General features: G+C 68.5%; 50 protein-coding genes and 1 pseudogene (2 of these 51 running past the window's edge). 16 read left to right on the top strand and 35 right to left on the bottom strand.

Features of this window, described 5'->3' with window-relative positions:
- The 4 genes in view from E7742_RS20895 to E7742_RS20880 are tightly spaced (at most 49 nt apart) and all read right to left on the bottom strand, a layout consistent with a single transcriptional unit that may run on beyond the window.
- On the bottom strand, positions 1-308 hold the start of the coding sequence (locus E7742_RS20895; protein ID WP_137800693.1) for a M20 family metallopeptidase. Its footprint begins 820 nt before the window's first position; only the first 308 of its 1128 coding nucleotides appear in the window; its start codon is at positions 306-308; its stop codon lies beyond the left edge, outside the window.
- A gap of 17 nt (positions 309-325) precedes the next feature.
- Positions 326-2191, bottom strand: coding sequence for an alpha/beta hydrolase family protein (locus tag E7742_RS20890; RefSeq protein ID WP_137800692.1), 1866 nt, complete (start codon positions 2189-2191; stop codon positions 326-328).
- 49 nt (positions 2192-2240) lie between these two features.
- Complete coding sequence (locus E7742_RS20885; protein ID WP_137800691.1) at positions 2241-4025, bottom strand: N-acetylglutaminylglutamine amidotransferase; 1785 nt, start codon at positions 4023-4025, stop codon at positions 2241-2243.
- A 21-nt stretch (positions 4026-4046) separates the two neighbouring features.
- On the bottom strand, positions 4047-6653 hold the full coding sequence (locus tag E7742_RS20880; RefSeq protein WP_254699095.1) for a carboxylate--amine ligase/circularly permuted type 2 ATP-grasp protein: 2607 nt from the start codon (positions 6651-6653) through the stop codon (positions 4047-4049).
- A 385-nt stretch (positions 6654-7038) separates the two neighbouring features.
- Here E7742_RS20880 and E7742_RS20875 point away from each other — a divergent pair, with 385 nt between their 5' ends.
- Entirely contained in the window at positions 7039-8595 is a 1557-nt protein-coding gene (locus E7742_RS20875) for a helix-turn-helix transcriptional regulator (RefSeq protein ID WP_137800690.1), read from the top strand.
- Here E7742_RS20875 and E7742_RS20870 read toward each other — a convergent pair.
- From E7742_RS20870 to E7742_RS20860, 3 genes and pseudogenes are all read right to left on the bottom strand, one after another.
- Positions 8590-9582, bottom strand: a complete 993-nt coding sequence (locus E7742_RS20870) for an iron-siderophore ABC transporter substrate-binding protein (RefSeq protein WP_137800689.1) — start codon at positions 9580-9582, stop codon at positions 8590-8592. The genes E7742_RS20875 and E7742_RS20870 overlap by 6 nt on opposite strands.
- 117 nt (positions 9583-9699) lie before the next feature.
- Positions 9700-11504, bottom strand: a pseudogene (locus E7742_RS20865) (multicopper oxidase family protein).
- Between the two features lie 92 nt (positions 11505-11596).
- Positions 11597-12916, bottom strand: a complete 1320-nt coding sequence (locus tag E7742_RS20860; RefSeq protein WP_254699094.1) for an ion channel protein — start codon at positions 12914-12916, stop codon at positions 11597-11599.
- A 269-nt stretch (positions 12917-13185) separates the two neighbouring features.
- Here E7742_RS20860 and E7742_RS20855 point away from each other — a divergent pair, with 269 nt between their 5' ends.
- A complete protein-coding gene (locus E7742_RS20855) occupies positions 13186-13767 on the top strand; it encodes a hypothetical protein (protein ID WP_254699093.1) in 582 nt (193 codons plus the stop codon).
- A gap of 87 nt (positions 13768-13854) precedes the next feature.
- On the opposite strand, the gene E7742_RS20850 is transcribed toward E7742_RS20855, so the two are convergent.
- Positions 13855-14529, bottom strand: a complete 675-nt coding sequence (locus E7742_RS20850; RefSeq protein WP_137800687.1) for an SdrD B-like domain-containing protein — start codon at positions 14527-14529, stop codon at positions 13855-13857.
- Positions 14530-14834: 305 nt separating this feature from the next.
- On the opposite strand from E7742_RS20850, the gene E7742_RS20845 reads away from it, so the two are divergent.
- Positions 14835-15290 (top strand): DUF6069 family protein, encoded by a 456-nt coding sequence (locus E7742_RS20845; protein WP_137800686.1) that lies wholly within the window; start codon positions 14835-14837, stop codon positions 15288-15290.
- A gap of 27 nt (positions 15291-15317) precedes the next feature.
- On the opposite strand, the gene E7742_RS20840 is transcribed toward E7742_RS20845, so the two are convergent.
- The 6 genes from E7742_RS20840 to E7742_RS20815 all read right to left on the bottom strand — a co-directional run bounded on the left by E7742_RS20840 (position 15318) and on the right by E7742_RS20815 (position 22282).
- A complete protein-coding gene (locus E7742_RS20840) occupies positions 15318-17297 on the bottom strand; it encodes a flavin-containing monooxygenase (protein ID WP_137800685.1) in 1980 nt (659 codons plus the stop codon).
- Complete coding sequence (locus E7742_RS20835) at positions 17294-18184, bottom strand: SDR family NAD(P)-dependent oxidoreductase (protein WP_254699092.1); 891 nt, start codon at positions 18182-18184, stop codon at positions 17294-17296. Before E7742_RS20835 ends, E7742_RS20840 begins: the two co-directional genes overlap by 4 nt.
- Positions 18181-19080, bottom strand: coding sequence for an SDR family NAD(P)-dependent oxidoreductase (locus tag E7742_RS20830; protein WP_137800683.1), 900 nt, complete (start codon positions 19078-19080; stop codon positions 18181-18183). Before E7742_RS20830 ends, E7742_RS20835 begins: the two co-directional genes overlap by 4 nt.
- On the bottom strand, positions 19077-19343 hold the full coding sequence (locus E7742_RS20825; protein ID WP_137800682.1) for an alpha/beta hydrolase: 267 nt from the start codon (positions 19341-19343) through the stop codon (positions 19077-19079). The genes E7742_RS20830 and E7742_RS20825 overlap by 4 nt, the downstream gene beginning before the upstream one ends.
- Before the next feature lies 1 nt (position 19344).
- Complete coding sequence (locus E7742_RS20820) at positions 19345-20991, bottom strand: flavin-containing monooxygenase (protein WP_137800681.1); 1647 nt, start codon at positions 20989-20991, stop codon at positions 19345-19347.
- 94 nt (positions 20992-21085) lie between these two features.
- Complete coding sequence (locus E7742_RS20815; protein ID WP_137800680.1) at positions 21086-22282, bottom strand: Rieske 2Fe-2S domain-containing protein; 1197 nt, start codon at positions 22280-22282, stop codon at positions 21086-21088.
- Positions 22283-22539: 257 nt separating this feature from the next.
- Between E7742_RS20815 and E7742_RS20810 the strand changes: the two genes are divergently transcribed.
- Positions 22540-23340 carry an IclR family transcriptional regulator gene (locus E7742_RS20810; RefSeq protein WP_137800679.1) on the top strand — a complete coding sequence of 267 codons (801 nt, stop codon included), beginning with the start codon at positions 22540-22542 and terminating at the stop codon, positions 23338-23340.
- 55 nt (positions 23341-23395) lie between these two features.
- Here the strand turns inward: E7742_RS20810 and E7742_RS20805 are convergent, their stop codons facing one another.
- Together E7742_RS20805 and E7742_RS20800 are read right to left on the bottom strand one after the other, a co-directional pair.
- Positions 23396-23803: a VOC family protein gene (locus E7742_RS20805; RefSeq protein ID WP_137800678.1), complete on the bottom strand. Its 408-nt coding sequence runs from the start codon at positions 23801-23803 to the stop codon at positions 23396-23398.
- Complete coding sequence (locus E7742_RS20800) at positions 23800-24558, bottom strand: SDR family NAD(P)-dependent oxidoreductase (protein ID WP_137800677.1); 759 nt, start codon at positions 24556-24558, stop codon at positions 23800-23802. The genes E7742_RS20805 and E7742_RS20800 overlap by 4 nt, the downstream gene beginning before the upstream one ends.
- Positions 24559-24685: 127 nt before the next feature.
- Between E7742_RS20800 and E7742_RS20795 the strand changes: the two genes are divergently transcribed.
- The 6 genes from E7742_RS20795 to E7742_RS20770 are packed head-to-tail and all read left to right on the top strand — an operon-like array spanning position 24686 to position 30727.
- The gene (locus E7742_RS20795; protein ID WP_137800676.1) at positions 24686-25501 is read left to right on the top strand and encodes an enoyl-CoA hydratase/isomerase family protein; all 816 of its coding nucleotides are present in this window, start codon (positions 24686-24688) and stop codon (positions 25499-25501) included.
- A complete protein-coding gene (locus tag E7742_RS20790) occupies positions 25498-26655 on the top strand; it encodes an acyl-CoA dehydrogenase family protein (RefSeq protein WP_254699090.1) in 1158 nt (385 codons plus the stop codon). The genes E7742_RS20795 and E7742_RS20790 overlap by 4 nt, the downstream gene beginning before the upstream one ends.
- Complete coding sequence (locus E7742_RS20785) at positions 26652-27713, top strand: acyl-CoA dehydrogenase family protein (RefSeq protein ID WP_137800674.1); 1062 nt, start codon at positions 26652-26654, stop codon at positions 27711-27713. The genes E7742_RS20790 and E7742_RS20785 overlap by 4 nt, the downstream gene beginning before the upstream one ends.
- The gene (locus E7742_RS20780; protein WP_137800673.1) at positions 27710-28960 is read left to right on the top strand and encodes a CaiB/BaiF CoA transferase family protein; all 1251 of its coding nucleotides are present in this window, start codon (positions 27710-27712) and stop codon (positions 28958-28960) included. Before E7742_RS20785 ends, E7742_RS20780 begins: the two co-directional genes overlap by 4 nt.
- A 42-nt stretch (positions 28961-29002) precedes the next feature.
- Positions 29003-29701 carry a GntR family transcriptional regulator gene (locus tag E7742_RS20775; RefSeq protein WP_441346868.1) on the top strand — a complete coding sequence of 233 codons (699 nt, stop codon included), beginning with the start codon at positions 29003-29005 and terminating at the stop codon, positions 29699-29701.
- Positions 29702-29761: 60 nt separating this feature from the next.
- Positions 29762-30727: an alpha/beta hydrolase gene (locus tag E7742_RS20770; protein WP_137800672.1), complete on the top strand. Its 966-nt coding sequence runs from the start codon at positions 29762-29764 to the stop codon at positions 30725-30727.
- 49 nt (positions 30728-30776) lie between these two features.
- On the opposite strand, the gene E7742_RS20765 is transcribed toward E7742_RS20770, so the two are convergent.
- The 11 genes from E7742_RS20765 to E7742_RS20715 form a co-directional block, all read right to left on the bottom strand.
- The gene (locus tag E7742_RS20765; protein WP_137800671.1) at positions 30777-32042 is read right to left on the bottom strand and encodes an NAD(P)/FAD-dependent oxidoreductase; all 1266 of its coding nucleotides are present in this window, start codon (positions 32040-32042) and stop codon (positions 30777-30779) included.
- Entirely contained in the window at positions 32029-32349 is a 321-nt protein-coding gene (locus E7742_RS20760) for a 2Fe-2S iron-sulfur cluster-binding protein (protein ID WP_137800670.1), read from the bottom strand. The genes E7742_RS20765 and E7742_RS20760 overlap by 14 nt, the downstream gene beginning before the upstream one ends.
- Positions 32350-32357: 8 nt before the next feature.
- The gene (locus tag E7742_RS20755) at positions 32358-33605 is read right to left on the bottom strand and encodes a cytochrome P450 (protein ID WP_254699089.1); all 1248 of its coding nucleotides are present in this window, start codon (positions 33603-33605) and stop codon (positions 32358-32360) included.
- A 40-nt stretch (positions 33606-33645) separates the two neighbouring features.
- On the bottom strand, positions 33646-34554 hold the full coding sequence (locus E7742_RS20750; RefSeq protein ID WP_137800669.1) for an SDR family NAD(P)-dependent oxidoreductase: 909 nt from the start codon (positions 34552-34554) through the stop codon (positions 33646-33648).
- 33 nt (positions 34555-34587) lie between these two features.
- Positions 34588-35535, bottom strand: a complete 948-nt coding sequence (locus E7742_RS20745; RefSeq protein WP_137800668.1) for an SMP-30/gluconolactonase/LRE family protein — start codon at positions 35533-35535, stop codon at positions 34588-34590.
- 157 nt (positions 35536-35692) lie between these two features.
- Complete coding sequence (locus E7742_RS20740) at positions 35693-36463, bottom strand: ABC transporter ATP-binding protein (protein ID WP_137800667.1); 771 nt, start codon at positions 36461-36463, stop codon at positions 35693-35695.
- A complete protein-coding gene (locus E7742_RS20735) occupies positions 36460-39246 on the bottom strand; it encodes a branched-chain amino acid ABC transporter permease/ATP-binding protein (RefSeq protein ID WP_137800666.1) in 2787 nt (928 codons plus the stop codon). The genes E7742_RS20740 and E7742_RS20735 overlap by 4 nt, the downstream gene beginning before the upstream one ends.
- Before the next feature lie 27 nt (positions 39247-39273).
- Positions 39274-40518 carry an ABC transporter substrate-binding protein gene (locus tag E7742_RS20730; protein WP_137800665.1) on the bottom strand — a complete coding sequence of 415 codons (1245 nt, stop codon included), beginning with the start codon at positions 40516-40518 and terminating at the stop codon, positions 39274-39276.
- A 359-nt stretch (positions 40519-40877) separates the two neighbouring features.
- Complete coding sequence (locus E7742_RS20725) at positions 40878-41408, bottom strand: nuclear transport factor 2 family protein (protein ID WP_137800664.1); 531 nt, start codon at positions 41406-41408, stop codon at positions 40878-40880.
- 86 nt (positions 41409-41494) lie between these two features.
- Positions 41495-41881, bottom strand: a complete 387-nt coding sequence (locus E7742_RS20720; protein ID WP_137800663.1) for a VOC family protein — start codon at positions 41879-41881, stop codon at positions 41495-41497.
- Positions 41882-41891: 10 nt separating this feature from the next.
- Positions 41892-42692 (bottom strand): helix-turn-helix domain-containing protein, encoded by an 801-nt coding sequence (locus tag E7742_RS20715; RefSeq protein ID WP_137800662.1) that lies wholly within the window; start codon positions 42690-42692, stop codon positions 41892-41894.
- 696 nt (positions 42693-43388) lie between these two features.
- Here E7742_RS20715 and E7742_RS20710 point away from each other — a divergent pair.
- Entirely contained in the window at positions 43389-43592 is a 204-nt protein-coding gene (locus E7742_RS20710; RefSeq protein WP_137800661.1) for a cold-shock protein, read from the top strand.
- A gap of 136 nt (positions 43593-43728) precedes the next feature.
- Positions 43729-44076 carry an MmcQ/YjbR family DNA-binding protein gene (locus tag E7742_RS20705; RefSeq protein WP_137800660.1) on the top strand — a complete coding sequence of 116 codons (348 nt, stop codon included), beginning with the start codon at positions 43729-43731 and terminating at the stop codon, positions 44074-44076.
- Positions 44077-44133: 57 nt separating this feature from the next.
- Here E7742_RS20705 and E7742_RS20700 read toward each other — a convergent pair whose 3' ends face one another.
- The 4 genes from E7742_RS20700 to E7742_RS20685 all read right to left on the bottom strand — a co-directional run bounded on the left by E7742_RS20700 (position 44134) and on the right by E7742_RS20685 (position 48480).
- Positions 44134-44502: a RidA family protein gene (locus E7742_RS20700; RefSeq protein ID WP_137800659.1), complete on the bottom strand. Its 369-nt coding sequence runs from the start codon at positions 44500-44502 to the stop codon at positions 44134-44136.
- Between the two features lie 23 nt (positions 44503-44525).
- Positions 44526-46052, bottom strand: a complete 1527-nt coding sequence (locus E7742_RS20695; protein ID WP_254699088.1) for an acyl-CoA carboxylase subunit beta — start codon at positions 46050-46052, stop codon at positions 44526-44528.
- A gap of 124 nt (positions 46053-46176) precedes the next feature.
- The gene (locus tag E7742_RS20690) at positions 46177-47208 is read right to left on the bottom strand and encodes an aspartate-semialdehyde dehydrogenase (RefSeq protein ID WP_137800657.1); all 1032 of its coding nucleotides are present in this window, start codon (positions 47206-47208) and stop codon (positions 46177-46179) included.
- Positions 47209-47214: 6 nt separating this feature from the next.
- Positions 47215-48480, bottom strand: a complete 1266-nt coding sequence (locus E7742_RS20685; protein WP_137800656.1) for an aspartate kinase — start codon at positions 48478-48480, stop codon at positions 47215-47217.
- Positions 48481-48633: 153 nt separating this feature from the next.
- On the opposite strand from E7742_RS20685, the gene E7742_RS20680 reads away from it, so the two are divergent.
- Positions 48634-49812, top strand: coding sequence for a low temperature requirement protein A (locus E7742_RS20680; protein ID WP_137800655.1), 1179 nt, complete (start codon positions 48634-48636; stop codon positions 49810-49812).
- A gap of 3 nt (positions 49813-49815) precedes the next feature.
- Here the strand turns inward: E7742_RS20680 and E7742_RS20675 are convergent, their stop codons facing one another.
- Positions 49816-50472 carry a GAP family protein gene (locus tag E7742_RS20675; protein WP_137800654.1) on the bottom strand — a complete coding sequence of 219 codons (657 nt, stop codon included), beginning with the start codon at positions 50470-50472 and terminating at the stop codon, positions 49816-49818.
- 13 nt (positions 50473-50485) lie between these two features.
- On the bottom strand, positions 50486-52135 hold the full coding sequence (locus E7742_RS20670; protein WP_137800653.1) for a SulP family inorganic anion transporter: 1650 nt from the start codon (positions 52133-52135) through the stop codon (positions 50486-50488).
- Between the two features lie 300 nt (positions 52136-52435).
- Here E7742_RS20670 and E7742_RS20665 point away from each other — a divergent pair, with 300 nt between their 5' ends.
- Both E7742_RS20665 and E7742_RS20660 read left to right on the top strand, forming a co-directional pair.
- Positions 52436-53719 (top strand): ion channel protein, encoded by a 1284-nt coding sequence (locus E7742_RS20665; protein WP_137800652.1) that lies wholly within the window; start codon positions 52436-52438, stop codon positions 53717-53719.
- Positions 53716-54525 carry a trimeric intracellular cation channel family protein gene (locus E7742_RS20660; RefSeq protein WP_217497513.1) on the top strand — a complete coding sequence of 270 codons (810 nt, stop codon included), beginning with the start codon at positions 53716-53718 and terminating at the stop codon, positions 54523-54525. Before E7742_RS20665 ends, E7742_RS20660 begins: the two co-directional genes overlap by 4 nt.
- Before the next feature lie 37 nt (positions 54526-54562).
- Here E7742_RS20660 and E7742_RS20655 read toward each other — a convergent pair whose 3' ends face one another.
- Positions 54563-55036 (bottom strand): DUF6069 family protein, encoded by a 474-nt coding sequence (locus E7742_RS20655; RefSeq protein ID WP_137800651.1) that lies wholly within the window; start codon positions 55034-55036, stop codon positions 54563-54565.
- A gap of 3 nt (positions 55037-55039) precedes the next feature.
- A complete protein-coding gene (locus E7742_RS20650) occupies positions 55040-56770 on the bottom strand; it encodes a SulP family inorganic anion transporter (protein ID WP_137800650.1) in 1731 nt (576 codons plus the stop codon).
- 147 nt (positions 56771-56917) lie between these two features.
- Here E7742_RS20650 and E7742_RS20645 point away from each other — a divergent pair, with 147 nt between their 5' ends.
- Positions 56918-57671 carry the 5' portion of an arylsulfatase gene (locus E7742_RS20645; protein WP_137800649.1) on the top strand. Its footprint extends 1592 nt past the window's final position, so 754 of the gene's 2346 nt are visible here — the first part of the coding sequence; the start codon lies at positions 56918-56920; the stop codon falls past the right edge of the window.

Genomic DNA, 57671 nt, shown 5'->3' with positions numbered 1-57671 from the left:
AACATCGCGGTGTGCGCGTCGTGCCCGCACGCGTGGCACACCCCCTCGACCGTGGAGGCGTACGGCGCCCCGGTGGTCTCCGTCAGCGGGAGCGCGTCCAGGTCGGCGCGCAACGCCACGCAGGTGGGGGTCGGGGGCCCGACGTCGCACCACAGCCCGGTCCCGCCCGGCAGGATCACCGGGTCGAGGCCCAGGGACCGCAGGTGGTCGTGCACCAGCTCCGTGGTCCGGTACTCCGCGAAGGACAGCTCGGGGTGGGCGTGCAGATCTCGCCGCCACGCGACGAGCCGGTCGTGATCGATGGACATTGCTGCGGGCACCCCCCTCAGATCGCCGACAGCGGGGCATCCGACGGGGCCAGCCGGTGCGTCAGCCAATCCACCATGGTCTTCGCGAGGGTGTCCCGGTTCTCCCGCTTGACGATGTCGTGGCCCTCGTCGTCGAAGAGCATGAGTTCGGCGACACCGCCCCGGGCGCGCACGGAGGCGACCATCTGCTCGGACTCGCTGACCGGCACGTTGGTGTCGTTGGCGCCGTGCACCACCAGGACGGGCGCCCGTAGGTCGTCGACGCGGTGGATCGGGGACAGCTCGCACAGCAGTTCCCGGTCGTGTTCGGGATGGCCGTACTTGGGGTAGGCGGCCGCCGCGATCCACGGCTCCGTGTTGGCATAGAAGGTCTCGAGACTGCTCATCCCGCAGATCGCGATACCTGTCGCGAACAGGTCGGGATGGAACGTGAGCGCCGCCAGCGTCAGATAGCCGCCGTACGAGTGCCCGGCGCACGCGACCCGGGCGGGGTCGGCGACGCCGTTGTCGACGAGGTAGCGCACGCAGTCGGCGACGTCGTCGATGCCGGCGAAGCGGCCGTACCGCTCGTCGGCGTGGACGAACGTGCGGCCGAATCCGCCGGAGCCGCGCACGTTGGGCGCGAACACGGATATGCCGGCCTCGACGAGCGCCGGGAAGTAGTCGCTGTACCCGGGCCGCTCCTGATCCTCCGGTCCCCCGTGGAACCACAGCATCACCGGACCCGGTTCGTCACCGGGCGCGCGGTACAACCATCCCGTCAGGTCCATCCCGTCGCGGGCGGGGAATTCGAGGAGCATCGGGGCATCGTCCCGGGCGATGCGGGTGCGGGCCGGTTCCACCGGACCCCACTCGCCGGTCCGCGGGTCGACGATCTCCACCGACGGCGGCATCCCGGGGCCCTGCACGGTGACCGCCAGCAGCGACCCGTCGGCACTGATACTCAGCTCCGAGGCCACCAGTCCCGGGAGCTGGATGGGCGAATCGACCGTGCCGTCCGCGAGATGCAGGATCTGCAACTCGCTGAGCCCCTTGTAGTTCCACAGCATGGCCACGGTGCTGTGGTCGTCGCTGACGACGAACTCGTCGAGTTCGCAGTTGTCCCGTTCCGCCAGCACCCGGTAGGAGACGCCGCGTCCGGAGACGGCCACCCCCAGCAGCCGTGCGAACTCCGCGCCGTTGTCGCTGCGCACCAGCGCTCGGATGTACCTGTCCGGTTCCCCCTCGCTCGACGCCCACGGCGATCGATGCTGCCCCAGGACCCCGAGGATGCGATGGTCGTCGAGGAGGACGCCGGCGTCGGTGGTGGAACCGAAGTCCGCCTGCAGCAACGGGGTCCGGCTGCCGTCGTCGCGCTGCAGCAGCAGTTCGCGGTGCCCGCGGGGACCGACCCGCAGCAACGCCGATCCGGCCCACGAGTCGACGAGGTAGCAGCCGACCCGGCGGTCGAGCACGACGGTGTCCTGGGTGTGCGGGTCGACCAACCGGGCCTCCGCCACCCCGTCCTCGTCGGTCGCGGTGAGCGCCACGCGGTTCCCGTCCCACCCGATCAGCTCGGTCGAACACGCGTGTTGCGAGCCGACCAGCCGCGCCGAGCGGTCCAGCGGATCGGTCTTCACGACCCACACCTGGGTGCGGTTGCCACCGTGCGGAGCCACCTGGCACGCGAGCCACCCGCTGTCCGCGGAGTGCACGATCCGCGTGACCGGTCCGGGCACCGGCAGCTCCACCCGCCGATCGGTACTGCCGTGCCGTCCCGACAGGAATCGCTGGACGGCCCAGGGGTATCCCCCGTCGTCGACGATGTGCGCGAACCCGGTCGCGTCGGGTGACACCGACGCGCCGGATGTGAATCGGATGTGCTGTCGGCCTTCCCGTTCCATCGGCTCCTCTCCTACTTCGTGGTTCCTCCGGGCTGTCCGGGTGCGGCGGTCACAGCCGTTCCATGGCCTGCAGCCACATCTCGAGCAGTCCGACCTGCCACAGGGTGTTCACGCCGCGTGCGGTCCGGATGTCGTTCGGCGTGGCGAACAACGCGTCCAGCAGCTCCGGCCGGTACAACGCCCGGTCGCGGGCGCTGCGGCTGCGCAGTGAGTCCTGCACCAGCTCCAGCACGTCGCCCTCGAGGTGGCGGATCCCGGGCACCGGGAAGTACCCCTTCGTCCGGTCGATCACCTCGTGCGGCAACAGCGCCCGGCTGGCCTCCTTCAGCACGCCCTTGCCGTCGCCGGCCAGCTTGAGGTCCGGGGGGCAGCCGGCGGCCAGTTCGACGAACTCGTGATCGAGGAACGGCACGCGCGCCTCGAGCCCCCACGCCATCGTCATCGTGTCGACACGCTTGACCGGATCCTCGACGAGCATCACGGTGGTGTCCAACCGCAGCGCGGCGTCGACGGAGGTGTCGGCGCCGGGGGCGCTGTGGTGCCGGACGACGAACTCCGAGCTGACGTCGTGATCGAGGCAGTACTCGGGGTTGAGCATCGCCGCGATGTCGTCGTGGGTGCGGTCGAAGTACACCTTGCCGTACGCCTCGGCGGACTGCTCCCGCGCCACCCCGACCAGCGGCGGATACCAGTGGTAGCCGCCGAGGATCTCGTCGGCGCCCTGACCGGACTGCACCACCTTGACGGACTTGCTCACCTCCTCCGACAGCAGGTAGAACGCCACACAGTCGTGGCTGATCATCGGCTCGCTCATCGCCTCGACCGTCTTGGGGACGGCCGCCGGCAGTCGTGACGGATCGATGTGAATCTGCTGATGGTCGGTACCGAAGGTGCGCGCCACCAGATCGGAGTAGTAGTACTCGTTTCCGGATTCGCCTCCCGCCGAGTCGAAACCGATGCTGAACGTGGCGAGGTCCTGCTGCCCCTGTTCGGCCAGCAGCGCCACGAGCAGGCTCGAGTCGATACCGCCCGAGAGCAGTACTCCCACCGGCACATCGGCGACCATCCGCCGGGACACCGCGGTGCGCAGCGAGTCCATCAGCGCCGTCTGCCAGTCCTCCGGTGACCACGACGCACGGTCCGGCACGGGTTCGAAACGCGGCTCCCAGTAGCACCTCTCGGTGGAGCTGCCGTCGGGTTGCACCACCCGGATGGTCGCCGGCGGCAGCTTGCGCACGCCCGCGAACATCGTGTGCGGCGCCGGTACGGCCGCGGCGAAACTCAGATAGTGGTGCAGTGCAACACGATCGACCGTGGTGTCGACGCCGCCGCCGCGCAGCAGCGCCTGCATCGTCGAGGCGAACCGCAGCCGCCCCGGCTGCTCGGTGAAGTACAGCGGCTTGATGCCCAACCGGTCCCGCGCGAAAGTGACCACACCCGAGTCGATCTCGTGTACCGCGAAGGCGAACATGCCCTTGAAGTGGTGGACGCAGTCCGCACCCCAGTGGTGGAAGCTCTTGAGCACCACCTCGCTGTCCGCCGTCGAGAAGAAGCGGTACCCGGCCCGGTGGAGCTCCTCGCGCAGCTCCTTGTAGTTGTAGATGCAGCCGTTGAACACCAGCGACAAGCGCAGTTCGCTGTCGACCATCGGCTGCCCGCCGCGGGCGGACAGGTCGATGATGCACAACCGACGGTGGCCGAACGCCACCGATTGCTGGGCGTACGCGCCGGCCGCGTCCGGGCCGCGCGTCACCATCGCGTCGGTCATCCGGGACACGGCGCTCACGTCGGGCGCCGTGCCGTCGAAACGAACCTCACCGCATATGCCACACATTCGGTAACTCCTTCTGGGCTGTCAGCGCCCGTCGCCTGCCTCGGCGACCGCGGCGTGCGCCCCGGTCGCGATCCAGGTGTCCTTACCGCCGCCGCCGCGCGACGAGTTCGTGATCGAGCTTCCGGCCGGCGCCACCCGGGTCAGCGCCGCAGGCACGACGTGCGCCCGCACCCGCTCGCCGTCCGCGCGCAGGTGCACGAACGCCCGCAGATCGACGTGCCGCGGATACAGGCCCGTCCCGTCGAAGGTGGGGTGCGTGGACAGGTCGACCACCTCCTGCGCGACGAAACGCTGCGGACCGGCCAGCAACTCCAGCCGACGTTGCTCGAGATCGCGTTGCGAGGTCTCGGGGCCGACGGTGATGCCGCTGCCGTCGAACCCGTCGATCGGCTTGACCACCAGTTCGTCGAGACGGTCGAGGACCTCGTCACGCTGTGCCCGCTCGGCACACACCAGGGTCGGCACCTGCTCGAGCAAGGGCGTTTCCCCAAGGTAGTACTCGATGAGCGCGGGCACGTATCCGTAGACGGCTTTGTCGTCGGCGACCCCGTTGCCCAGCGCGTTGACCACGGTCAACGTGCCGGCCCGCAACGCGCCCAGCACCCCGGCACGCAACCGCGTCCCGTCGTGCCCCGGCGACGACAACAGCATGTCCTCCTCCATGCGGACGTAGAGCACGTCCACGCGTTTCCGCTGCCCGCCGTCGTGCAGGTACAGCACGTCGTCGGCGACGGAGAGGTCCCCGGTCCGGACGAGCGGCAGCCGGGCCCGCTCGGCGAGCAGACGATGCTCGAACCACGCCGCGTCCTCCGGCCCGCAACTGACCAGGACCGCCGTCACGTCGGAGCCCGACGCGGCGGGCGGGGCCGCGGCCCGCAGGGTGTCGCGGAGCATCTCGGGAACGGCGTCGACACCGATCACCTCGGGCGGCACCGGTAGCTCCGGAAACAGCTGCTCGGTCATCTCCCGGTACGCCATCGCGTACCCACTGCCGGAGGGGATGCGCAGATTGTCCTCGAGAACCAGGAAGCGATCAGGGTCGGTCGCGACGAGGTCCACGCCGCAGATGTGGGCGCGCACGAGGTGACCGGCCGCCGCGGCGCCGACCGTCCGGAAGCCCGGTGCCCGGTCGAGCAACTCCTCCGGGACGATGCCGTCGCGGATCGCGGCACGCTCGCCGTACACGTCGACCAGGAACGCATTCAGCGCGAGCGCTCGCTGCTCGAGTCCCGGCACCAGCGCGGCCCACCGTTCGCGGTCGATCCGGCGCGGGACGGGGTCCATCGCGGTACGGGGTCTGCCGGCCTTCCCGCGGTCGCCGGGCCGATGCTGCACCGAGGACCGGATGCGTTCGAGCCCGTCCACCCCGATCCGCGCCGCGGCCTCGATGACCGGACGGTCCGGCGGCCGCACCCGGGCTCCCGCATCGACGGCCTCGTCGTACCCGTCGGCGACCCCCCCGACCGGCGACGGCCCGTATCCGCGCAGCAGGCCCGCGGCCGTGTCGTCGACGTGGTCCGCCGGGTGCACGCGACCGGAGGTCTCGGCCACCAGCAGATCGACGACGTCGGTCAGCCGGCCCCGGCGACGCAGTATCCGGCGTTGCCGTTCCGCTGAGCCGCCCACCTGCAGGGCGGCGTCCGCGAGCTTCGAGACCATGTCCCAGTCGCCGCTGCGCTCGAGGTGTGGACGCAGTGACCGAATCAACCCGTCGACCACCTGGGCCGCCGGGCGCGGCGCGCCCGCATCCATGTCCACCAGGTCGCCCTCGAGACCCGACCGCGCGGCCCGCCACATCGCGGCCCGCAGGAGGGTCGGCGAGACCTGCAGCGGCGGCTCACCGCGGTGCAGGGCGGCCGCCTCCCGATCGACCAGTGCCCGGAACAAACCGGCGACGAGCGCGATCGTGTCCACCGACGGGCAGCTGTCACACACCCGCAGCTCCAGCGTCGGGTACCGATCGGACGGGCGCAGGTCGAAGTAGACCATGCCGGGATCGTTGATGACGCCGCTGGCGACGAGGTCGGCGATCAGCGCGTCGTACTCCGCGGCGGACTGCACCGGCGCGGTGGGGCCCGTGGTGGGCCAGCGGCTCCACACCAGGGTGCGCATGCTGGCGTACCCGGTGTCGGTGCCGTCGGCCCAGAAAGGGGAGCTGGCGCTGAGCGCCAGGAAGATCGGTAGGTACGGGGCGACGCGGTTGGCGATCCGGACCGCCTCGTCGCGGTCGGCCACGTCCACATGCACCTGCGTGCCGCAGATCAGCTGCTCGCGGGCGAGGAGCTGATAGTCGGCGAGCATGCGCCGGTACCGCGGAGTTTCGGTGACGGCCATCTCGGCGGGTACGGCCAGGGGCACCGCCCCCGCCGCCACCACTCCGATGCCGAGTTCGGCCGCGGTGTCGACGAGCACCTGCCGGCGGTGGGTCAGATCGGCCCGGAGACCGCCCAGATCCGGGAACACCCCACTGTTGACCTCCACGACGCACCGCTGGAGCTCCTCCACGTACACGTCCCGCGGAAGGCGCTCGAGCAGTTCCGGTGCCCGAGTGACCAGCCGTCGGGTTCTCGCGTCGATCAGGTGGAACTCTTCCTCGACACCCAGTTTGCGAACTTCGTTGGTCGGCACGGGTTCTACCTCGCGCGCCGCGCAGGCAGGGCAGACGTCGGGTTCATCCAGGGTCCTCACTCTCGGTCGACGAGAGAGCCGGGCCACACACGGAAAGCGGTACTGCCTCCCCTGCGCGCCCGGCTCGTCGTCGACCGGTTACCCCGGCGCCCCGAATTTCAACCGCGCCCGGGTTCGACCCCCGCCGCCGGTCGTTGCGCAGGAGGTCGCCCACACCGTGATGAGAGACCCGACAGAGTGCACGAACCTCTCGGTCCGGCTCGTGACCGCTCGGTTCGGTTCGATGCCGGATTTGCTACCGTCGGAAACGAACTGCCCGGTCCGATAGGACCCCCGCGACGGTGTGCGGGCGGCTCGTCCGGGCAAGGGGAGGGAGTTCGACGCGATGACCCGACGGGGCGCTTCCGGCCGACTGAGAGCCCTTCGTGCGGCGATCGACACCCAGGACTGGGAGGCCGCACGCACCGTCCTGCTGCACAACTGGACCGGCCTGGTCGCCGACCACCTCGAGGATGTACGCGCCGCCCTGCTCGCGTTCCCCGCCCCGACGGTGGAATCCGACCCGCTCCTGCGCGCCGCGCGGGAGATGTTCGTCGGACGCGGCGTCACGACCCGCTTCGACCGGGTACTGCCCAACGATCCGGACGAGCTCGACGAGCTGGGCACGTTCCCCGACGCACCCGAACGGCTGGCGATCGGCACCGTCCAGGCTTCGCTTCTACGCTTCGCCGGGAACATGCAGGAGGCCGCCGATCTGATCCCACTGCTGGAGCGCGTCGCGGTGGCCGCGGTACGGGCGCAACCGGATTCGGTCACCGGGTCGCTGCCGATCCTGCGCCTGCAGTGGGCGATCACGTGCCAGTTGGCCGGCCGCCGCGACGAATCGACGGCACTGTTCCGGCGGGCCAACTTCGGTGCCGAAGCGCTCGGCATGGAGTTCGTGGTTCGCAACTCCGCGGGCAGCATCGCCCTCAACCACGTTCTCAGCGGCGAGATCGGTGCCGCCCGGACGTGGTTGGAGCGCTGGGAGCAGACGCGGCCTTCGGAGGGCCGCCTCGAACAGATGGTCCGGGTCTCGGGACTCGTGGCGCACGCCCTGGTCGCGCTCGAGGACCTCGACCTCGACGCTGCCGCGGACCGGTTGCGCGCCCTCGGTGAGATCCGGGAAGGTGAGGAGCTGTGGGCATACGCCCTCTACGCGCACTGCCAGTACGCCCTGTTGGCGGGGAAGCCGCAGCAGGGCCTCGACCTGGTGGACCGCCTGCGCCCCATCAACGCCCGATGGTGGACTCCGGATTCCGACGCCCAGACACTGCTCGGCTCCGTGGTGGTCGACCTGCAGTGCGCCCTCGGCCGAGGCAATGCCGCCCGGGCTGCGCTCGCCGGAAACCCGTCCGGCCACCCGTTGACGCGGGTGTCCCGCGCGCGGTACGCGCTGCTGACCGGCGACCCGGAAACGGCTCTCACCGAGGCAGTTCGGGTTGCCGCCCGCGACGGCCACGGCCCGCGAGCCCGGCTGGATGCACTGCTCCTCGAGGCTGCCGCGTCCGCACGCCTCGGGAACCCCGACGCTGCCCGCGCGGCGTGGACGCGGGCGACGGATCTCGCCCACGACGTGGGCACCGTCCGGCCCTTCGCGCTGCTACCCGCCGCCGTCGCGCAGGAACTCGACGAGGCGGGACTGGCGCTACCGACCGACCGGGCGGCCGACGCGGATCGCGTGCCGATCTTCCCCGACCGGGTGCCGGTGGTCGAGCTGTCGGCCCGCGAACAGTTGGTGCTCTCGGCGCTGGCGGACGGCAAGTCCGTCGCCGCCGCGGCCGCGGAACTGTTCGTCTCGCCCAACACGGTCAAGAGCCAGATGCGCTCGATCTTCAAGAAACTCGACGCCCACACCCGCGACGAGGCACTGCGAACTGCCGTCCTCCTCGAGCTGCTATGAGGTCGCCGGCCGGTCCGCCGCGCTCTCCAGGGCCGGTCGCACTGCGGCCAGCAGATACTCGATATTGAGAACACTCGGGTCGCTCAGTGCTCCGGTCGTGGGGCGGTCGACGACCGCGACGGCGCCGGAGCGGACGGCCGGCAACATGCTCCAGCCCGGCACCACGCTCTCGATCGGGTCCGAGTTCCGGGCGGGCCGGATCACGAGAACGTCCGCGGACAGCGCGTCGGCGGCGAGTTCGGCCGCGACCGTCACGCGCCTGCCGCCCCCGCCGAGCGCCACCACTGCCGGATCCAGCCGCAGGCCGAGCTCACGGAACACCGCGACCGCGGCGTCGTCCTCGGCGCTGACCAGCCCCAGATTCTGGCCGCCTTCGACGGTGGCGAGCGCGAACGTCTTCCCTTCGAGCCCCGGTAGCGTCCGGCGGACCTCGGCGAGTCGCTCGTTGTTGGCGGCGACGAGTTGCTCGGCGCTGCCCTCCCGGTCGAGGATCTCGCCGGCGACGCGGACCTGCTCACGCCAGTCCGACACGAAGGCACCGGCGTCGAGCTGCGCAACGGTCGGGGCGATCGCAGACAGCCGCTGGTAGACGTCGGCGTTGTTCGCGGAGTAGTCGGCGAGGATGAGGTCCGGATCGAGTGCCGCGATCGCCTCGTAGTCCGGCGCGCCGAGCAACGAGAGCGGGACGACGGCGGCATCGAACGGCTTCTGCCACGGGAACTTTCCGTCCGCCGGGCCGATCCCGGTGAGGGTGCCGACACCGACGGGTGTGACACCGAGCGCCAGCAGGTCGTCGGCCCACGACGCCGACAGCGCGACGACCCGGCTCGGTGGCCCACCGTCGATGACGGTCGTCCCCATTCCGTGTTCGACGGTCACGGAGGCGCCGGAAGCGGGTTCGGTCGCGGGACCGGAACAACCCAGGGCGACGAACCCGACACCGAGGGCGAGCGCGGTCGCACGGAGGAGGCGGCGGCGGCGTGGCATGGTTCGGTTCCTCTCGTGACGGCGCGCAAGGATGAGGCACGGAGCGCACGATCCGCACCCAGGAAGCCGTTCGAGCCTAACCGCGGGGTCCGGCCGGGGCGAGTCGACTTCGCCGGATCACGTTGCGACGGTCCGGAATCCCAGCATCATGTCGTGGTCCTCGTGTTCGAGCATGTGGCAGTGCCACACGTATCCCTGCAGCGCTGCAGGGCCGGCGGCGTCCGTCCCGTGACCGGCGTGGGCGGGGTCCCCGGCGCCACCGAAGAGGGCGTCCGGGTCGAAGCCCAGCCGGTCCGCGGTGGGGAAGGCCACGACGATGCGCGTCACCTCCCCGGGGTTCGCGACGACGGTGTCCTTCGGGCCGGCCTCCCACGGCTCGGGCGGGACCAGCGGGCCGGTGACGACGTCGTCGACGGGTGGCGCCCACTTGGTGCCGACCGGTGGCGGCGGATACAGGCGCATGTAGCGGGGCACGTCGACGCGTTGACGACCGAGGACCCGAAAGTTGACCAGGTGCAGGTGGATCGGATGCGGCTCCGGGCTGACGTTGACGATGTCCCACTGCTCGACGGTGCCCTGGCGCGGCAGTTCGATGTCCGGGTCGCCGAACCGCAGGTTGTTCAGTGACATCAGCGCACTGCCGCTCGACGGGTCGGGCAACTGCATGACCGTGACGGTCCGGCGCGTCTGCGGGTGCGGGACGGGTTCGAGCCCGGGCGGGCGGCCGGGCCCGCCCCGCAGCGACTCCGGGACCGCTCCCGTGAAACCGCGGCCGGCGGCCACCCGGAACCGGCAGAACAGCGGCATCGCGCGGGCTCCCCGCTGCGACGCGGTCAGCGGCGGCGGTTCGTCGTTGCGCAGCTCCACCGCCGCGCCCGGCTCGAGCGCCCCGAAGTCGACCAGCAGATCGAGCCGCTCCCCCGGGGAGAGCCGCACGCCCGTCGTGGGAACCGGCGCCGAGAGCATTCCGCTCTCCATGCCCAGCACCCAGAAGCGCATGCCGTTGCCGAAGAACAGATTCCACACACTGAACGAGGCGGCGTTGACCACCCGCAACCGGTACAGCCCCGGGCGACCTCGAGTTCCGGCCAGATCGCGCCGTTCACCACCCCGACGTCACCGGGTGTTCCCCCGTCCCACCGGCCCTGCGGCACGAGGGGGGTCGCCCGGATGCTCTGCCGCCCGTCCGCAGTGAACCGCTTCTCCTGCAGCACCAGCGGCAACTCGAACTCGCCGGTCGGCAGCCCCCACGCATTGTCGGTCGTACCCGTGTCGTATTCGTCGCGCAGTAGGAACATCCCGGCCAGTCCGGCGTACACGTTGAGCCGGGTGATCCCCATCGCGTGGTCGTGATACCAGAGCTGCGTGGCCTCGTGCTCGTTCGGATAGTGGTGCACGTGGCCCTGCCCGGGCCGTTGCAGGAAGGCCGGGTGTCCGTCGTGCTCGGGCGGTGTCACCGCCCCGTGCAGGTGCATCGACGTCGGTACCGCCGTCCGGTCCTCCTCCGTGACGCCGTGCAGTGTGGTGTCGAAGTCCGCCGCGAGGGGATGGGCTCCGATCTCGTTGCGATACGCGACGGTGAGGGGCTCGCCGCTGTGCGCCTCCACGGTGGGGCCCAGGTAGTCCATGCCGCCGTAGGCCAACGCCGGCGACGGCGGCAGGTCGCGGTGGAACCGGTGGGTGGTGCTCGCGGCCCGTAGTTCGAGCTCGGTGCCGGTCAGGACCGGCAATCGCGGCAGCGGGTCGACGAACGGCTCGAGCGTGGGCGAGGCGAACAGCAACGGCTGCGACGGGTCGATGCCCCCCAGATCACCCGAACCCTGCGCGCGGGCCGCGACGGCACCGGCCGCACCGGCGCCCAGCACACCCGCCGTCCACACGACACCGCGGTTGAACCCGCGTCTGGTGATCCGTCCGCTCATGACACGTCACCCTCCCCCGTGGTCGCCCTGCCGGCTCGCGCCCGCCCGACGGTACGCCGGATTCGTCTGCCGCCCTGTCGGTTCGGCGACACCTAGGCGGATTTCGCCTCCGGTTCGGGAGGAGCCGGACGAATCGTCATCGTGGGCCGCCGCACCACCAGCAGCCACACCGGGAGGACCGCGAGGCACAACACCGGCAGCACCGCGATCGACCCGACCATGGCGACGGGAACGAAGAGCCCGAGCCAGCAACTGCGTACGGCGACGACCACCGCGCCGAGCACCCCGCACGCGATCGCGAGCGAGACCGGCACCACCGGAGCCACCGCATGCCCGAGCAGGCCGGCGGTCACCCCGACGACAGCCGACGCGATGACGCGGCCTCCGCGGAAGCCGCTCGCGGCCGCGAGCGTGAAGGCAGCCAGGCTGCACAGCCCGGTCAACGCGAGTTCGGACACGGACAGGTCGGGGGCCGCCGCGACGAGCGTGCGCGCCGTCGCCACGTCCTTGAACATCGACTCGCGGCCCCCGACGACGCCGAGTACCCCGAGCAGGGCCCCGCCCAGTCCCGTCATCACCACGGGGTTCGAGATGCGGTGGAACGCGGCGTGGAGCACGCGGTACGCGTACACCGCGGCGAGCACGACGACCGCGGTGGCGGTCGCGATCGCCACACCCCCGAGCACCCCGGACGCCGTCGGCGCAGGCGGCGGCGTGGGCGTCAGGTCCAGTTGCAGGATCGGACGGCGAAGCAGTGCCATCGTCACCGCGCCGGCTCCCGCGGCGACCAACGGGGCTGTCACGGCCTCCCACAGGCTGCCCCGCACCCGGCGGCCGGTGAGTTCGAGGTAGGCCAGCGGCGCCGCGACCGGCGTGCCGAACTGGACGCCGATCGTCGCGGCCGTCGCGAGCGGCACGACCCGTTCGGCCCTCGACCGGGAGCCGCCACGCCCGAGTACCGCCGTCGCGAGAGCGGCGTTGACCGAGATCAGCACATTCTCCGGACTGAGGCTGACCCCGGCGCCGAGCGCGAGGACGAGCGCCACCAGCAGGCTCGGCAGCACCCGCAGCGCCATCGGCGGACCGATCAGCCCGGCGGTCGCCGAGTCCCGGCCTCCGTGCCCGGGGGCCAGGCGGACGATCGACCCGACGGCGAGTCCCGTCGCGGTGAGCACACCGAAGATCCACCACGGCGCGTCCCCCGAGAACCCCACGGTTGCCGGGATGCGCTCGTACAGCACCTCTGCGAGTCCACGCGCCGCCGCGAGCACCGCGATGGGAACCACCGTCGCGGCTACGCCCACCACCACGGCGAGAGCGGCCTCGCGCACCATCACGCGGGCATCGGGATGCTCCTCGTCCTGCAACGGCACCTCCGGCGGTGCGGGCGGCTCGGGTGGACGCCCCGCCACGGTACTGCGCGCCGGACGACGGAACGGACCGTTACAGCATCGTTAAGTCGGTTCCAGACCTTCCGGTTTGCGCTGTTCATGGCGTTGGTCGGACCATCCCACCGCTCGCCGACACGGGCCCTCCCGCTACCGATTCGTCCTCTTTGTCGCATTTTGCGGTTGCGGCGGCGCGGTCTACCACCGAAAGTGGACAGGTGATCTTGGTATAGAGGTTGCGCCGTCCGGATCACGTTCCAGTGGTTCGCTTTTGGAAGGGGATGTACATGCAGATGCGTAATCGGAGAACCCTCGGTCACGCAGTCGGCGGGGCTGCGATCGTTGCCGCCGCCGCACTCGTGGCACCGGCCCTCGCGGCAGCCGAGCCGGTCGCGCTCACCAGCCCGACGCTCACCACCGACGTGCAGGAGAAGACGCTCTCGGTCACGGTTGCCAACACCAACACCGACCCGACGAGCAGCTGCGGCGCCTTCGCCGTCGAGGCCACCAAGTTGCCGGCCCTGCAGCAGGATCCCACCAAGGCCACGGAAGAGGGCTTCCTGACGTGGCAGACCAAGCTCGAAGAGCGCGTCGGCGCCGGCGACAGCGACACCTTCACCACCGATCTGCAGGACGGCGTGTACGCCGTTGTGGGCGAGTGCGCCTCGCTGGACAACCAGGAGCCGGTGGTCGGCGACCCGCAGCTGGTGACCGTCGGCAACCCCCTCGGTAGCGTCGACCTGGGCAGCCTGCAGAACATCCTGCCGGCCGACCTGGACCTGAGCCGCCTGCTCGACCTACTGCCGGAGGATCTCGGCGAACTGCTCGCCGATCTGCCGCTCGGCTCCGCCGGCCCTGCCGAGCCCACCGCGTAGCAGCGACTCCGTCGTATCCACCAAAGCGGCGCCGGCACCCGATGGGTGCCGGCGCCGTTTCCCTCCCCAGGGTGCGGGTCGCGAGCGTCAGCTGCCGAAGTTGAATCCGGAGAAGAGGCTCTGCAACGAACCCGCATGAATCGGGGCCAGCACGAAGTCGACGTCGACGGCGTCGCCGTTCGTCAGGTCGACGGGACGGACCGGCTCCGCGGCGTCGCATCCGGCCGGCGGGAGGACCTCGACGGTGTATCCGTCCTTGGCTTCCTTCCACTGGAAGAAGTAGTAGCCGTCATGGGTGGTCTCGGTGGAGTCGACGATGCCGTCCTCCCCGTCGACGAGATTGACGGTGACGCCGGCAATGCCGGCACCCGCGGCGCCGGCGCACCCCGAAACCTTGCCGATGATGTCGTGGACGGCCACCATCCGGAAGTCGATGCCCAGCGCCGGCCCGTCGGTCGTGTCTGCCTCACGGGTGGCCGGGACGGCACCGCATCCCGCTGGCATCGCGGGCTTGACTGTGTAGTGGCCGGGATTGCGGTCCTCGAAGACGTAGCCGCCGTCGGCATCAGTCGCAACCGAGGTGACATGGCCCTCGTCGTTCCACAGTTCGATCCAGAAATTGGCGGAGTTCCCGCCCGATTGGCAGGTGTTCACGAGGGTGCCCGCGATCGGATCGTACGACCGCGCGGAGGCGACGGACGGCAGTGCGGCAACGAGACCGACCCCGAGGGTCAGCGATGCGAGGGCGACGCGCTTCTTCATACGAGTGTTCCTACTTCTGTTGTCGAGGTGCCACCGGGTGGCAGGCACGTCCCCGTGTTCGCGCCGATGTCGAATCTTGTCCGGATATCGATCGCCTCGTCAACACGGATACGGCTTCCCGGGCAATGATTTTCGAGTCGGTCACATCGGGACAGCGGGGCAAATTTCACCCTCGCATTTCACCCTCGTCAGACGTTCGGCTGCGGCGGCCGTGATTCACCCGCCGATGATGACCTCACGCCGCCGTCCCGGGCCTAATCTGAAGCACACGGCACCTGCGGTTCCGGTTGGGGAAGGAGCACCCGATGAGCGCCGAATCGACAGCGCGAGTTACCCGCACCACCGTCAACGCGCGAAAGCTGTGGGCCGGTGGTGTCGCCACGGCCATCGTGGCCGCGCTGGCGGCGGTGGTCGGTGTCCTCGCCGTGCGCGGCCCGATCGACATTCCGGTGATCACACCGCCGCACACTCCGTGGGATTCCCAGGTCGCCACCGTCGCCGGCTATGCCGCAATCGTGGCGTTGGTCGCAACCGGACTGCTGCACCTGCTGCTCCTCTTCACGCCCCGCGCGCCCACGTTCTTCACCTGGATCGGTGTGCTCGCGACCGCGGCCGCGGCGTTGTGGCCGTTCAGTGTCGAGGGGACCACCAAGTCCCAGATCGCCAGCGGCGTGATCTACCTGGTGATCGGTCTGGCCATCGTGACCCTGCTCTCGGGCGTGGGCGCCTCCGCGCAGAACACGCTCACCTCACGCACGTGAGGTTCGAGCCGGACCGGGCGCGATGTCTCATTGCAGGTCGTCCGCCGGGGGGATGAACTCGAAGTCGGTCGGGTCGGGCTCTCGCAACATGGTCCAGTAGTCGACCAGCCGCCACGGGCAGGGTACGACGGCACGTCCGGCGCTGTTGCGGTAGTAGCCGTTGACCTCGGCACCGGGGTGGACCCACACGGTCTTGTCGAGGGCGTCGTCGACTGCGCGGTTGTACTCGTCGAGGACGTCCTGCCGGACGTCCATCGCATCGTGCCCGTTCTCCAGAAGGTACTGGAGGCACTCGACGACGTAGTGGACGTGTTCTTCACTCAAGATGTTGTGCCCGGCACCATGGTTGGGCGCCGAGTTCGGGCCGGCGGTGACGAACAGGTTCGGGAAACCGGAGACTTGGACACCGAGGTAGGCGCGCGGGTCGTCACCGCCCTTCCACACGTCGGCGAGGATCCTGCCGTCGCGTCCGACGATGTCGATCGACGTGGTGAATTCGAGCCGGAATCCGGTCGCGAGGATGATCACATCCGCGGCGACGAAGTCACCTTCGGTGGTGACGACACCGTCGGGTCGTACTTCCCGGAACGATGCCCGGTGCAGCGTCACGTGGTCACGAGTGAGGGCTCGGAAGAAGCCCGGGTCCTTGACGATCCGCTTGCCGTAGGGACGGAAGTCGGGGGTGAGCTTCTCCACGAGATCCGGCCGACCCTCGAAGCTGCTCTGCAGATAGGCGCGGGCGGTGTTCAGCACCATCTCGTTCGCGGGGGATGCCGAGAAGTGCGTCTTCGCCCACTCGGGGTCGATGCGGGGCAGCACGTACAGGTTGTCGGACGCGAACCAGTAGGACCGCAGCCGGAACCACTCGTGGTACCGCGGCAGGTGGGCCAGCGCCCACTTCTCCCCGTCCGGAACATCGTTCACGACTGCCTTCTCGGGCACGATCCAGTGCGGTGACCGCACCACGACGTCGAGGGACTCGACCCGATCGACGATGTTCGCGACCACCTGCACGGACGTGCAGCCGGTTCCGAGAACGACGACCCGTTTGCCGGTGAGGTCGAGACTCGGGTCCCATTCGGCCGTATGAACGACGGTGCCGGCGAACGTGCCCATGCCGGGAACGTCGGGGATGTTGGGTGAGTTCAGCATCCCGAGTGCGGTGACGACTGCGTTGGCGCGGTGGATGTGGCGTCCGCCGTCTGCGGTCTCGACCGTGACTTCCCATACGTGTTCGGAGTCGAGCCAGCGGGTGGACAGCACGCGGGTGCGGAAGGAGATGTTCTTCTCGATGCCGTAGGTGTCGACGACGCCGCGCAGGTACTGCTGGTATTCGGTGCCTGTCGGGTAGTACCTCGACCACTCGGCGTTGAGCTCGAACGAGTACGAGTAGTAGTGGCTGGGAGTGTCCACGGCTGCACCGGGATACGTGTTTCGCGACCAGGTTCCCCCGATCTCGTCGCGGGTTTCGAAGACCTGATACGCGAAACCCGCCTCCTGGAGCTTGATGGCGGCGTTGATGCCGACGATGCCGGCGCCGACCACGATGACCGAGAACTCGTCGGGCGGAGTCACGGTGACGGGGACGCGTCGCTCGCTCAGGACGAAACCGGCCTGCTCACGCAGGAGCGGAACGAACTCGTCGCCGACGCGTTCGGACGTGGCCACCTGGGCCATGCGGGCGAACAGGCCGGGTTCCGGAACGCCGAGGACGTCCGTGGCGTCGGTGGTGAGCAGTCGGTGCGCGCGGGCCCGCACGTCAGCGACGACGTCGTCGGGGTACTGCCCGGGCGGCGTCGCCGGACGTGAGCCGGTCCGGTAGTGGTTACCGGGCTCGGTGATCGTCAGGCGCGGGCCGAACTCGTCGAGCAGGCTCGTGTCACCGGTCGCGTGGATCATCGACATCAGCAGAGGGGCCGGGTCGCACACGTCGATCGCAGCATGCAGCTGCGCTTGCGCATCGGCCGCCTCCGTCTGCTCCGTCTCGGCGGACATCGTCTCGGTCATGGCTGTCCTTTCGGAATCGGCACACCCATGCGGGCCAGCATGTCCCGCGGGTCGGCCGGAGGTAGAAGGTCGAGCAGTTGGCGGCCGCGCCGATGCGCGGCGGCCGTGCACAGCTCGTCGTCGGAGTGAATCCAGAACTCGCCGCGCGCGATCTGTTCGACCATGTGCTCGGCCGCGACGAGTGGATCGAGCCCCTTCTCGACGTTGTCGCGCTGCATGGCGGCGAACACCGCGTTCGCGGTCTCGTTCTCCGTGGGGGCGTCCCGCTGAGCCGAGGTGAAGATGTCGCTGCGGATCGAGTGTGGGATGACGGCACTCACCTGGATCGGGGCGCCGACGATCGACAGGTCCTGGTACAAGCACTCGGTCAGCGCGAGCACGGCGTGCTTGCTGACGATGTACGGCGATTGAACCGCAACGGTGTTCAGTCCTCCGACCGACGACAGATTCGCAATGCACGACGGCGATCCCGTCGCGATCATTCGGGGAACGAACGAGCGCAGACAGTAGAAGACACCGTCGACGTTGATCTGCATCAATCGCGCCCAGCGGTCGAGATCCACCTCCCACAACAGTCCGGCCGTCTCGATCCCCGCGTTGTTGATCAACAGTTCGACACTGCCGAACCTGTCGAACACTCCCGCGGCGAGGGAATCCACGGCGACCGGGTCGGCCACATCGAGGGCCCGAGGCTCGGCACCTCCCCCGGCGGAGACGATGTCGACGGCCACCTTCTCGGCCCGGTCGGAGTCGATGTCGGCCACCACCACGGTCATGCCGAGAGCTGCCAGGTGCCGTGCGAGACCTTCACCGATCCCGGCCGCTGCGCCGGTGATCACGGCGGTACCCCGGGAGAAACGTTGGCGGGCAACACTGGTCGCGCTCACGCGGGCATCATTCCGTCCGGTGCGATGTTCGGGTTGGACCATGCCGGTGGTTCGCGCCGCGGCAGCTCGGTGCGCCCGTCCAGACTCATCACCGGAACGTTCTGCGACCACGGATAGTGCAGGCTGAAGGCGACCAGGCCGGTGCGTTCGGCGGGTGGTGCCGTGCACATCTCGAGGACGGTCTGGGCCAGATACTCCACCGGTTCGGCGTCGTAGCCGTCGGGCAACAGTGCCGCCGCGCCCGGTGTCCGGATCGCCGTCGAGGGTCCCACCGCGTTCACCGCGATTCCGTCCGCTTCCACTTCCGCCGCGAGCCCCTGGGTGAAGCGGTGGAGCGCCGCTTTGACAGCCGCGTAGACGACGTCACCGGAGGTCCGGTTGTAGTCGCGGAACGGCCGGATCGGCGGGAGCCCGGTGGACGACCCGATGTTCACGATCCAGCCTCCGCCGCCCTTGCGCATGACCGGGATCGCTGCCTGTGACAACAGGAACGGCACCTTCAGGTAATGCTCGACGGTGCGCTCGAAGGTCCCCTCCCCCATCGTTTCGACAGGGGAGTAGTCCGCGAACCCGGCGTTGTTGACGAGTATGTCGAGTCCGCCGACCGCGTCCACGGCAGCCTCGACGAGCCCGGCGCGCTGTTGCCGGTCGTCGAGATCCGCCGGCACCGCCACGGCGCGGCCACCGGCCTTCTCGATCAGGTCCACCGTTTCGGTGAGCGAGCCCGCGACGATCTGTTCGCGGCCGTCACGCACGGAGGTGGACGGTGAGGTACTCCGGGCCGTGACGACCACGGTCGCCCCCTCCGAGGCGAGGCGCTGCGCCACAGCCCGCCCGATTCCTCGGCTGCTGCCGGTCACCAGCGCAGTGCGCCCTGCCAGCCGACGCGCGCTCATACGGTGACCTCCAGACGACGACGGATCAGCTTCCACAGCTCGTCCCGGTCCGGCCCGGTGAGCGAGGGCTGCGGGAACGTGAGGAAACCGTGGCACAGGCCCTCGAAACGGTGGGCGACGACCGGGTCGCCCTCTGCCGTCAGACGCTCGGCGTGGTCGTCCCCCGCCGAGCGGGATGGATCGAGTTCCGGGAAATCGGACTCGAGCGCGGCGAGCATCGTCTCGACGTCGGGGTGCAGATCGTCTCTGCGTGCCGTGGTCATGTCAGAACTCCTCCGGTCCGGTTCGAATGTCGAACCCCTTGTATCCGGCATCGGCCACCTCGGAGAGGACACCTCCGTAGTGCGCGAAGCCTCCGATGTAGGGCATGAAGACCCGCGGCTTTCCCGGGATGTTCGCGCCCATGTACCAGGAGTTCGCGGTGGGGAAGAGCGTGCCGGCGGCCTTGGCGTTGCACTCGGCGACCCACTCGTCCACCGCGCGGTCGGTCGCTTCGATCGACAGGCCGTTGTGCGTGCTCAGGTGATCGAGGCAATCTGCGATCCAGTCGACCTGCTGCTCGGCGCCCAGCACCATGTTCGCCAGAACACTGGGGCTGCCCGGGCCGACCATGATGAACATGTTGGGGAAGCCTGCCGCGGCCACCCCCAGATAGGTTCGGGGCCCGGCCGACCATTCGTCGGCCAACGTCCGGCCGTCGCGCCCGCGGACGTCGATCCGCGACAGCGCTCCGGTCATGGCGTCGAACCCCGTCGCGAAGACCAGCATATCGAGCTCGTAATGGGCGCCGGAGGTACGAACGCCCGTCTCGGTGATCTCTTCGATCGGCGTGCGACGCAGATTCACCAGTGTCACGTTGTCGCGGTTGAACGTGTCGAAATAGCCGCTGTCGGTGACGATCCGCTTGGTTCCGATGGGGTGGTCGTTCGGAATCAACTGGTCGGCGATCTCGGGGTCGCTCACCATCTCGCGAATCCTCGCCGCCACGTATTCGCGGGCCGTGTCGTTCGATTCGATGCTGACGGTCTGGTCGGGGAATGCCTTCGCGAAGAGGTAGCCTCCCCGATGCCACCACTCGTCGTAGACGCGTCGGCGTTCGGTTTCGTCGACTTCTCTCGCGCCCTTGGGATACGGCGTGAACGGGGTGCCTCCACCACTGAGGCGGGCCAGCCTGCGCCGCTCGGGGTAGGTGGCTTTCACCTCGGCGATCTGCTCCGCCGTGAGTGACCGGTTGCCCGCCGGTATCGAATAATTGGGGCTGCGTTGGAACACGAAGACGTGAGCGGCCTCCTCCGCGATCACAGGGATCGACTGAATGCCGGATGACCCCGTACCGATCACACCGATCGTCTTCCCGGTGAGACCGACGGATCGATGGGGCCACTCCCCCGTGTGGTACGTCTCTCCCGCGAAGGAGTCACGTCCTGGGATGTCGGGGCGGTTCGTCGCCGACAACACGCCGGTGGCCATGACGCAGAACCGCGCCGTCATGGTGCGGCCGGTGTCGGTGGTGACCGTCCATCGCGCCGACTCGTCGTCCCAGACCGTGGAAGTCACCCGCGTCAGGAAGTCGAATGCGCTTCGAAGGTCGAAGCGGTCGGCGACATGTTCGAGATAGGAGAGAATCTCCGGCTGCGTCGCGAACCGCTCGGTCCACGTCCATTCCTGCTGGAGCGCCTCGTCGAACGAGTACGAGTAGTCGACGCTCTCGACGTCGCAGCGCGCGCCCGGATAGCGGTTGTGGAACCACGTTCCCCCCACGCCGGCCGCGGACTCGAAGCCGTGCACGGTCATTCCACGCCGGCGCAGTGCGTGCACTGCGTAGAGGCCCGAGATTCCCGCTCCGACGACGATGACATCGACGTCGGTGGCCCGCTCACCGGCGTATCCGCGTTCCTTGCTCTCGGTCACGTTGTTCCTTTCGAGGTATCGCACGAGGTCGAACCGGCTCCTCCACGGAGCCGTTCGCGTCCTCGATGCCGAGTGACGTCGTCGTCACGGGTCATCAGGCCGGGCCCGCGCTCGACGGGCCGTGAGGGGTCGTGAGATTCGCGGCGAAGGCGCTGCGTCCGGCCGCCAGGTTCCGGTCCACTTCGGTCTGCCAACTGTTCAACGCCCGCTCGGTGTCGATCTCGTACTCGAACCGGTTGACCATCTCCGGCCGGACGTCCTCGGCATCGACGTAGAATTGCTCGTACCAGCGTCGAAGCTGGTAGACCGGCCCGTCTTCCTCACAGAGAAGTGGGTTGTCGATACGGGACTTGTTCTTCCAGATGTGCACGTCCTGTTCGAACCCGATCGCGACACCGTTGGCGACCGCCCGAGCGATCTGGTCGGCCTGCTCGTCCGGGACACCGGCCGGCTTCTCGACCACGACGCCGTACTGCAGCCGAAAGGACGTAGGGGTGATCGGGTAATGACAGTTGATCAGATAGACGTTCGGCCCCGACTCCGGGCTCCGCCCCCCGCTCCACAGCTTGTCGACCATGTAGGACGGTCCGTAATAAGTTGCATCCGACTGACTCTCGACGCTGTAGTTGGTCGATTGGCTGACACCCGCAGCGTCGGCGCGTGGACGAGATCGCATCACCTGGGTGGCGGTGTGTCGCTCGAACACGTTCCGGAAGAAGGTCGGCATCCCGTAGTGCACGTAGAAGAAGTGCGCCATGTCGACGATGTTGTCGACGATCTCTCGGCAGTGAGATCCGTCGACTTCGATCGAGTTCCACACCCAATCCGTCCATCCGGGCGAGCCGTACGTGGGGATCTCGGGGATCGCGAGTTCGGCGGTGGGTTCGTTCCCCTCCGGGTCGTGCCACACGAACAGCTGGCCACTCACCACTGTCGTGCGCCAAGCACGCGTACGGGCGACCGGGGGAACCCTTCGCGCATAGGGAATTTCGACGCACTTCCCGTCGCCGTTCCAACGCCAGTCATGGAACGGGCACGCGATCGCATTGCCCTTCACCACACCTTGCGCCAGGTTGCCCCCCATATGCCTGCAGTAGGCATCGAGGACGTGGACATCCCCGTCCGCACCGGTGAAAACGACGAGAGAAGTGCCGAAAGCATTGACCTGATGCGGTTTTCCGTCAGCGAAGTCACGAACGAGACCCAGGCAGTGCCAACCCCGCGCGTAGCGCGTCGGCGGCGTTCCGGGGTCGATGACGCGGACCTGATCCTCGGTGTCGGTGGAACTCACTGTGCCTCCTGATCGACTGATCGCGACCACTCGCGCGTCGCTTCGAGGTCAGCTTGGCAAGTGGGGTTGCCCTGTGACGCCGGTCTCCCGTACAACGGGAGGGCACTTTCGGCGTCGCTCCCGCACCCGGCGGCGCGACAGCATGGAAAACCCGCTGACCTCTCGTTTTCCCTTTCCGGAAGGCGCAACCGCCCCAGTGAACGTTTACAGGATTGATGCACGCGAGACTCCGCAGGTACCGTGATGCAGATCACACCATGATCGGGTGTCAGGAGGATGGGTTGAGTACGACGCGCAACGACGAGGTCCCCGTGTCCGTCGTGGACCGGGTGTCGCTGGTCCTGGAGGCACTGAGCGCAGGCCCTATGACCTTGGCCAAGGTCACCGCACGCACCGGCCTGCCCCGGTCGTCGGCGCACCGCCTGCTCGAACAGCTCGCCAACGCGGGCTGGTTGGCGCGCTCCCCCGAGCAGACATACGAGCTCGGCGTCAAAGCCTACGAGATGGGACAGGCTGCACTGAACCAGAATCGCTTACTGCACCATGCGCGCCCGGTCATGCACGCCTTCGCACAACGCACCGGCTTCACGATTCAACTCGGGGTCGTCGACCGTGGTGACACGGTCTACCTCGCCAAGGTGAACGGGCGCTCCTCCGGACCCACACCGACCGCGGTCGGACAGCGAGTCCCCGCGCATCTGACCGCATTGGGCAAAGTGATCATGGCGTACTCCGCCGTGCCCGACGTTCGTACACCCCGCGGACGGCAAGATGCCGGCAGCACAGCCACTGCGCTGCCCCTCGCCGGCAAGTTCGAGGACGAGCTGACCCACGTGCGTGACCGTGGCGCCGCGTTCGACCGGGGGGATACGTTCCCCGGAATTGCCTGCGTCGGCGTCTCGATCGGGCCATCCGAGCACATGTACGGAAACATGGCCGCTCTCTCCCTCTGCGCGCCGGTGGGAGCGTTCGATCACACGAAGATGGTCGCCCCCTTGCGCCTGACCGCCGGCGAGATCTGGGATCGATGCGTCAGGGCCGATCTGGCGACTCGCTGACGAATCGCCGCCGCGGGCACTGTCGAGCAATCGGGCACCTTGCTCGACAGTGCGGTCACGCGGTCCCCGCGGCCTCCGTCTGCACGAACTCCACGAGATGGCCATCGGGGTCCCGCACGGTGCCGATCACGGTGCCGTACTTCTCCAGCAGAGTCAGGGACATCTCCACGGTGCCCCCGTGCGCGCACGCGGCGGCCACGGCCGCCGCCGCGTCATCGACGGCGAGCACCAGCTTGACCAGCGCATTCCCCGGCTCGGCAGGCTCCGGACTCGCCGGCACCAGGAGTTCGAGACCTGCGGCGCCGGCTCGGACGATGGACGCCCGAAACGTGGTGGTCTCCAGATCGCGCTCGTGGACGAATCCACAACCGTGCAGGTAGAACGCCGCGGAGCGCGGCAAGTCCGTGACGCGGATCGCGGTGAGCGAGAGAGTGCTGGCCGGACCGCTCGACTGCGCCGTCATCGCGTCTGCGACCCGCCGTTGAAGTCCAGCGTCTGACCGGTGATACCGCCCGCTTCGTCGGACGCCAGGTACGCGCAGAAGGCGCCCACCTCCACGGGATCCCCGAGTCTGCCGATGGGGATGGTGCGCAGGATCTGCTCGATCATCTCGGGACTCATCTTGTCCTCGAGGTTCTTCTGGTGACCGAGCGCGACGATGTTCGCCGTGATCCCGTACTGCCCCGTCTCCGCGGCGAGATGGCGGATGAACCCCTCGACTCCACTCTTGCCGGTCGCGTACATGCTCTGGTTGATGTTCTGGCCGGTCCGTGCCGATCCCGACGAAATCTGCACCACCCTGCCCCAACCCGCATCGCACATTCCGTCCAGCGCCACCTTGATGCAGTTCATCGATCCGTAGATGTTGAGGTCGATCGGCGCCCGCCACTGCTCAGGGGAGAGCTCGCGGAAGGGCTTGATCACGCGTTCCTCTGCGACACCGGCGTTGTTGACGACGATGTCGACGTGCCTGCCGAACTCGGCCTCGGCAGCCCGCACCCGCCCTTCGACGGCGGCGTAATCGGTGACGTCGAATGCCGCGGCGATCGCGGTGTGACCCTCTTCGGCAATCCCGGCCGCAACCTTTTCGGCCCGCTCGGGGTGCAGGTCGTTGACTATCACCGCAGCCCCCTGTCTTGCGAGAACTTGTGCGATTCCTTCGCCGACACTCTGCCCGGCGCCGCTGACCAGTGCGACGCGTCCCGTCAAGCTGAACACAATTGCTCCTTCCCAGCCGCCGCCCTGATACGACGACTTGTGTTGTGGCCCAGTGCACAGCAGATCGGTAAATTTTGTCAATCAGTATTGGATCCAATTTACGAAGCCGATCTGCTACCGTCGCCGCATGAGCCAGACCACACCCGGCGCGCATTCGGACGCGACTCCCGCGGGGCCGCCGGTCATCACCACGTTCGACGAGGGGGTCGCCCGCCTCACCCTCGACAATCCCGGCCGCAAGAACGCCATCACCCTCGAGATGGCGCGAGACATCGAACGATTCTGCGACGAGGTCGAGTCCGACATCTCGATCGGCGCGGTCGTCATCGACGCCAACGGCGGCTACTTCTGCAGCGGCGCCGACACCCGCGACCTCGCCTCCTCCTCCGCCGACCCGGCCTCTCCGGAGGCAGTTCGACGCACCTCGGCCGTCTACGGCGCATTCGTGCACATCGGCTCACTGCCCGTGCCGACGATCGCAGTGGTCACCGGCGGTGCCGTGGGCGCCGGACTGAACCTCGCGCTGGCCGCCGACATCATGGTCGTCACCCCGGACACGGTGCTCGACAGCGGATTCGCCGCTCGAAGCATCCACCCCGGCGGCGGCCACATCTCCCTGCTCGGTCGGACACTCGGTTGGTCCGGAACCGTCGCGCTCGCCGCGTGCGGGCAATCGCTCAGTGGGACAGAGGCTGTCGCGCGCGGTCTGGCATACACCGCGGTGGAGGCAGAGGAGGTCCCCGGGGTCGTGGACGGCCTCGTCCGTATTCCCGCAGCAGATCCCGAGCTGACGCGACGAATCATGACCAGTGCGCGTCTGGAACTGGGCCCACCGGCCGTGAGTTGGTCGTCCGCCCTCGAGATCGAACGCGGCGTTCAGATGTGGTCCATGTCGCGCAAGGGCAAGGCCGCGTGGTCGTCCCGGGGACCGGCCCGGTCGTGACCGCCACCGCGACACCGTCGACGAGTCCCGAATCCTCCGGACCGGACGCCCTCCGATCCGATGTCCGACAGTTTCTCACCGAGTCGATCGAAGCCGGCGCCTTCACACCCGAGACCGACAGCTGGATGACCGGATTCGACGCCGCGTTCAGCGCCCGCCTCGGCAAGCGTGGCTGGCTGGGAATGACTGTTCCCACCGAGTACGGCGGCAGATCTCGCACGCCTCTCGAACGCTTCGTCGTCACCGAAGAACTGCTCGCGCACGGCGCGCCGGTCGCCGCGCACTGGATCGCGGATCGACAGATGGCGCCGAGCATCCTCGCCAACGGAACCGAAGAGCAGAAGAGGCGGTACCTCCCCGGCATCGCCTCCGGAACGACCTTCTTCGCGATCGGCATGAGCGAGCCCGACGCGGGTTCCGACCTCGCGTCGGTGCGCGCACGCGCCGTCCACGACAGCGACGGGTGGACGATCACCGGCACCAAGGTGTGGACGACCGGCGCCCATGTCGCCCACGCGATCGTAGTGCTCGCCCGCACCGACGGGGAGCACGGCGACCGGCAGAAGGGGTTGTCCCAGTTCGTCGTCGACCTGCCGCATCCGGACATCGAGGTCCGCCCCCTCCGCAGCATCGACGGACAGGCGCACTTCAACGAGGTGGTCTTCCACGACGCTCGCGTGCCGTCGTCGGCACTGCTCGGAGCCCGGGGAAACGGATGGTCGCAGGTGATGGGCGAACTCGCCTACGAGCGCTCGGGACCCGAGCGCTACCTGAGCACCATGCCGCTGCTTCGCGCGTGGGCGGCACGCCTGGCCGAGGCGGGCGCCACGCCGGACCAGCGCCGCACGCTCGGCACCCTCACCGCTCGTGCCTGGGCTCTGCGCCGGATGTCGTTGCGGGTGGCATCCGAACTCAACGCGGGCCGCAAACCCGACTTCCTCGCCGCGATGGTCAAGGATCTCGGGTCCACGTTCGAAGCCGATCTCGTCGAGGCGGTGCGCTCGGCCGGAGCCCTGGTCGCGCGACGCGATGGGGGCGATCCGCTCGACCGCATGATCGCCCAGAGCATTCTGCACACACCCGTGTTCACTCTCCGCGGCGGGACCAACGAAATTCTGCGGGGAATCGTTGCGCGCGGGCTGGGGGTTCGATGAGCGACATCGCTGCCGACCTGTCGTCGACCACCGCAGTCATCATCGACCGCATCGGTGTCGAACTCGTGACTCCGGCCGCGGACTGGGACCGTGCCGTCTGGGAACAGTTGCGAGAAGGCGGTTTCGCCACCGTCGCAATCTCCGAGAGTTCCGGTGGAGGAGGCGGTGATCTCGCGGATGCGCTCGCGGTCGTTGCCGCCGCCGCGGCACACGGCGCCCTCACGCCGCTGATCGAACACGGCGTCCTCGCGGCATGGGTCGCGTCGTCTGCCGGCCATACGCTCACCTCCGGCGTGGCCGTTGTCGGTGTGGCCGCAGCGGGCGAAGTCCGCGTGACTGCGCAGCACCGTCTCGACGGCACCGTCACCGGGATACCGTTCGCGGCGGACGCGGACACCCTCGTGATCGTCCTCTGCCCCGAGACCGACGCCGGTCCGTCCACGGTCGTCGTCGTGTCTACCGCTGGCCCCGGTATCACCGTCTCGCGGGGCACCGACCTGACGGGTGTGTCGCTGGCGGATGTGACGTTCGAGGACGCCGCCATCGCCTTCCACGGCGATTCGGCACTGACGCTCGACGAAGTCGTGCGGCGGGGCGCTCTCGCCTATGCCGCGGCGCTGGCCGGTGCCGCCCGCGCCGTCCACGACCGGACGCTGCGTCACGCATCCGAACGACTCCAGTTCGGCAGGCCGTTGGCCGAGTTCCAGGCCGTGCAGCAGCGTCTGGCACAGCAGGCCGCGCTCACGACGATGAACGAGATCGCGGTGGACGCCGCCGCCTCCGGGTCGTCCGACGCCGCGGCGGCCGCGAAGGTCGTGACCGCGATCGCGGCGTACCCGATAGCCGCTGCGGCCCACCAGATCCACGGGGCCATCGGCACGACGTCCGAGCATGCGCTCGGCCGCTTCACGACCGCCCTGTGGTCCTGGCGTGACCGGCACGGCTCGGAGTCGTTCTGGGCCGAGGAGCTGGCGCGGCGCGTCCTCGAGGACGGCGTGGACGTGTGGGATCTCGTCGTCGACTCCACCTACACCGAGACGAATCGGAGGCAGCTGTGAACGCACCCACATCGACGGTCGACGGACGATCCGCCTGGCGTGGCGCCGATCGGCGCGCCGGGGTCGGCGCCCTCGCCGGTCTCCGGGTACTGGACCTCAGCCGCGTCCTGGCCGGGCCGTACACCGCTCAGACACTCGCCGACCACGGCGCCGAAGTGATCAAGGTCGAGGCGCCTACGGGCGACGAGACGCGTGGGTGGGGGCCGCCTTTCGAGGACGACGGCGCCAGCAGCGCCTACTACGACAGCCTCAACCACAGCAAGGACAACGTCTGCCTGGACTTGCGCACGGATGCCGGACGAGAAGTATTGCGTCACTTGCTGTCCGGTGCCGACGTGGTGATCGAGAATTTCAAGGCCGGCACCATGGCCCGATGGGGCCTCGACTACGACACCGTGCTGGCCGAGGAGAATCCGCGCCTGGTGTATTGCCGGGTGACCGGCTTCGGCGTCGACGGTCCCATGGGCGGCCTTCCCGGCTACGACGCTGTTCTCCAGTCGTTCGGCGGACTGATGAGTGTCAACGGTTACGCGGAGGGGAACCCGCTGCGGGTCGGGGTACCGATCATCGATGTCGTCGCCTCCCACCTCGCGGTGACCGGAATCCTCCTCGCTCTCACCGAGCGGGGAATCAGCGGCCGCGGCCAGCTCGTCGACATCACACTTCTCGACGCCGTCATCTCGCTGCTGCACCCGCACGCCGCGAACTGGACGTCCAGCGGGGCGGTGCCGCAGCGCACCGGCGACTTTCACCCCACGGTGGTGCCGTACCAGGTGTTCCGGGCCCGCGACGGTGACTTCTTCGTCAGCGCTGCCAACAACCGCCAGTTCCGATCGCTCGTCACCGTCCTGGGCGCCCCGGAGCTTGCCGACGATCCACGGTTCCTCACCAACGCTGCGCGTTCGGAGAACCGCGACGTCCTGTCCGCGCTGCTCGCGGACAGGATCGCGTGCTGGGATCGAGATCGGCTGGCGGCGGAACTGGAGGCAGCGGCAGTACCGGCCAGCCCGGTCAACACCGTCGACGAAGCGTTGACCGCCCCGCAGACTCGTCACCGCGGGCTGTTCCTCGACACCGTCGACTATCGTGGCGTGGGCGTGCCCGTGAAGCTCGGGCGGACACCATCGAGGACTCCTCGCAAGGCCGTCCCCCGTGGAACCGACACCGACGCGGTTCTCGAGGCGATGGGCTATGCCCCCGACGTCGTCGACGCGTTGCGTTCGGCGGGCGCACTGGGCGATCGATGACGACACGCCGCCCCGAGAGAGAGCGGCACGAGGAGGACGAGCGTGAGCCGACGAACGGCAGCGGTGCAGAAAGACGCCGCGCCCGGGACCGGTGTCCGCGGTGCCGACTGGGTCGCCAACGAGATCGAACGCATGATCGTCACCGGCGACCTGCTTCCCGGCCAGCCGATCCGCCAAGAGCTGATGGCCGACCGACTCGGAGTGAGCCGGCTACCGATTCGGGAGGGTCTGGGTCAGCTCGCGTCGCAGGGGCTGGTCGAGCACCGCCGCAACGCCGGCTACGCGGTGGCCCGACTGGAGCAGTCCGAGTTCGACCAGATCTATCTCATGCGCGACGCTCTCGAGCGGGAGGTGCTCGCCACCATCCCGGCTCTCGATGCCGACGCTGTCGCCGACATTCGTGATCTCGGGGACCGGGTGGCCGTCGCCGCGGATCGCGGTGACGTTCTCGAGATGCGCCTGGCGAATCACGAGTTCCACTTCGCGATCTTCGACCGCTCCCCCCTCGGCCTCGTCGTCGCCGAGGTACGCCGGTTGTGGAAGCTGGCGATGCCCTACCACGCCGCCTACCTGTTCGACGCGGAGGTGCGTCGCCGGGTGGTGGCCGAACACGACGAAATGATCCAAGCCCTCGCCGACCACGACAACGGTCGGCTCATCGAATTGATGAACGAGCACCGGCGCGGCGGTGAGGCCGGCACAGGGATGTTGCTGCGAAGAACCGGTCGCAGTAGCACGTGACGCGTCCCGCCGTCGTCTTCCGCAACTGCCGAGTGCCGTTCGCACAGAGGAGGACACGACATGCCAGTCCCCGACACCGAATACACGTCCGCGTGGGATCCTGACCTCGAGTCGATCGTTCGGCGCGTCACCGGAGCCGGTAGGCGGACGATGCGCGAGGGCGGGGTCGAGAACGCTCGGCGAAACCTGGAGTCGATCGTCCGCCCCGCGGGCCCCGCGATGCGGTCCGTGACGGACAGCGGCTTCGACGGCCCGCACGGCTGGGTTCCGGTGCGCATCTACCGTCCCCGTGCCGCGCCGGACACCGCCGCTCCGGCGCTGTTGTGGTACCACGGCGGCGGAATGATCATGGGTTCGTTGGAGTCGTTCGACCGCTTGGCGCGCGACATGGCCGAGGCCACCGGGGCCGTGATCGCGAACGTCGACTATCGCCTTGCGCCCGAGCACACCTATCCGGTAGCGAACGACGAGGCGTATGCAGCGCTGACCTGGCTGCACGAGCATGCCTCGGATGTCGGTGTCGACCCGACACGTATCGGGGTGGGCGGTGACAGTGCCGGCGGAGGGCTGGCCGCGGCGACCACGCTGCGCGCCCGGAACGAGAACGGCCCGGCGATCGCACAGCAGGTGTTGTTCTACCCCGGTGTCGAACGTCGCTGCGACCGACCGTCTATGCGAGAGTTCGGGGACAGCCCGTTTCTCACCGCCGGGGATATCGACTGGATGAAGAACCTCTACCTCGGCGACGATCCGAGTCTGGACGACGAGTACGGAACGCCCGCGACGGCTGCGTCGCTCACCGACCTGCCGCCCGCGATCGTCGCAGTCGGGTATGCAGATCCGATCCGGGACGGCGTCGAGGCTTACGGCGACCGCCTCAAGGAGGCCGGGGTGCCGACCGCGCAGCTGCGCTATCCCGGGGTGGGCCACGGGTTCGCGATGCAGGCGCCGTCCGTGGCGCGTGCGCGGGTCGCGGTCTCCGAGGTGGGTGTGCTGGTTGCGGCGCGGTTCGCGGCCGGCCTCTGACGTCCGCGACGACGGTGGCACGACCGTTCGACGGTCGTGCCACCCTCACTCAGTTCACGGGAAGGGCCGCGAGGAGCTTCTTCAGCGGGACTGCGCTGTCCGACAGCGCCTCTCGCGACGGCCGGAGTCCACGCGAGAGCGCCGCGCGCACCGCGACGAAGTCGGCCGGCGCATTGACGCATTCGGCGGCGACAAGAGCGTCACCGGCGAAGTAGAGCGTCACCCGACGCCGCGGTTTCGCGGGATCGGTGCGGACGACGACATCCATGTCGGCACCGACGACCCCGACGATCTGCAGCTTCCACGGTCCCTGGTCGGACCAGAACCACGGCGTGGGACGGCGTGGGAGGTCTGCACCGAGCAACGTGGCCGCGGCTGCGTCCGCCTGCTCGGTCGCGTTGTCCACCGACTCGAGGCGGACCCTGTTCCCGGAGCAATCCTCCTGCACCGTGCAGTCGCCGATCGCGATCGTGCGGCCGTCCGACGTCAGGCACCGCTCGTCGACGACGACGCCGCGATCGCACACCAGCCCCAGGTGTTCTGCGATCTCGGTGCGCGGTTCGGCGCCGACGCCGACGAGCACAGTGGCGGCCGGGACCTCTCGGCCGTCGGCGAGCCGAACCCCTCGAACACGGCCACCACGGACCACGATCTCGACGGGGGCGGTGCCGAGCCGGACGTCGACACCCAACTCGGTGTGCGCGGCCAGCAGGAAGTCCGACGTACCCGCACCGACAGCCCGTCCCGACAGGCGAGGGGCAGCCTCGACCACGGTGACCTCGGTACCGAGACCACGGGCGGTCGCCGCGACTTCCAGACCGACGAAGCCGCCGCCTATCACCGCGAGCGGGCCACGGCGGATGCGCTGGCCCAGCCGTCGCGCGTCGTCGAGGTCCCGGAGGACGAGGACGTCGGGATGATCGACTCCGGGCAGGTCCAGAACTCGGGCCCGCGCTCCGGTCGCCAGTACCAACCGGTCGAACCTCCTCGCCTCCTGGCGGACGTGGGAGTGACGGATCCGAATCGCGACCCCACCGCCCTGCCGGTCGATCCTCGTCACGTCGGCACCGAGCAGGAGCTCGATCCCGTTGTCGCCGTAGTACTCCTCGGATCGCAGAGCCAACGTGTCCGGCTCGACCTCACCGCCGAGCCAGTCCTTGGACAGCGGCGGACGTTGGTACGGCAGGTGCGGCGACCTGTCGATCAGTGTGATCGATCCACCGAACCCTCGGGCTCGCAACCTCTCCGCCATGATCACACCGGCGTGTGACGCGCCCACCACCACGACGCTCCGGGGGTGGTCAGGTCTGCTCATCGGGCACTGTCACGTGAACGTCGACACCCTCACGGAGGACCAGCTGACACGACAGCCGCGAGGTGTCTTCGCGGTCGCTCGCCGTGCAATCCAGCATCTCGTCCTCGTCCTCGCCGGGACCGTCGAAGTACTGCCGGTCGTCCGCGGCGAGGTAGACGTGGCAGGTGGCACACGAGAGGGAGCCACCGCACTGACCGACGATGCCTCGCACGCCGTTCCGCACCGCGGTGGACATGACGGAATCGCCCGCGGCGCCGTCGACGACGCGCTCGGAGCCATCGGGCTGAACGTAGAAGACCTTCGGCACGACAGCCCCTACCAGGAAACGGGGAGATCGACGATGGGCGTGGTGAGATTGTTCATGTCCATCACCGGGTCACCCTCGAGCGTCAGACCGGGAAGTCGTGTGAACAGAACCGACAACGCCACCTGCATCTCCATGCGTGCGAGCGGCGCGCCCAGACAATGGTGCAGCCCATAGCTCAGCGTCATGTGCGGATTGTCGCTGCGGCGCACGTCGAATCGATCCCCATCGGGATATGCCCGGCCCTCGTGGTTCACCGACGCCGGGTCCACCAGGATCGCATCCCCCCTCGCGACGAGCTGACCGTCGATCTCGACGTCTTCGGTCGCGACGAACGGCACGAGGCCACCGCCACCGCTGGCCTTGTCGTACATGCACATTCGGCCGTGCCGCAGTATCTCCTCGACCGCGGTCGGTGCGACGCCGTCGACATCCTCGAGGAAGACCGCCAGCTGATCCGGATTCTTCAGCAGGGACAGCACGCCGGCACAGATGAAGTTCGCGGTGTTGTCGAATCCGGCGGTGATCAGCAGCATGGCGATGGTGAGGATCTCGCCGTCCGAGAGACTTTCGTCCTTGTGCGGTGCGTTCGCCAGATCGCTGAGGAGATCCTCGCGCGGCTGCTTGCGTCGCTCGTCGATCAGCGCGGTCAAGTACCCCGCGAGCTCGGTCATGTTCTGCAGGAGCTCTTCCTCGGGCATGTTCGCCACCGCGAGAGTCGCGGCACTCCACTTCTGGAACTTCGGCCGGTCGGCCGGCGGTACGCCGATCAGGTTTGCCAGCATCTGGATCGGCAGTGCAACCGCATACTCGGGAACCAGGTTGGTCGGCGACCCCTTCGCCACCATGTCGTCGATCAGCTGGTGTGCGTATGCCACCGCCGATTCCCGCATCGCACGTACGCGTTTCGGGGAAATCGACTTCTGGACGAGTTTGCGCAGCTGCGTGTGGTGCGGCGGATCCTCGAATTGAAGAGTGCCCTTCAGGAAATCCGGGAACTCCACGAAGTAGGGCACGGCGCGCTTGCCCGTGCGGAACGGTTCTCGTACGAAGCGTGGGTCACCGAGCATCTGCCGCGCGGCGGCGTTGCGATGAATCACCCAGACATCACCGCCGATGGGCATGGTCATCTTCGTCATGGGGCGGTCCGCGGCGATCGCGACGTATCTACGCACGGCCTCGTTCGGGGTCACCGGCCCGAACGGGTAGGAGGTGTCGACCGGTTCTGTAGTCGTGGTCTGGAAATTCGTTGAACTCACTGTGATCTCCTGGTGCTGAGGCGATGTCGTAGTGATGCGGTCAGGACGCCGCCGGAACCTCGGCGGGGGCGACGATCTGCGGGACGGCATCGGGTGTGATCGCCATGATCTCGTCGAACCGATCCGCCACGGTCTCGACCGTGAGAGCCGGGTCGTGGATCCCCACGGTGTTGAGGACGGCGAGCCGGTTGACGCCGCCGCCGGCGAGGTTGAACACCTCACCCGTCACGGTGCACGCGGCACTCACCAGATACGCCGCGACAGGGGCGACGTGCTCCGGACGAAGCTGGGTACGCATGTACTCCATCACTTCCGGCGAGAGGGAGTCCGCCGAGGCCTCCGCCATGCGGGTCCCTGCACCCGGCGCGATCGCGTTGACCTTGATCCCCGCCTCGAGACCCTCCAGCGCGAGGTTGCGGGTCAATCCGAAAACCGCACCCTTCGACCCTCCGTAGTGTGACATCCCGGGATTGCCCAGCATGGCCTGGGAGATCGTATTGACCACCCGTCCGGCGGGCGAGTTCACCAGATGCGGCCACGCGGCGCGGCACAGCCGCAGGGTTCCGAAGTAGTGGACGTCCAAGTGCCGCTGGTACTCCTCGTCGGGTACCTGATCGAACGGGGCGGTGCGAACGATGCCCGCGTTGTTGATGACGGCGTCGAGCCGGCCGAACGTCGACAGTGCCGCGTCCACCAGCGCGACGGCACCTTGCTCCGTCGAGACGTCGGCAGAACAGGCGACCGCCCTGCCGCCCGCCGCGGTGATCGCGTCGGCGACCTCACGTGCCGGGTCGTCGCCGTCCACTCCGGAGCCGTCGATCGCGGCGCCGAGATCGCCGACGACCACGGCGGCTCCTCTCGAGGCGAGCAACTCGGCGTGCGCGCGGCCGATACCGCGGCCGGCGCCGGTGATGATCACGACGCAGTGGGCGAAATCCATTTCAGTCATGGGTTTTCCTCGAATGTGCGCAGTGGAGTGGTGTCAGGGTCGGGTGTCGCCACCGCGTCGGGAGACGTCCGCGACCCAGATGCTGCCGAGCGCGTCCCGTGCGGACTTCTCGAAGTCGTAGACCTCTACTCCGACAGTCAGGTAGAGCGTGGAGCGGTCGGGTCCACCGAGCAGGCACGCCGACGCGACACCGTCCTCCAGCGGAACGGGAATCGCGTCCGTCATCCCGTCCTCCGTGAATCGGGCGACGTATCCGCTCCCGGGCATTGCTGCCCACACCCCGCCGTCCTCGTCCAGTCCGATGCCGTCGGGAAGGAACGGACACGTCGCGAAGGTCCGGGGGTTGGAGAGCGTACCGTCGACGGCCCGGTCGATGACCGTGATCTTCCGATCCATGACCTCGGCGGTGTACACCTTCGTCCCGTCGGCACTGACGGCGATTCCATTGGCGCACAGCAGTGGTCCCACCGAGTCGGCCGTGGACGCCGATCCGTCGGGTTCGACGACGATGATCGGGGACGGCACCGGTTCGTCACCCTTGAACAAGTCGAATCCGAGCTGCGTCACGTAGGCACGACCGTCGACGTCGACGACCATGTCGTTGATCGGAGCCGGCGCGAGCTCCGACACGTCGGTGTACACCTCGAGGTCGTCCGGGCGGTGTCCGCCGTGGACGAGGACGAGCTTTTCGTGCATCGAGGTCACGAGCAGGCGCCCGTCCGGAAGCCAGCCGAAGCCCCCGAGAACGATCGGCACCCCACTTCCCGCTCGGCGCCCGGATGCGTCGACCACCACCGTGACGTTTCCCTCGGTGTCGATCGTCTTCAGTGTCGATGTGTACATGTCGGAGAACCAGAAGGTGCCGTCGTGCCAGCGCGGGCATTCCGGCCAGGAGAATCCTCCGGTGATCTTGCGGGGCTCGACGACGCGAGCTCCAGCCTCCGCGACGGCGGCGGCGGTGTCGGCGACAACGTTGGTCATGAGAGGGCCTTTCGATGAGGGCGACCTGGCCTACTGGCCTACTGGCCTCGGAGATCCGCCGGTGCGGCACACCTGGCTCGTATCGTGAAGCTGCGGCACAACAGCTTTCACAACGGACGATAGGTTCCGCGCAGGGACGTGACGGTGGCCGTCCCGCTCAGCGGTCATCCACTGTCGGGTGCTCCCGTACGACGCCGGTCGGCTCGTACACCCGAGCCGCCGCACCGAGGTATGCCCGCTCGATCCGGGCGGGTTCGGTGCTCAGCGCAGCAGCCGAATCCGTCAACGCCACGCTCCCGTGTACCAGTACCGCGGCATCGTCGGCGGTCCGGAGCGCGAGATGCACGTGCTGTTCGACCAACAGCACCGACATCCCTCGTTCCGTTGCGAGACGGCGCAAGGCGGCGAGGATGTCGTCGACGATCACGGGGGCCAACCCCATACTCAGTTCGTCGATCAACAGAACTTTCGGGCGCTGCAGGATGGCCCGGCCGATCGCCAGCATCTGCTGCTCGCCGCCGGACAGTCGCCCCGCCGCGACCGCCATCCGCTTCTCCAGTGCCGGAAAGTATTCGAGGACCTCGTCGATCGCACCGCGCCGCCTCTTCCGGTCCGCCACGGCCAGCCGGAGGTTGTCGCCCGCGCTCAACTCCCGGAACAAGGCACGGTCGTCGGGAACCAGAACCAGGCCGGATTGCACCGCTTGTCGCGGTCGGCCGCTTTCGACGACAAGTCCGTCGACGACGACGTCGCCTGTGAACCTGGGCAACAAGCCGGCGAGCGCGAGCAGCAGGGTCGTCTTCCCGGCCCCGTTGGGGCCGAGTAGGCAGGCGATCCTCCCCCGCTCCACCTCCAGGTCGACGTTCCGCACACACGGCCGGGCCGGGAGGTACCCGGTGGACACGTTCCGAAGGAGCAATCCGCTCACGACAGCACCTCTTTCTCCTCGTTTGCCGGGAGGGCGGCGAGTTCGGGAATCACATCCCGGGCGGCGTTCACGTCCCCCGCCGGTGCGCCCAGGTATGCGCTGATCACGCGCTCGTCGCGCCGCACCTCGTCCGGAGTACCGCACGCCACGACCCGCCCCAGGTCGAGGACGACCACCCGGTCGCAGATCGTGAGCACCAGCTCCATGTCGTGCTCGACGAGCAGGATCGAGGCTCCCGCGTCGCGGGCGTCGCGGAGCCGCCGACCGAGCGACCGGCTCTCGGCACTGTCGAGCCCGGCCGCGGGCTCGTCGAGCAACGCCACCTTCGGGGACGCGACGAGAACGCGGGCGACGGAGACGAGCTGCCGCTGTCCCTGCGACAGCGTTGCCACCTCGGCGTCCGCGACGTCGTCGAGGCCGACCGTATCCAGGGCGACGCGGACGCGTGCCGCTGCGACCGCCCTTCCCCCGGCTCGCGAGGCCCCGACGGCGACGTTCTCGGTGACGGTGAGATCGTCGTACAGTTCGACGTCCTGGAAACTACGTCCCATTCCCTTCCGGCTGCGCAGGTGCGGGGGCAACGTGCTCACGTCGACGCCGTCGAGAAGGACCCTTCCGGTCGAACCGACGAACCCGGTGACGGCATCGATCACGGTGGTCTTACCCGCCCCGTTGGGGCCGATGAGTCCGACGATCTCACCGGGGCGGACCTCGAACGTGACATTCTCGGCGGCGGTCACCGCGCCGTATCCCACCCCGAGCGCGTCGACCGTGAGAAGCGGAGCACCGGTCGTCGCTCTCGTGCTCGCTTCTCGGACTGCTGTAGCCGGAGGCGGCTGTGCGGTGTCGGACCGTCTGCGGATCGACGGAATCGGAATCCGCGGCAGTCGGGCGGCGATCCCGTCGGGGTTCACCATGACGGTCACGATCAGCAGTACACCGCTGATCACGGCGTAGTACTCGCCGATGTGCAGGAACCTGTCGACGAGCAGGTACACCACGCCACCGGGAGCGAGGAGCCCCGCCAGGACGGCACCGGTCACGGACGTGACTCCGGCGATGTACATGATGGCGAAGAGCGTGATGCCGAGGAACACGGTGAACGGTTCGGGGGTGGCGAGTGTTTGTTGGCAGGCCATCAGCGAGCCCGCCAGTCCGGCCAGGAAGGCGCCGATCGCAAAGGCGGCAAGTTTGGTGCGCGAAACGTTGATACCGGCCGCGGCGGCGGAGCGCTCGTTGGCGCGTACAGCCAGCATGTCGGTGCCGAGTCGGCTGCGCCGAAGCCACACCACCCCCAGCGCCGCCACCACCAGGACGGTCAGGCACAGCGCTCCGAACGCGAGCCGCGGATAGTTCTCACCGGCACCGATACCGAGATCGAATCCGAAGACGCGGGGGGTGTCCACCGGGGCACCCGCAACTCCACCGTTCAATTGGGGATTGCGGAACCAGAAGGCTTCCAGGAACACCGCCAGCGCGAGCGTCACCACGGTCAGTGGTAGCCCGCGAACACGCAGAGCGGGCAACCCGATCACGATCCCGACGACGCTGGCGACCAGCGCGCCGATCAACGGTGCGAAAGGGAAGGGTATCCCCAGGTGCGTGTTGAGAACGCTGATCGAATAGGCGCCCACACCCGCGAGAGTCAGTTGGGCGAGGGATATCTGCCCGCTGTAACCGGTGACCACCACCTGGGAGAGCGCGATCACGGCGAAGATGATGCTGCTGATGATCGCAGCACGGTAGCTGCCGCTGGTGACCGACAAGGCCACCCCGGCGACCGCCACCGCGGCGGCCGCGGGCACGAGGATTCGCTCGGGTCGAGGGGCGTGCCCCAGCTGCTGCCGGACGACGCTGCCGCGGTCCGGTAGAGGCCGGCCTTTGAACACCAGGAACACCAAGATGAGAAGCAGCGGAATCGCCTCCGCCATACCTGCACGCGGGAACCAGTCGAGTAGATACTGCAGATTGGTCGACTCGGCCTGCAGGGCGCCGATCGCTGTGCCGGCGATGACGGTGAACCACACCGAACGGAAGTTGCCGACCAGTGTCGCGGCGAGCGCCGGCACGATGAACATCGAGTAGGCAACGGGATTGAGTGCGACGATCGGTGCGATCAGAATGCCGCCGAGACCCGCCACCGCGGACGACAACGCCCAGTTGGCGAAGGCGATGCGATCCGGCGACAGGCCGGTCAGGTACGCGCCCTTCTCCGACTCGGCGGCTGCTTCCGTTGCGATGCCGAACCGGGTGTAGCGGAACACCACGGTGGCGATCACGGCGAGGCCGATGATCGTGGCGGCGAGCCAGATGCGATCGGTCGGGGCGTGCCTCGATCCGATGGTGATGCTGTCGAGCGCGAAGATCGGTTCTACGGAAACGATTTCGGTTCCCACCCGCAGCGCGATGAGCGCCTGCAGAACGATCATCAGTCCGATCGACGCGACCGCCTTCGCGACCACCGTCGCGTGCCGTAGCGGACGAAAGATCAATGCGTAGAACAGCAATCCCGACAGCATGGAGATGAGGAGCGAGATACCGATGGCCGGGGCCACCCCCATCGGCCCACCGAGGTCGACCGTGCGGGGGAGCCCCGGCACAGGGACCATCAGTTCGCCCGTGCGCAGCAGCGCGTATGTGTAGGCGGTATAGAGGGCCACGGCACCCGTGGCGAAGTTGACGACGCCGGAACTCTTGAACGTCATCACGAGCGCCAAGCCGATTGCGGCGTACACGGCGCCGTTCCCCAGGCCGAGCACGAGAAACGCCAGATGGTCGGTCATGATTCTTCCTTCGAGGGATGCCGCGGACTATGTGCCCGTCACCGTGAGGTCGACCGGGATGCCCTTGTCGTCGATCTTGCCGATCAGCATCTGCTTGGAGCAGATCGACGGCATCATCGGGAAGGCTGATCCGTTGCAGGTGAACGTGATACCGCCACCGGCAGGCATCTCGACGTTCTCGGCGGTGCGCAGAGCCTCGCGGATCGACGCAGCGGTCACCTCGCCGGTGATACCAGCGGTTGCTCCGGCCAGTGCCATCACTGTCTGATAGCCGGTGGACCCGTATCCGGTGGGGCTCAGTTCGGGTGCGTACTGCGCGAGAATCGACCGGAAGAGCACCGAGTCGGGCCGATCCGACAGCGCGTCGGTGGCGGTGATGCCGATGTTGCCTTCGACGTTGCCGATTCCGAGGGCCTTGACGACGCTCTCGTCCAGACACGTCGGGATCAGCACCTTCTTCATCGTCGGCGCGGTGGTCTGCACGGCCTTGAGTACCGAGGTGCACGTGGCGGCGTCACCGATGAAACTGACGCCGTCGGGGTTGCCGGCGAGCCCCGCAGTGACGACGGGAGTCGGATCCGGCACTCCGAGGGCAACCGGCACCACGTCGAGCTCCACACCGAATCCCTGGAAGATCGGCTTACCCATCTGATCGATCATTGCTGCGATTCCGCCGCCGTCGCTGGCGAAGAACGTGAACTTCGACATTCCCTCCTGCTGCGCCGCGGTCGCGGCCGCCGTCAGGGTCCCGGGAAGTCCCGCGGACAGGGCCGCAACTTCCGGTGAGGTCAGCTCGATCGGTGCGACGCCGTTGAGCGTCACGTACGGAATGCCCGCACCGACGACGATCGGGACGATGGCCGGTCCCTGGGATGTTCCCGGCGACAGAACCGCGGCCACCTTCTGCTCGACGAACTGGTTTGCGCAGGCTGCAGCGGAGGTGGGCTCCTCCTGTTGCTTGCACACGACCAGCTCGACAGGCTTGCCTGCGATACCTCCTCCGTTCTTGTTGAGGTACTCGACAGCGGCTTCCGCCCCCTGGCGCATCTCGGGCAACGACACCGCCGCGCCACCTTCGGTGGACACGAAGCCGACTTTCACCGCCGCCCCGGTCGCCGGGTTGTCCGGAAGGACCGAAGTGGACGCAACCTGAGCGTCGGCATCAGCGGACTCGTCGTCAGCGCATGCGGCGACACCGACTGCGCCGACCACCAACAGTGCGCTCATTCCGGCCAGGGGGCGCAGGCGCCGAACTCGACCGCGTGTAGTCATGGTGGGGGCTCCTTCAGCGGGGTGGGACGGCCCGGAGCGGAGTCGACGTGTCGACCGACACTGTCGTGCCCTCCGCGTGATGTCCGTCACTCGTGGACTGTGAGCGGCGATTATCAGGACACCGCCCATGCCCGTGGCGCGCACCCTCCCGCTCACCGGGAGACCAATGCAGCACGGCCGCATCCTGCATCGCGTAGCTCGGAGGGAGCCCGCTACGGGCCAACGGGCGCAAACGGTTTGACGAGAGGGGGCTCGGGCGGACAGAATTCGGCAACGCGTCGGCGGCCCTTCGTCGGGGGCACCACGAACATGCGCGCCGCCCGGTGAGGTCGCGAGCGGCGCGCAGGCAAGCGTTCGCCTCAGCGGCCGGCGGGGCGCGGCACGCTCTCGGGGTAGACCTGCTCGAACCATCCGCGCTGAGCGGCGTCGAAAGTTCCGAGTTCCATCGCCCGACGGCCCCACGCCTTGATCAATCCGAGGAAGCTGCCGATGTCGTAGACATCCTCCTGGCCGGAGAACTTCCCGTCACCGGCATAGGTGAGAATGCTGACGTGCGGAGCGGCCCAGACCGATCCGTCACCGGGATCGGCCATGACGTTGTCCAATTTGGCGACGACGACCCCGCGGGCCTCGTCGACGAGATGGAAGTGCTCCGGAAAGGACACCGTGTGGGAACCGGGGAACTGGACCAGGCTGGGTTCGGCCCAGCTCCAGATTTCCTCCTTGCCGTTCAGAACTCCGGCCATCTGTTCGCGGTAGACGACGTCGTCGGTGAACAGCTCGAGGAAGTCACGCCAGCTTCCCTCCCCGGCACCGGCTCGATTTACGGTGTTGTGCCAATGGCGATATGCGGACTCGAGTTCTTCTCTACTCCAACTGTTTCCGGTCATGCGCGACGATAGGCGCCGGCACGCCGTCCGATGTCCGGGGGCTCCCGTTGAACGGGAGGCCGATCAGCTGCGCCGGACGAGACGCCTCACCGCGGTCCACCGCTGATCACCCACAGGTGCCCGAACGGGTCCCGCACTCGGCCTTGCCTTTTCCCGTACGGTCGATCGTCGACCGGTATCACCGTTTCGGCGCCGTGCTGCACCATCCGAGCCGCCGTCGCGTCGGGGTCCGGCGTCGTGACCATGATCAACACCGGTGAGCCGCCGATCGATTCGGGATCGCGCCATCCCCACTCGTCGACGCTCTGCGCCAGCGCGAAGGTGGCGGAATCGAGCGTGAGCTCCGCGTGGCCGACCACGCCGCGGTCGTCGGCGACGCGCAGGACGAGCTCGGCACCGAGAGCGCGGGTGTAGAACGTGATCGCCGTGTCGGCGTCCGCGACCAGCAGCTTGGGAAGAAGTGAATTGTCCATGCCCCGATGGTCAGGGAGACGGACGTCGCCATCCTTGTAGATTTCGGCCCTCTTCGTCGAGCCATCCCGTCGGCGTCGTGTTCATGAGCTCGCGAAAGTCGTGCACCAGGTGACTCTGGTCGTGGTACTCCGACTCCGCGGCAACCTGAGCCCACGAGTGCGCGCCCGCCCCGGCCCGGTTCACGGCGAACGCCAACCGGGCCACGCGGGAGGCGAACTTCGGCGTGATTCCCAGCGAGTGGCGCATGACGTCTCGTAGCCGTCTGGGACTCAGATGTGCGTGGCGCGCGAGTTCCTCGACCGGCACCGCCCCGGCACGGGCTCGGATCAGTTGCAAGGTGCGGAAGGCGTCTTCGTCGGCTCCGCCGAGACCGGTCTCGTTCAGCCGGTCGAGCAGTCGGACGCGCAGCACCGCCTCCCGGTGCGCGGCGGAGCAACCTGCCAGCTCCTCGCACAGCTGGCCCACCCACGGCAGGATCGTCCCGGCCTCGACACCGCCCGCGTCCAGATCCCGCAGGGGCACGCCCGTCAGGCGTTGCAGGGCGGGCGCCGACAGTTCGACGTAGGCGATCGGTTGCTGCGAACGGAGGATGGTGGCCGGGGTGGCCGCCCCGGGCCGCAAGAACGCCGACACGACCGACGGGAGCTGCCGGACCCGTCCGTCGTAGTGGATCTCGATGGGAGCCCCCAGGCTGACGACCAGCCGGGCGGACAGGGCCGGAACCGCGCGGTGCCCGCGAACCGCACCGTCGTGCGCACTCACGGTCACCACGCCGATGCCGGCGGCGCGACAGGCCTGACGTAGTCCCACGTCGGCATTGTCACAGATACGGCGGCCCCCACGAGCGACATCGACCTCCGCCGAATGCGGTGGTGAACGGCCGGGTCCGCGGACGACCCGTACAGTGGTGGGAGCACCCCGAGGATTTTCTCGGACCTCGGCCGTTCGGCCGCACCGGGACCCGTGTCCCGATGATCTGGTACACAAGTGCAACCAGCGCGCGCCGCGAGGCACCGCGGCATCTCGCCCGGCTCTGGACCCGCGGCCACGAGCTGGTGCCCACGCGCTACGACAAGTGAGGACCCACCGTGAACCGCAGTCAAGATTCTGCAACCGGACCACTCTTTTCCGACCCGTACGTCGTTCCCAGCGAAAACGACAGCAATTCCAGCGAGGAATTGACGAGCCCCGCGATCGCTCCCTCGGCTCCCCGTACGAGCGAAGAGATCCACCGTTCGCTCTTCAGCGCGCAGTAACGCTCGATCGCAAACGCTTGCGGCCACCCCCGCCGAGCGGGTCATTTCGACCTGTGGCTATCCGGAAGAAATCCCCCGGCTCGTGTGGTTGACTGTGATCGGTCGTAGTTTTTTGTATGGGTTCGACGCGCCCGCACACCTGTTTTGCGGACGGACAGATCTCCTGTTCAGGAATCGCCGACATCTGAGAAACCGGCGCGGGCTTGCTCCGATACGGCAGCACCCGAGAGCCTGACTAGAGGAGATACACATGGCAGAAGGCACCGTGAAGTGGTTCAACGCCGAGAAGGGCTTCGGCTTCATCGCCCCTTCGGACGGAACCGCTGACGTGTTCGCGCACTACTCGGAGATCCAGGGCAGCGGATTCCGCAACCTCGAGGAGAACCAGCGCGTGCAGTTCGAGATCACGCAGGGCGCCAAGGGCCCCCAGGCCACCGGCATCACCGTGATCTGAGCCTCTCTCCCGTTTCCCCCTCGCGGGGATGTGAGGAACCGTCGGGCCCCGTTCCCATGCCAGGGAAGGGGCCCGATCTGTGTCTCGGCGCCCGAACCTCTCACGGGCCGCCCTACCGGCCGATACGGTCGAGGACATGCGTGACCCGACGACTCCGGCACGCGCGTTGCTCGACGAGCTCGCCGCAGAGTTCCTGCGCGCCCCCGACGTGGAGGTCGGGACGATGTTCCGCAGCCCCGGCCTGCGGGTGGCCGGCAAGATCTTCGCCTTCCTCGGCCACGACGACCGGTTGATCGTCAAACTGCCCCGTGCGCGCGCCCGGGAGGTCGTCGCCGCCGGCACGGCGCATGAAGTCACGATGGGCAGCCGCACGATGAAGGAGTGGGTGTCGCTCCCCTTCGACGACGACGACCTCGACGGGACGCTGGCCCGGTGGCGCGACGCGGCCCACGAGGCGCACGAATTCGTCTCGGGCGCGGCCTGACCCCGCACCGCTGACCCCGCACCGCTGACACCACACCGCAGCTCACGGCACAGCGGCTCAGATGTCGCGAATCCTGGCCGTCGCCTTGATCTCCACGAGGATGCCGGGCATCCCCAGGGCCGTGACCCCCACTGCCGTCCACGCCGGCCGTGCACCGTTCTGGAAACGCGCCTTCGCCGCCATGAACTCGGTCATGTGCCGAGGAAAGTCGACGTGGAAGCTGGTGAGTTCCACCAGATCCGACGGGCCCGCCCCGTGCTCGGCGAGCAGCTTGCCGAGCGTCGCGAACGCGAGGTCGTACTGCCGTTCCGGATTCGCCGGCGCACTCCCGTCCGCCTCGAGTCCGACCTGGCCGGAGCAGAACAGCAGATCGCCGCTGCGGACGGCATCGGAGTAGCCGTACTCTTCTTCCCAGTTCTTCGACACGTCGTCTTCCTTTCCCTTCGAGGTCAGCGCAGATAACCGTGGTGTGCGATCGGCTCCGCCGCGCCGTCCCGCGCGCACGAATCCAGTCCGCGGATAAGAACGTTGCGCAACTCCCGGGGGTCGATGACGTCGTCGTAGAACAACGTCTGCGCCAACGCCCACGGTCCCGACGTCTCGTTCTCGACCAGCGCCCGACGGGTCTCGTCGTCCTCCTTGGCGGTGCGCCCGCCGACGTCCGCGGGGATGCCGCCGAGCGTGACGGCCGGGAACGCGAGCGTCATGGTCTGGTTGTCGTACGGGTTCGCGCCCATCACCGAACTGCCGAACCCGAACGCCTTGCGCACCGTCACGTGGAACTTCGGGCTCCGCAGCCGGTGCTGTGCGGCGAACATACGCGCACCGGCCTTGAGGATGCCCGCCTTCTCGGCGGCGCTGCCCGCCATCACGCCCGGATTGTCCGCGAGGAAGAGCACCGGCAGGTGGAACGCGCCCGCGAGTTGCAGGAACGACGCCGCCTTGTCGGCGGCGGCCACCGTGACGGCACCGGCCATCACGGTCGGCTGGTTCGCGACCACGGCGACCGCGTGCCCCCCGATCCGTGCCAGCGCCGTGATGATCGAGGTCCCGTAGGTGGGTTGGATCTCGGTCACGGTCCCGGAATCGGCCAGCGCACCGAGCATCGCGCGCATGTCGTACGGGCGTTTCTGGTTCACCGGGATCAGATCGAGTAGCTCCGGGAGCGCACGCTCACCGACGTCGTGGTTGCCGGCGTCCGGCCCGATCCACGGCGGACGCTGCCACGCACTGCTCGGAAGGTAGGACAGGAACCGGCGGGCCAATGTCAGCGCCGCCGCGTCCGACTCGGCACGGTTGTGGGCCACCCCGGACATGTCGATCGCGACCTGCGGACCACCGAGCGTCTGTTTGTCGACCTGCTCCCCGGTCGACGCGGCGACGAGCGGCGGTCCGGCCGTGAACAGCGCACCGTACCCGTCGACCATGATCACGAAATCGGACAGCGGCGCGGCCAGCGCCCCGTGCCCGGCGGACGGGCCCGTCACGATCGCCACCGTGGGCACCAACCCCGACAGGTCCGCCATGGCCTGGAGATCGTTGGGGGCGGGCCGGTTCCGTTCCAGCGCGTTGGTGGCACGGTGCCCGGCACCCTCGAGCATCATCACCAGCGGCGTCCGGTTGCGTAGCGCCAGCTGCGCCGCCCGGGTCCGCTTGGATGCGGCCGCGGTTCCGATGGATCCACCGGCGACCGTGAAGTCCTCCGCCCCGACAGTCACCGGGCGGCCGTCGACCGTCCCGGCGCCTGCGACGAAGGCGTCGGCCGGGACGGCCGGATCCCCTGTCAGCGCGCCCAATTCGACGAACGAGCCCGCGTCCAGCAGCGTGGTGATGCGGGCCCGCGCGTCGAGGCGACCGGACGCCCGATAGCGGTCCACCTTCACGGTGCCGCCCATCGCCCGGGCCGCGGCCTTGCGTTCGGCCAGCCGCGTCAGCAGAGCCTGCCAGTCCGCACCGTTCTGCGTGTTCGCCGTCACAGCAGTGAAGCTACGGCCGAAAACTTTCGGCCGCAACATCACTCACCACTGACCGATATACGCCGCGTGCGCGGCCACCGGGACCTCGAGGGTCCGGTGACCGCGCACGCGGGAACGACGGGAGCTAGACGAGCAGCTCGGCGATCTGGATCGTGTTGAGCGCCGCGCCCTTGCGCAGGTTGTCGCCCGAGACGAACAGCGCCAGGCCGCGTCCCTCGGGAGCGCCCGGATCCTGCCGGATTCGGCCGACGAGGGACACATCGCCGCCGGCGGCCGCGAGCGGCGTCGGCACGTCCACCAGCTCGACGCCGGGGGCGTCGGCGAGCAGTTCCTTGGCGCGCTCGACCGACAGCGGCCGCTCGAACTCGGCGTTGATCGCCAGTGAGTGCCCGGTGACGACCGGAACGCGCACGCACGTGCCCGACACCAGCAGGTCCGGCAAGCCCAAAATCTTGCGGCTCTCGTTGCGGAGCTTCTGGTCCTCGTCGGTCTCGCCGCTGCCGTCGTCGACGATGGCACCGGCCAGCGGCACGACGTTGAACGCGATGGGCGCCACGTACTTGTCCGGCGCCGGGAAGTCGACCGCCGCACCGGAGTGCACAAGCTTGTCGGCGTCGGCGGCGACGGCGCGCACCTGGCCCACCAGTTCCTCGACCCCGGCGATGCCGCTGCCGGAGACCGCCTGGTAGCTGCTGACGATCAGGCGCTGCAGGCCGGCCTCGTCGTGCAGCACCTTGAGGACCGGCATCGCGGCCATCGTGGTGCAGTTCGGGTTGGCGATGATGCCCTTCGGCGGGTTCTTCGCCTCCTCCGGGTTGACCTCGCTGACGACCAGCGGCACCTCGGGGTCCTTGCGCCACGCCGACGAGTTGTCGACGACGATCGCGCCCGCCGCCGCGAAGCGGGGCGCCTGTGCGCGGGAGAGCGTCGCACCGGCCGAGAACAGCGCGATGTCGATGCCCTTCAGGTCCTCGTCGGAGGTCGCGGACGCGTCCTCGACGACGATCTCCTCACCGCGGAACGGCAGCTTCTTGCCGGCCGAGCGCGCGGACGCGAAGAACCGGACCTTCTCGGCCGGGAAACCCCGCTCCTCGAGCAGGGTGCGCATGACGATGCCGACCTGGCCGGTCGCACCGACGACAGCGATGGTGGTCATGACTGGTTACCGTCCCGTTCCTGCGTGTACGACGGCCGCTTCCTCGCCGCCGAGGTCGAAAGCTGCGTGGATGGCGCGCACGGCGTCGTCCAGATCCGTGTCCTTGACCAGCACCGAGATGCGGATCTCCGACGTCGAGATCAGGTCGATGTTGACGTCGGCGTCGGCCAAGGCCTCGCAGAACTTGGCGGTGACGCCCGGGTGGCTCTTCATGCCGGCACCGACGAGCGACACCTTGCCGATGAGGTCGTCGAACAGGATCTGCGTGAAGCCGATCTCCGACTGCAGCGCCGTGAGCTTCTCCACCGCGCGCGGGCCGTCGGCCTTGGGCAGCGTGAAGGTGATGTCGGTCTTGCCGGTCTCGACCTTGGAGATGTTCTGCAGGACCATGTCGATGTTGATCTCCGCCTCGGCGATGGCCCGGAAGACCTTCGCGGCGTGGCCCGGCGTATCGGGCAGGCCGACGACGGTGACCTTGGCCTCGCCGCGGTCGTGCGCAACACCGGTGATCAGGGCTTCTTCCACGGGAATGTCCTCCATCGATCCGGACACGATCGTTCCGGGCTTGGTCGTGTATGACGAGCGGACGTGCACGGGCACGTTGTAGCGGCGGGCGTACTCGACGCAGCGCAGCATCAGGACCTTGGCGCCGCACGCGGCCATCTCCAGCATCTCCTCGAAGGAGACGGTGTCGAGGCGCTGTGCGTCGGGCACGATGCGCGGGTCGGCGGTGAAGACGCCGTCGACGTCGGTGTAGATCTCGCACACGTCGGCCTTCAGCGCCGCGGCCAGTGCGACGGCGGTGGTGTCCGAGCCGCCGCGGCCGAGGGTGGTGACGTCCTTGCTGTCCTGGCTCACGCCCTGGAAGCCGGCGACCAGCACGATCGAGCCCTCGTCGAGCGCGTCGCGCACGCGGCCCGGCGTGACGTCGATGATCTTGGCGTTGCCGTGGCTGCCGGTGGTGATCACGCCGGCCTGCGAGCCCGTGAACGAACGGGCCTGCGCACCGAGGGAATGGATCGCCATCGCGACGAGCGCGTTCGAGATGCGCTCACCCGAGGTGAGCAGCATGTCCATCTCGCGCGCCGGCGGCACCGGGCACACCTGCTGCGCGAGGTCGAGCAGCTCGTCGGTGGTGTCGCCCATCGCCGAGACGACCACGACGACGTCGTTGCCCGCCTTCTTGGTCTCGACGATCCGTTCAGCGACGCGTCGGATGCGCTCGGCGCTCGCGACCGAGGATCCCCCGTACTTCTGGACGACGAGAGCCACGCGTGTGTACCTCCGGATAGATGGGTTGATGCAAATCCAGCTGTCGAGCTTACCGACGTGTGTCCGTTCCGGTGCAGGGCGTCCTGACCGGGCACCTCGAGGCGCACGCCGGTCGCGGGTGGCAGCATCAGCGTTGTGGACATCACCCGACGAATGACGACCCGCCCCACCGAGGAACGGGCGTCGGTTTCGCCGCTCGAGCTGTTCTTCGACCTGGTGTTCGTCTTCGCGATCACCAGAGTCACCGATCTCATGGCCGACGATCCCACAGCCGTCAATCTCCTGCACGGCATCCTCGTCATGGCGGTGCTGTGGTGGAGCTGGGTCGGGTACTCGTGGGTCGCGAACCTCGTGCGCGCCGACGAGGGGATCGTCCGGCTGGCGATGCTCGCGGCGATGTCCGCGGTGTTCATCGTCGCTCTCACGATCCCGGAGGCGTTCGACGACCTGCCCGGTGGGCTGGACGGTCCGATGGTGTTCGCGCTCGGCTACTTCACGGTCCGCCTGCTGCACATCCTCGTGTTCCTGGTGATCAGCAAGGAGGACCCGCAACTGCGCGGGCAGGTCAAGCGCTTCGTGCCGTCGATGCTCGCCGGGACCACCTTCCTGCTCATCGCCTCCCAGCTGACCGGGCCGTGGCAGACGGTGATGTGGTTCCTCGCGCTGGCCGGGGACTACCTGGGCACGCTCGTCGGGGGTCTCGACTGGCGTCTGCGCTCGGTGAGCCACTTCGCCGAACGGCACGGACTGTTCGTGATCATCGCGCTCGGCGAGTCCATCGTCGCGATCGGGATCGGTGTCGCCAGCCTGCCCATCACGTGGGCCATTGTGGTGGCGTCGCTGCTGGGGCTGACGGTGTCGTCCCTGCTGTGGTGGGCATACTTCGACGTCACGTCGCTGACGGTGGAGCACGCGTTCGAGGCGGCCGGCGGCCGGCGCCGCATCCAGATCGCGCAGCGCTGCTACAGCTACGCGCACCTGCCGATGGTGATCGGCATCGTGTTGCTCTCGCTGGGCCTCAAGAAGGTCCTCTACTACGTCGGCGACGGCAACCATCACCGGCTCACCGATCCGCTGCAGGGCTGGCCGCTGGTGGCACTGTTCGGCGGCGCGGCCCTGTACGTCGCGGCGCTGGTCGTGTTCAAGATGTACGGCGTGGGCACGCTCGGTGTTCCGCGCGCGGTCACGGCCGTCGTGCTCGCGGCGCTGATCCCGGTGGCGTGGCACCTGCCCGCGCTGGTGTCGCTCGCCGTCCTCACCGCGGTGTTGCTCGCCCTGATCGCGTACGAGACGCTGACGTTCGCGGACGACCGCCGCACCATCCGGGCCTGACGGTCACAGCAGCGCGACGAGGTTCCGCACCACGAAGAGAGCGCCGAAGCCGAAGAAGACGGTGAGCGTGAGCGGCCGCTCGTGCGTGATCATCCACTGCTTGACGGCGCCGAGAGCGCTCTTCGCGCGGTCCCCGAACGCCGCGTAGACCGCGATCGGCACCAGGAAGTCGAGCGCCGCGGCCGACAGCAGCAGCACGGTCCCGAACACCGCCGCGCCCGGGGTGGTCTCCGCCGCGGCGATCACCGTCATCCCGGAGATCATGATCGCCAGGTTGGGGTTCACGATCGACAGCGCGGCCCCCATGATGAACGCGCCGCGCGGCTTGGCGTCGGCGAGTTGCTGCATCCACTCCGGCCCCGTGTCCGACGGCGACCGTCTGCGGATCAGTTGCCACATCCCGAACGCGAGGAAGACCAGGCCGACGACCAGACCCGCCCAGTGACTGACGGCACCAGAGCGGGAGGTCTCGTGCGTCGCACCGCCGAGCAGCGCCGCGACGCCGATGGCCGTGTACGCGATCATGAACGCACCGAAGAACGCGAACGCGTTCGCGAGAGCGCGTTTGGTCTGCAGCAGCAGCACACAACCCGCGATCGCCGCCGGCGTGACGGCCATCCCCGCCAGCTCCGGAAGCAGTTGCAGTATCAGCTCGCCCATCTCCACACCCCCGTCACTTCGACAATGCCCGAGCCGCGGACTCCACGTCCACGAACACCCGTCCGCGCGATTCGTACTCACGCCCGAGTGCGGTGCGGCGGACGGTGGCCAGGTTCTTGCGGGGCAGCGCCGCGAAGTACACGTCGACCCCCGAGTCCTCCAGTTCGGTGGTGAGGTCGAGGAAGCTGCGCATCACCGTCGTCGTCACCTGGGTGAGCCGGGAGCAGTCGATCACGAGCGTCGACGGGTGCCCCGCGGCGACGCGTCGGGCGATCTCGCGGGTGTTGGCGCGGACGTTGGCGGTGTAGAGACCCGAATCGACCCGCAGCACCAGTGGATCCGAGGGCACGGCGCCCTCGTCCGGAGCCACCGCACGCCAACCGCCGGCCACCTCGCGCACGAGTTGTGACACGTGCGGGCGGTCCAGTTCGCGCAGCACCAGGTACAGGGTGAGCAGGACGCCCGCCAGCACAGCGGGAAGCAGCCCCGCGGAGAGACCGATGGCCGCCGTCGCGGCGGCGATCCAGAACTCGACCCGGTTCACCCGCCAGTACCGAGCGAACGAGCCGAGATCGACCAGCCCCAGCGTCGCGACCACCACCATCGCGCCGAGCGTGGCCTGCGGAAGATCGTTGAGCACCGGGGCCAGGAACAGAGCCACGAGCACGGCCAGCACCGCGGTCATGACACCGCTGGCCTGCGTGCGGGCCCCGGCCCGCAGCGCAACCGCGGTCTGCGAGAAGCCGGCCGCGGGCGGCAGGGTGTGGAAGAACGAACCCGCTACCGACGCAACACCGTTGGCCAGCAGCTCACGATCGCTGCCGATCTGCGGTTCCGAAGACCGCCGCACCCCTCGTGCCACCGCGACGGTCTCCAGGAACGCCATCACCGAGATCGCGAGCGCGCCGGGCAGGAGATCCGCGATGTCGTGCAGCGAGGGTACCCCGGGAAGTGGAATTCCCTGTGGTACTTCGGCGATCACCTCCACGCCGCGATCGCGAAGTCCGGTGAACGCGATCAGCGCGATCCCGACGGCGACCACGACGAGAGGCCCGGGGACCCGGGGCACCAGCCGCCCCAACGCCACCAGCGCGGCCACGGACACCGCCGACAGCGCCACCGTCGCACCGTTGGCGTCCCCGACCTGGCCCAGCACACCGTTCAGCACGTGGAAGAACCCGGTGGCGTCGGGATCCCCGGGAACCCCCAGCAGCTTCGGCAGCTGACTCACCGCCACCGTCAGCCCGACACCGGCCTTGATGCCGGACAGTGTTGCCTCGCTGATGTTCTCGATGATCGCCCCCAGCCGCAGCACGCGGGCGCCGACGAGGATGAGCCCGACCATCAGCGTCAGCGTCATGAGCGCGGCCTGCGCATCCTCCGACCCGGCGGCGATACCGGCACCGACGAGGGTCGACGCCGTCAGCGTCGCGATCGTGGACGTGGTGCTGACACTCGCGGTGCGCGAGCCGCCCAGCAGCGCGTACACCAGCATCGGCACCATGCACGTGTAGAGGCCGATCTGCACGGGCATGTCCGCGATCGTCGCGTACGCCATCGCCTGCGGGATCACGACCGCCCCCGCGCTCAGCCCGGCCACGACATCGGCCCGCAGCCATGCCTTCCGATAACCGACGAGCGTCGGCGCGAATACGGGTGCCATCACGAGTATCCCGAGAACGACGACGCCTGTTCGTTGCGCAACTCAACCGGCAGACCCGTCGCCTCCGCAGGCCACGACGGCAGCGGTGTCGATGTCATGGTCGCCTCCCGGTCGGATCGATCACCTCAGAGAACCATTGCCGCCCACTCGGACGGATCACCCGCTTCGGGTGAGGTCATCGGCCGGCGGACTGCGCACGGTGGAAGGCGAGGCGACGCGAAGGGGTGATCACATGGCTGCGAGGTGCCGTGCCGGAACGAGCGAGCACATCGCGTTCGTGGATCACTGACAGCGCTCGACATGACGACACACTCTCCCTCGTCGGCGCCGACGGCCCGACAGCTCGCCGTCCTCGCGCTGCCGGCGGTCCTGATCGGCGTCCTCTGCGCCCTGTCGCTGCTCGCGTTGAGTGCAGCGGCGGGCGCGCTGCAGGATTTGCTGTGGACCCGGATTCCCGACTGGGCCGGGGTCGCCGACGGCTCCCGGCTGTGGACGTTCGGCATGCTCACCGCGGTCGGCTTCGTCGTCGGCGTGATCGTGTGGAAGATCCCCGGGCACGCCGGGCCCGATCCCGCCACGACCGGACTGGTGTCCGCCCCGTTGAACCTGTCGGTGTTGCCGGGGTTGGCACTGGCGATCGTCGTCGGACTCGCCGGCGGGGTGAGCCTGGGGCCGGAGAACCCGATCATCGCGATCAACACCGCCATCGCCGTGTGGATCGTCGGCCGGTTGTGGAGACGCGTCCCGGTGGAGGTCGCGGTCATGATCGCCGCGGCGGCGACGATCGGCGCGATGTTCGGCACCCCGGTCGCGGCCGCGCTGGTGTTCACCGAAGTGGTGGCGACGCAGGGAAATCGTCAGCTGTGGAGCACACTCTTCGCGCCGCTGGTCGCCGCCGGCGCGGGCGCGCTGACGATGGTGTTCCTGGCCAGTCCGGTGCTCTCGGTCGACGTCCCGTCGTACGCCGATCCGCGCTTGATCGACCTGGTGACCGGGGCGGTGGTGGCGCTCGCGGCGGCAGTGCTCTGTCTGGGCGCGGTCTACGCCTTCCCGGTGATACACCGGGTGTTTCACCGGCTGCGCAACCCGGTACTCGCGATCACCGCGGGCGGTGTCGCGCTCGGTGTGCTCGGCGCGATCGGGGGCGAGCTGACCCTCTTCAAGGGTCTCGACGAGATGAAGGAGCTCACCGCCTCCGCTGCCGGCGAAAGTACCGGTGAGCTGGCACTCGTCACCATCGTCAAGTTGGTCGCACTACTCGTCGCCGCGAGCTGCGGTTTTCGCGGCGGCCGCATCTTCCCGGCCGTGTTCGTCGGCGTGGGCGTCGGCTTGACCGCCCACAGTGCACTGCCCGACGTGCCGCTCGCGGTAGCGATCGCCTCCGGCGTACTCGGTGCGGTCCTCGTGGTCGCCCGCAACGGCTGGCTGGCGCTCTTCATGGGGGCGACGACCGTCGCGGACATCGGGGTTCTGCCGCTGCTCTGCATCGTCATCCTGCCGGTGTGGCTCTTGGTGGCCCGGCGCCCCGAGATGCTCATCCACCCACCGCCGCGGGCGGCGGAACCCGAGGGGGCGCCCGTATGACGTTAGAGCTTCTCGCAGCCGGCTCCACGCCGATGTCGGTGGGATTCGGTCACTTCCAGCTGACCGGGCAGCACACATTCTTCGATCTGGTGGCCGCCACCACCAACGCTCTCAACGGCGCTCTCCTCGCGCGGCGACCCGACCACTATCGGAACTTCACGGTTGTCGGCATCCTGTTGATGGGCCTGATCGGTGGCATCGGAGGCGGCATCAGCCGGGACGTGATGCTCGCCGAGGTCCCCGTCGCGCTCATCAATCCCGCGTACATCACCCTCTGCCTGGCTGCGGGCATGCTCGGCTACTCACTCGCGTTCGCGACGGGGCAGCTTTTCCGGGAGGGCCTGTTCCAGTTCATGACCTCGGCATCGTTGCCGTGGTACGCGGTGGTCGGCGCGATGAAAGCCACCGAGCACGGCCTTCCGGTCCTCGGAGCGCTCGCGATCGCGATCGTGGGACCGACGGCCGGGCGGTACATCATCGACGTCAGCTGCGGCGTGACCCCCAAGCAATTGATCCGCGGCGAGTGGTTCGTGTTCACGGCCTTCCTGACCGGCGCGGTGTGGCTGCTGCTCAACGCTTTCCACCTCGACAACTGGATCGCCGCACCCGCGGCCGTGCTCGTGGGCTTCACGTTCCGAATGGCCGCGCTGTACCGGGCCTGGGAGGAGCCTCTCGCGAGGGAGCCGGATGGCGCGTACATCCACGACGACGGGCGGCCGCTCCTCGGGCGCAAACTGCACCGCAAATCGCGCCGGGAACTCGAGGCACTCGGGCTGGTCCCCCCGCGGAACGACGGACAGACCTGACCGCCCTCCGATTCACCGGCGGTTCTCGATCGCACTGTCAGCCGATGGGGTCCGGACGCGGCGTTCCGACGCCCGGAGAACGGGCGGCCGCGGCCGTGCCCGACAGGAGCGACACGATTGCCAATCCTATGGCGAGATAGATCGCGCTGCTGCAGATCTTCGATCCGATCTCGGCTCGAGTCGTGAACGGCCACAGCGCCGCCAGGATCGTGGCGAGCACGCCTATCCAGACGAAGAAGTTGGCCGCCCGCGGCGTGGTGAGGACCAGAACGTGCAGCAATGCCGTCGCGATCAGAGCCGCGAACACCGCGTACCCCGCCATGATCCCTGCCTGCGAGTCGGCGAACGTCGCTGGCGGCACCGTCACCGGGATGTCGACCAGATCCCGGACGATCGCCAGTCCCACGACGGCGACGAGGGCCGCCACGAGGGCCGTGGCGACACCGCCCGCCCACAGCTTCCCGGCATCGAGGGTCTTGTCCGGCAGGCCGGCACTCCGATAGCTGCTCATCCTTCACTCCTTCCGGCCGTGACGGCCGATCTGCGACTTTCTTCCCGACAATGCGTCGTCGACAGTGCTAAACACCTCGAGCACCCGATCGTTCGAGCCGGCGGCGCCCAGAACGTCTCGCACCTGACCGATGTCGTGGGCGATTCGGAGCTCGATTCCTCTGCGCTGCAGACTGTCCTGAAGCTGCCTCAACATTTCGGCGGCGCTGACATCGATGTTGGGTGATGTTTCTGCGTCGAGCACCACCACACGGGTCTCGTCGGTGCAGCGGCCTTCGACGGTCTCCTTGACGTAGTCCGCATTCGCGAAGAAGAGACCACTCTCGACGCGCACGACCAGGGCAGCCGCCCTGGTCGTGGCGTGGGCGTGTCGATCGGTGTCCACCCAGACGGCGCCCTCCCTGCCGAGGGTCGCGATGTGCGGCCGGGACGTTCGGTAGAGCAGCAGCAGCATGGAAACACCGATCCCGATGACCAGCCCCGGGAGCGTGTCGAACACCAGTACGCCGAGCATCGCCGCCATCGCGGCGAGGAAATCGGCACGTGCGGCGAAGCCGTAGATGCTGCCGAGCCGCCTCGACCACACCCGATACAGCCGTCGCAGCGACGCGACGTCGACCAACTCGATCACTGCGGCGATGACGACTGCTGCGAGCGTCGCCTCCGGCAACTTCTCGAAGAGGCCGGTGAGGAACAGCAGAGTGACGACGGTGAGAACCGCGACCACGATCCCGCTGACTTGCGTTCTCGCTCCCGCTGCGCCGTTGACGGCGGTCTTGGACAGGCTGCCGTTGACGACCATGCCCGAGGCCAGCCCCGAGCCCAGATTGGCGGCGCCGAGTCCCAGCAGTTCCCGGTTGGCGTCGATCTCGTAGCCCGCTCTGGCGGCATACGTCTTCGCGGCCCCGAGCCCCTCCGCGAAGCCGATCAGCAGCACGCCGAACGCCGGCCCGGCAAGATCGTAATAGTCTTGCCAGCTCCGTCCGTCCGGCAACCCGAGCGACGGCAGTCCGGCGTCGATGTGCCCGACGACGTCCACCCCGTGGTCGCCGAGTGACAACGTCTGCACCGCCACGATGCTGAGCAGCACCACGACCAGGGACCCCGGGACCAGCGGGACCCACCTCCTGAGGCCCAGCACCAGCACCAGACTCGCGGCCCCGATCGCGAAGGTCGGCCATTGGGTGTCGCCGAGTTGGCGAGCGACGTCCCATGCCTGTTCGAAGAAGTCACCCTCGCCCTTCGGGATCCCGAACAACTTCGGCACCTGACCGATCACGATGGTCAGGGCGAGACCCACGATGAACCCCTTCAGGACCGGCTCGGAGATGAACGAGGCGGCGAAGCCGAGGCGGCACAACCCCGCCAGCAGGCCGGCGATACCGGTCACGATGGCCAGAACGGCGGTGAGTGTCAGATAGTGCCCGCCGTCGGCGCCCGCGACCGGTGCGATGATCGCCGCCGACAGCGCTGCGGTCGCCGACATCGGTCCCACGACCAGGTGCCGCGAGCTGCCGGCGGCCGCGTACAGAACCAGCGCCGGCACTGCGGCGTAGAGGCCGACCACCGGACTCACGCCGGCGATGGTGGCGTACGCCAGCGACTCCGGAACCAGCACCGCCCACACCGTCAGACCGGCGACCACGTCGGGACGCAGCCAGCCCCGCTGATATCCCTGGAGCGACGCGAACAGCCACCAATGTCCGTGCCCGCTCTCTCGTGACCCGTGACCCATTCGCGTTCCCACCTCCTGTCCGTCTCAGGTCGATTCATCGTGTTCGAGTTCGGCGGTCGCGGCTTCACCTCACTCGGGTGAGGCGCAGGCGATCCCGGCGGTCGACGATGGACGGTGACTTGTCGTCTTCGTGGCAAAGGAGCGATCGTGGCAAAGGACTTCAAAGGCGTCATCAACCTGGACGTACGGGACTCGGTCTCGGACTGGGACGCCTTCCTCCCTGACAGGGCCCCGCAGGGCGCACCCAACGTGCTCGTCGTGCTGTACGACGACACCGGCACGGCGGCCTGGTCCCCGTACGGTGGACGGATCGCGATGCCGACGATGGACCGACTCGCCGAGAACGGGCTGACCTACACGCAGTGGCACACCACCGCGCTGTGCTCGCCCACGCGCTCGACCTTCCTGACCGGACGCAACCACCACCTCAACGGCTTCGCCTCGATCTCCGAGTCGTCCACGGGCTTCCCCGGTTACAGCTCGCACATCCCGCCCTCGAACGTCACGATGGCGCACCTGCTGCGCGATGCCGGGTGGGCGACGTTCTGGGTGGGCAAGAACCACAACGTGCCGATCGACGAGTGGACCGCGGGCGCGTCGAAGAAGAACTGGCCGCTCGCCCAGGGCTACGACCGCTTCTACGGTTTCATCGGCGGCGAGACCAACAACTGGTATCCGTCGCTCGCGGAGGACAACCGCTACATCGAGCAGCCGTACACCCCCGAGCAGGGCTACCACCTGTCGAAGGATCTCGCGGATCAGGCACTCAAGATGATCCGCGACGTCAAGCAGACCGAACCGGACAAGCCGTGGTACCTCTGGTTCTGCCCGGGCGCCAATCACGCCCCGCACCACGCGCCGCAGGAGTACATCGACAAGTACAAGGGCATGTTCGACGACG

Origin of the sequence: Rhodococcus sp. SGAir0479 (assembly GCF_005484805.1) — a bacterium.
GTDB lineage: Bacteria > Actinomycetota > Actinomycetes > Mycobacteriales > Mycobacteriaceae > Prescottella.
This window is presented reverse-complemented; position numbering and strand designations above follow the sequence as displayed.

Bases quoted from the DNA above. Each gene is read 5' to 3' on its own strand.
- E7742_RS20890 (WP_137800692.1), bottom strand. From the start codon at position 2,191: ATGGAACGGGAAGGCCGACAGCACATCCGATTCACATCCGGCGCGTCG.
- E7742_RS20885 (WP_137800691.1), bottom strand. From the start codon at position 4,025: ATGTGTGGCATATGCGGTGAGGTTCGTTTCGACGGCACGGCGCCCGAC.
- E7742_RS20875 (WP_137800690.1), top strand. From the start codon at position 7,039: ATGACCCGACGGGGCGCTTCCGGCCGACTGAGAGCCCTTCGTGCGGCG.
- E7742_RS20870 (WP_137800689.1), bottom strand. From the start codon at position 9,582: ATGCCACGCCGCCGCCGCCTCCTCCGTGCGACCGCGCTCGCCCTCGGT.
- E7742_RS20855 (WP_254699093.1), top strand. From the start codon at position 13,186: ATGCGTAATCGGAGAACCCTCGGTCACGCAGTCGGCGGGGCTGCGATC.
- E7742_RS20850 (WP_137800687.1), bottom strand. From the start codon at position 14,529: ATGAAGAAGCGCGTCGCCCTCGCATCGCTGACCCTCGGGGTCGGTCTC.
- E7742_RS20845 (WP_137800686.1), top strand. From the start codon at position 14,835: ATGAGCGCCGAATCGACAGCGCGAGTTACCCGCACCACCGTCAACGCG.
- E7742_RS20840 (WP_137800685.1), bottom strand. From the start codon at position 17,297: ATGACCGAGACGATGTCCGCCGAGACGGAGCAGACGGAGGCGGCCGAT.
- E7742_RS20830 (WP_137800683.1), bottom strand. From the start codon at position 19,080: ATGAGCGCGCGTCGGCTGGCAGGGCGCACTGCGCTGGTGACCGGCAGC.
- E7742_RS20825 (WP_137800682.1), bottom strand. From the start codon at position 19,343: ATGACCACGGCACGCAGAGACGATCTGCACCCCGACGTCGAGACGATG.
- E7742_RS20810 (WP_137800679.1), top strand. From the start codon at position 22,540: ATGATCGGGTGTCAGGAGGATGGGTTGAGTACGACGCGCAACGACGAG.
- E7742_RS20805 (WP_137800678.1), bottom strand. From the start codon at position 23,803: ATGACGGCGCAGTCGAGCGGTCCGGCCAGCACTCTCTCGCTCACCGCG.
- E7742_RS20795 (WP_137800676.1), top strand. From the start codon at position 24,686: ATGAGCCAGACCACACCCGGCGCGCATTCGGACGCGACTCCCGCGGGG.
- E7742_RS20785 (WP_137800674.1), top strand. From the start codon at position 26,652: ATGAGCGACATCGCTGCCGACCTGTCGTCGACCACCGCAGTCATCATC.
- E7742_RS20770 (WP_137800672.1), top strand. From the start codon at position 29,762: ATGCCAGTCCCCGACACCGAATACACGTCCGCGTGGGATCCTGACCTC.
- E7742_RS20765 (WP_137800671.1), bottom strand. From the start codon at position 32,042: ATGAGCAGACCTGACCACCCCCGGAGCGTCGTGGTGGTGGGCGCGTCA.
- E7742_RS20750 (WP_137800669.1), bottom strand. From the start codon at position 34,554: ATGACTGAAATGGATTTCGCCCACTGCGTCGTGATCATCACCGGCGCC.
- E7742_RS20745 (WP_137800668.1), bottom strand. From the start codon at position 35,535: ATGACCAACGTTGTCGCCGACACCGCCGCCGCCGTCGCGGAGGCTGGA.
- E7742_RS20735 (WP_137800666.1), bottom strand. From the start codon at position 39,246: ATGACCGACCATCTGGCGTTTCTCGTGCTCGGCCTGGGGAACGGCGCC.
- E7742_RS20730 (WP_137800665.1), bottom strand. From the start codon at position 40,518: ATGACTACACGCGGTCGAGTTCGGCGCCTGCGCCCCCTGGCCGGAATG.
- E7742_RS20725 (WP_137800664.1), bottom strand. From the start codon at position 41,408: ATGACCGGAAACAGTTGGAGTAGAGAAGAACTCGAGTCCGCATATCGC.
- E7742_RS20720 (WP_137800663.1), bottom strand. From the start codon at position 41,881: ATGGACAATTCACTTCTTCCCAAGCTGCTGGTCGCGGACGCCGACACG.
- E7742_RS20710 (WP_137800661.1), top strand. From the start codon at position 43,389: ATGGCAGAAGGCACCGTGAAGTGGTTCAACGCCGAGAAGGGCTTCGGC.
- E7742_RS20705 (WP_137800660.1), top strand. From the start codon at position 43,729: ATGCGTGACCCGACGACTCCGGCACGCGCGTTGCTCGACGAGCTCGCC.
- E7742_RS20690 (WP_137800657.1), bottom strand. From the start codon at position 47,208: ATGACCACCATCGCTGTCGTCGGTGCGACCGGCCAGGTCGGCATCGTC.
- E7742_RS20680 (WP_137800655.1), top strand. From the start codon at position 48,634: ATGACGACCCGCCCCACCGAGGAACGGGCGTCGGTTTCGCCGCTCGAG.
- E7742_RS20675 (WP_137800654.1), bottom strand. From the start codon at position 50,472: ATGGGCGAGCTGATACTGCAACTGCTTCCGGAGCTGGCGGGGATGGCC.
- E7742_RS20670 (WP_137800653.1), bottom strand. From the start codon at position 52,135: ATGGCACCCGTATTCGCGCCGACGCTCGTCGGTTATCGGAAGGCATGG.
- E7742_RS20665 (WP_137800652.1), top strand. From the start codon at position 52,436: ATGACGACACACTCTCCCTCGTCGGCGCCGACGGCCCGACAGCTCGCC.
- E7742_RS20660 (WP_217497513.1), top strand. From the start codon at position 53,716: ATGACGTTAGAGCTTCTCGCAGCCGGCTCCACGCCGATGTCGGTGGGA.
- E7742_RS20655 (WP_137800651.1), bottom strand. From the start codon at position 55,036: ATGAGCAGCTATCGGAGTGCCGGCCTGCCGGACAAGACCCTCGATGCC.
- E7742_RS20650 (WP_137800650.1), bottom strand. From the start codon at position 56,770: ATGGGTCACGGGTCACGAGAGAGCGGGCACGGACATTGGTGGCTGTTC.